The sequence below is a fragment of the Pseudomonas benzenivorans genome (genome assembly GCF_024397895.1).
GTDB lineage: Bacteria > Pseudomonadota > Gammaproteobacteria > Pseudomonadales > Pseudomonadaceae > Aquipseudomonas > Aquipseudomonas benzenivorans_A.
In genome coordinates, this window is record NZ_CP073346.1 from 4407331 (window position 1) to 4465001 (window position 57671).

Annotated in this window: 47 protein-coding genes and 3 pseudogenes (2 of these 50 only partly in view); 33 read left to right on the plus strand and 17 right to left on the minus strand. The window is 62.8% G+C overall.

Going from position 1 to position 57671, the window contains the following annotated elements; translation table 11 throughout:
• The 19 genes and pseudogenes from pseG to KDW96_RS20620 form a co-directional block, all read left to right on the plus strand.
• A protein-coding gene (gene pseG / locus KDW96_RS20530) for a UDP-2,4-diacetamido-2,4,6-trideoxy-beta-L-altropyranose hydrolase (protein ID WP_255838070.1) crosses the window boundary here: on the plus strand, positions 1 to 483 show its end. The gene continues 642 nt to the left of window position 1, outside the view; 483 of the gene's 1125 nt are visible here — the last part of the coding sequence; its start codon lies beyond the left edge, outside the window; it ends in the stop codon at positions 481 to 483.
• Between the two features lie 2 nt (positions 484 to 485).
• Positions 486 to 1130 (plus strand): formyltransferase family protein, encoded by a 645-nt coding sequence (locus KDW96_RS20535; protein ID WP_255838071.1) that lies wholly within the window; start codon positions 486 to 488, stop codon positions 1128 to 1130.
• The gene (pseI, locus tag KDW96_RS20540; protein ID WP_370295232.1) at positions 1087 to 2178 is read left to right on the plus strand and encodes a pseudaminic acid synthase; all 1092 of its coding nucleotides are present in this window, start codon (positions 1087 to 1089) and stop codon (positions 2176 to 2178) included. Before KDW96_RS20535 ends, pseI begins: the two co-directional genes overlap by 44 nt.
• Positions 2179 to 2277: 99 nt before the next feature.
• Positions 2278 to 3078 carry an FkbM family methyltransferase gene (locus KDW96_RS20545; protein WP_255838073.1) on the plus strand — a complete coding sequence of 267 codons (801 nt, stop codon included), beginning with the start codon at positions 2278 to 2280 and terminating at the stop codon, positions 3076 to 3078.
• A gap of 51 nt (positions 3079 to 3129) precedes the next feature.
• A complete protein-coding gene (locus tag KDW96_RS20550) occupies positions 3130 to 4497 on the plus strand; it encodes a capsular polysaccharide export protein, LipB/KpsS family (protein WP_255838074.1) in 1368 nt (455 codons plus the stop codon).
• Positions 4498 to 4613: 116 nt separating this feature from the next.
• Positions 4614 to 5885: a hypothetical protein gene (locus KDW96_RS20555; protein WP_255838075.1), complete on the plus strand. Its 1272-nt coding sequence runs from the start codon at positions 4614 to 4616 to the stop codon at positions 5883 to 5885.
• Between the two features lie 130 nt (positions 5886 to 6015).
• A pseudogene (gene tnpA / locus KDW96_RS20560) lies at positions 6016 to 6436 on the plus strand (IS200/IS605 family transposase).
• 185 nt (positions 6437 to 6621) lie between these two features.
• Positions 6622 to 7740 carry a GDP-mannose 4,6-dehydratase gene (gene gmd / locus KDW96_RS20565; RefSeq protein WP_255838076.1) on the plus strand — a complete coding sequence of 373 codons (1119 nt, stop codon included), beginning with the start codon at positions 6622 to 6624 and terminating at the stop codon, positions 7738 to 7740.
• A 2-nt stretch (positions 7741 to 7742) separates the two neighbouring features.
• Entirely contained in the window at positions 7743 to 8723 is a 981-nt protein-coding gene (fcl, locus tag KDW96_RS20570) for a GDP-L-fucose synthase (protein ID WP_304665565.1), read from the plus strand.
• A complete protein-coding gene (locus KDW96_RS20575; protein ID WP_255838077.1) occupies positions 8723 to 9208 on the plus strand; it encodes a GDP-mannose mannosyl hydrolase in 486 nt (161 codons plus the stop codon). Before fcl ends, KDW96_RS20575 begins: the two co-directional genes overlap by 1 nt.
• A 5-nt stretch (positions 9209 to 9213) precedes the next feature.
• Entirely contained in the window at positions 9214 to 10620 is a 1407-nt protein-coding gene (locus KDW96_RS20580) for a mannose-1-phosphate guanylyltransferase/mannose-6-phosphate isomerase (protein WP_255840586.1), read from the plus strand.
• Positions 10621 to 10648: 28 nt separating this feature from the next.
• Positions 10649 to 11398 carry a glycosyltransferase family 2 protein gene (locus KDW96_RS20585; RefSeq protein ID WP_255838078.1) on the plus strand — a complete coding sequence of 250 codons (750 nt, stop codon included), beginning with the start codon at positions 10649 to 10651 and terminating at the stop codon, positions 11396 to 11398.
• A gap of 6 nt (positions 11399 to 11404) precedes the next feature.
• Positions 11405 to 12364: a UDP-glucose 4-epimerase family protein gene (locus KDW96_RS20590; protein ID WP_255838079.1), complete on the plus strand. Its 960-nt coding sequence runs from the start codon at positions 11405 to 11407 to the stop codon at positions 12362 to 12364.
• Positions 12361 to 13386: an MraY family glycosyltransferase gene (locus KDW96_RS20595; protein ID WP_255838080.1), complete on the plus strand. Its 1026-nt coding sequence runs from the start codon at positions 12361 to 12363 to the stop codon at positions 13384 to 13386. The genes KDW96_RS20590 and KDW96_RS20595 overlap by 4 nt, the downstream gene beginning before the upstream one ends.
• Positions 13387 to 13532: 146 nt before the next feature.
• Positions 13533 to 15542, plus strand: a complete 2010-nt coding sequence (locus tag KDW96_RS20600) for a polysaccharide biosynthesis protein (RefSeq protein ID WP_255838081.1) — start codon at positions 13533 to 13535, stop codon at positions 15540 to 15542.
• A gap of 142 nt (positions 15543 to 15684) precedes the next feature.
• Positions 15685 to 16053, plus strand: coding sequence for a DUF2784 domain-containing protein (locus tag KDW96_RS20605; RefSeq protein WP_255838082.1), 369 nt, complete (start codon positions 15685 to 15687; stop codon positions 16051 to 16053).
• A 123-nt stretch (positions 16054 to 16176) separates the two neighbouring features.
• Positions 16177 to 16986: an SDR family oxidoreductase gene (locus KDW96_RS20610; RefSeq protein ID WP_255838083.1), complete on the plus strand. Its 810-nt coding sequence runs from the start codon at positions 16177 to 16179 to the stop codon at positions 16984 to 16986.
• A gap of 118 nt (positions 16987 to 17104) precedes the next feature.
• Positions 17105 to 18268 (plus strand): MFS transporter, encoded by a 1164-nt coding sequence (locus KDW96_RS20615; RefSeq protein ID WP_255838084.1) that lies wholly within the window; start codon positions 17105 to 17107, stop codon positions 18266 to 18268.
• Between the two features lie 105 nt (positions 18269 to 18373).
• Positions 18374 to 18802 carry a hypothetical protein gene (locus tag KDW96_RS20620; RefSeq protein WP_255838085.1) on the plus strand — a complete coding sequence of 143 codons (429 nt, stop codon included), beginning with the start codon at positions 18374 to 18376 and terminating at the stop codon, positions 18800 to 18802.
• A 24-nt stretch (positions 18803 to 18826) separates the two neighbouring features.
• Here the strand turns inward: KDW96_RS20620 and KDW96_RS20625 are convergent, their stop codons facing one another.
• The 5 genes from KDW96_RS20625 to KDW96_RS20645 all read right to left on the minus strand — a co-directional run bounded on the left by KDW96_RS20625 (position 18827) and on the right by KDW96_RS20645 (position 27226).
• Positions 18827 to 19066, minus strand: a complete 240-nt coding sequence (locus KDW96_RS20625) for a YheU family protein (protein WP_255838086.1) — start codon at positions 19064 to 19066, stop codon at positions 18827 to 18829.
• Between the two features lie 237 nt (positions 19067 to 19303).
• Positions 19304 to 22060, minus strand: coding sequence for a hybrid sensor histidine kinase/response regulator (locus KDW96_RS20630; protein ID WP_255838087.1), 2757 nt, complete (start codon positions 22058 to 22060; stop codon positions 19304 to 19306).
• Between the two features lie 183 nt (positions 22061 to 22243).
• Complete coding sequence (locus KDW96_RS20635) at positions 22244 to 23434, minus strand: osmoprotectant NAGGN system M42 family peptidase (RefSeq protein ID WP_255838088.1); 1191 nt, start codon at positions 23432 to 23434, stop codon at positions 22244 to 22246.
• 151 nt (positions 23435 to 23585) lie between these two features.
• A complete protein-coding gene (ngg, locus tag KDW96_RS20640; protein ID WP_255838089.1) occupies positions 23586 to 25325 on the minus strand; it encodes an N-acetylglutaminylglutamine synthetase in 1740 nt (579 codons plus the stop codon).
• A gap of 131 nt (positions 25326 to 25456) precedes the next feature.
• Positions 25457 to 27226 (minus strand): N-acetylglutaminylglutamine amidotransferase, encoded by a 1770-nt coding sequence (locus KDW96_RS20645; protein ID WP_255838090.1) that lies wholly within the window; start codon positions 27224 to 27226, stop codon positions 25457 to 25459.
• Between the two features lie 113 nt (positions 27227 to 27339).
• Between KDW96_RS20645 and KDW96_RS20650 the strand changes: the two genes are divergently transcribed.
• Positions 27340 to 27813, plus strand: a complete 474-nt coding sequence (locus KDW96_RS20650; RefSeq protein WP_255838091.1) for a MarR family winged helix-turn-helix transcriptional regulator — start codon at positions 27340 to 27342, stop codon at positions 27811 to 27813.
• A gap of 72 nt (positions 27814 to 27885) precedes the next feature.
• Here KDW96_RS20650 and mnmC read toward each other — a convergent pair whose 3' ends face one another.
• Positions 27886 to 29898, minus strand: a complete 2013-nt coding sequence (gene mnmC, locus KDW96_RS20655; protein ID WP_255838092.1) for a bifunctional tRNA (5-methylaminomethyl-2-thiouridine)(34)-methyltransferase MnmC2/FAD-dependent 5-carboxymethylaminomethyl-2-thiouridine(34) oxidoreductase MnmC1 — start codon at positions 29896 to 29898, stop codon at positions 27886 to 27888.
• Positions 29899 to 30005: 107 nt separating this feature from the next.
• Here mnmC and pap point away from each other — a divergent pair, with 107 nt between their 5' ends.
• Positions 30006 to 31493, plus strand: a complete 1488-nt coding sequence (gene pap, locus KDW96_RS20660) for a polyphosphate:AMP phosphotransferase (RefSeq protein ID WP_255838093.1) — start codon at positions 30006 to 30008, stop codon at positions 31491 to 31493.
• A 72-nt stretch (positions 31494 to 31565) separates the two neighbouring features.
• Here the strand turns inward: pap and KDW96_RS20665 are convergent, their stop codons facing one another.
• The 4 genes from KDW96_RS20665 to KDW96_RS20680 all read right to left on the minus strand — a co-directional run bounded on the left by KDW96_RS20665 (position 31566) and on the right by KDW96_RS20680 (position 35121).
• Positions 31566 to 31775 (minus strand): DUF6316 family protein, encoded by a 210-nt coding sequence (locus tag KDW96_RS20665; RefSeq protein WP_255838094.1) that lies wholly within the window; start codon positions 31773 to 31775, stop codon positions 31566 to 31568.
• 258 nt (positions 31776 to 32033) lie between these two features.
• Positions 32034 to 32651 carry an NAD(P)H-dependent oxidoreductase gene (locus KDW96_RS20670; protein WP_255838095.1) on the minus strand — a complete coding sequence of 206 codons (618 nt, stop codon included), beginning with the start codon at positions 32649 to 32651 and terminating at the stop codon, positions 32034 to 32036.
• Complete coding sequence (locus KDW96_RS20675) at positions 32644 to 34038, minus strand: class II fumarate hydratase (RefSeq protein WP_255838096.1); 1395 nt, start codon at positions 34036 to 34038, stop codon at positions 32644 to 32646. The genes KDW96_RS20670 and KDW96_RS20675 overlap by 8 nt, the downstream gene beginning before the upstream one ends.
• Positions 34039 to 34110: 72 nt before the next feature.
• Positions 34111 to 35121, minus strand: a complete 1011-nt coding sequence (locus KDW96_RS20680; RefSeq protein ID WP_255838097.1) for a DUF2804 domain-containing protein — start codon at positions 35119 to 35121, stop codon at positions 34111 to 34113.
• A gap of 267 nt (positions 35122 to 35388) precedes the next feature.
• Between KDW96_RS20680 and KDW96_RS20685 the strand changes: the two genes are divergently transcribed.
• From KDW96_RS20685 to KDW96_RS20705, 5 genes are all read left to right on the plus strand, one after another.
• Positions 35389 to 35889, plus strand: a complete 501-nt coding sequence (locus KDW96_RS20685; RefSeq protein ID WP_255838098.1) for a DUF2059 domain-containing protein — start codon at positions 35389 to 35391, stop codon at positions 35887 to 35889.
• A gap of 12 nt (positions 35890 to 35901) precedes the next feature.
• Complete coding sequence (locus KDW96_RS20690) at positions 35902 to 36207, plus strand: BolA family protein (RefSeq protein ID WP_255838099.1); 306 nt, start codon at positions 35902 to 35904, stop codon at positions 36205 to 36207.
• Between the two features lie 206 nt (positions 36208 to 36413).
• Positions 36414 to 37352: an oxygen-dependent tRNA uridine(34) hydroxylase TrhO gene (trhO, locus tag KDW96_RS20695; RefSeq protein ID WP_255838100.1), complete on the plus strand. Its 939-nt coding sequence runs from the start codon at positions 36414 to 36416 to the stop codon at positions 37350 to 37352.
• Between the two features lie 2 nt (positions 37353 to 37354).
• On the plus strand, positions 37355 to 37987 hold the full coding sequence (locus KDW96_RS20700) for a DsbA family protein (protein WP_255838101.1): 633 nt from the start codon (positions 37355 to 37357) through the stop codon (positions 37985 to 37987).
• On the plus strand, positions 37980 to 39761 hold the full coding sequence (locus tag KDW96_RS20705; protein ID WP_255838102.1) for an ABC transporter ATP-binding protein: 1782 nt from the start codon (positions 37980 to 37982) through the stop codon (positions 39759 to 39761). The genes KDW96_RS20700 and KDW96_RS20705 overlap by 8 nt, the downstream gene beginning before the upstream one ends.
• A gap of 36 nt (positions 39762 to 39797) precedes the next feature.
• On the opposite strand, the gene KDW96_RS20710 is transcribed toward KDW96_RS20705, so the two are convergent.
• The 3 genes from KDW96_RS20710 to KDW96_RS20720 all read right to left on the minus strand — a co-directional run bounded on the left by KDW96_RS20710 (position 39798) and on the right by KDW96_RS20720 (position 46134).
• The gene (locus tag KDW96_RS20710; RefSeq protein WP_255838103.1) at positions 39798 to 40385 is read right to left on the minus strand and encodes a hypothetical protein; all 588 of its coding nucleotides are present in this window, start codon (positions 40383 to 40385) and stop codon (positions 39798 to 39800) included.
• 97 nt (positions 40386 to 40482) lie between these two features.
• Positions 40483 to 42837 (minus strand): EAL domain-containing protein, encoded by a 2355-nt coding sequence (locus KDW96_RS20715; RefSeq protein ID WP_255838104.1) that lies wholly within the window; start codon positions 42835 to 42837, stop codon positions 40483 to 40485.
• Between the two features lie 120 nt (positions 42838 to 42957).
• Complete coding sequence (locus KDW96_RS20720) at positions 42958 to 46134, minus strand: CHASE domain-containing protein (RefSeq protein WP_255838105.1); 3177 nt, start codon at positions 46132 to 46134, stop codon at positions 42958 to 42960.
• Between the two features lie 215 nt (positions 46135 to 46349).
• Here KDW96_RS20720 and KDW96_RS20725 point away from each other — a divergent pair, with 215 nt between their 5' ends.
• The 7 genes and pseudogenes from KDW96_RS20725 to KDW96_RS22330 all read left to right on the plus strand — a co-directional run.
• Positions 46350 to 46955, plus strand: a complete 606-nt coding sequence (locus KDW96_RS20725) for a response regulator (protein WP_255838106.1) — start codon at positions 46350 to 46352, stop codon at positions 46953 to 46955.
• 268 nt (positions 46956 to 47223) lie between these two features.
• Positions 47224 to 48309, plus strand: coding sequence for a 4-hydroxyphenylpyruvate dioxygenase (gene hppD, locus KDW96_RS20730; RefSeq protein WP_255838107.1), 1086 nt, complete (start codon positions 47224 to 47226; stop codon positions 48307 to 48309).
• A gap of 91 nt (positions 48310 to 48400) precedes the next feature.
• Positions 48401 to 49540, plus strand: coding sequence for a homogentisate 1,2-dioxygenase (locus KDW96_RS20735; RefSeq protein ID WP_255838108.1), 1140 nt, complete (start codon positions 48401 to 48403; stop codon positions 49538 to 49540).
• Positions 49540 to 50523, plus strand: a complete 984-nt coding sequence (locus KDW96_RS20740; protein WP_255838109.1) for a fumarylacetoacetate hydrolase family protein — start codon at positions 49540 to 49542, stop codon at positions 50521 to 50523. The genes KDW96_RS20735 and KDW96_RS20740 overlap by 1 nt, the downstream gene beginning before the upstream one ends.
• Positions 50524 to 50546: 23 nt before the next feature.
• Positions 50547 to 51188, plus strand: a complete 642-nt coding sequence (gene maiA, locus KDW96_RS20745) for a maleylacetoacetate isomerase (RefSeq protein ID WP_255838110.1) — start codon at positions 50547 to 50549, stop codon at positions 51186 to 51188.
• Positions 51189 to 52319: 1131 nt separating this feature from the next.
• Positions 52320 to 52478: pseudogene (locus KDW96_RS22325) on the plus strand (HAMP domain-containing protein); the annotation flags it as partial.
• A 312-nt stretch (positions 52479 to 52790) separates the two neighbouring features.
• A pseudogene (locus KDW96_RS22330) lies at positions 52791 to 53384 on the plus strand (methyl-accepting chemotaxis protein); the annotation flags it as partial.
• 29 nt (positions 53385 to 53413) lie between these two features.
• Here KDW96_RS22330 and KDW96_RS20755 read toward each other — a convergent pair.
• From KDW96_RS20755 to KDW96_RS20770, 4 genes are all read right to left on the minus strand, one after another.
• Positions 53414 to 54484 (minus strand): metal-dependent hydrolase, encoded by a 1071-nt coding sequence (locus tag KDW96_RS20755; RefSeq protein WP_255838112.1) that lies wholly within the window; start codon positions 54482 to 54484, stop codon positions 53414 to 53416.
• Positions 54485 to 54580: 96 nt separating this feature from the next.
• Positions 54581 to 55990, minus strand: coding sequence for a GntR family transcriptional regulator MpaR (gene mapR, locus KDW96_RS20760; protein ID WP_255840587.1), 1410 nt, complete (start codon positions 55988 to 55990; stop codon positions 54581 to 54583).
• Positions 55991 to 56050: 60 nt separating this feature from the next.
• Entirely contained in the window at positions 56051 to 57463 is a 1413-nt protein-coding gene (gene ccoG, locus KDW96_RS20765; protein WP_255838113.1) for a cytochrome c oxidase accessory protein CcoG, read from the minus strand.
• A 93-nt stretch (positions 57464 to 57556) separates the two neighbouring features.
• Positions 57557 to 57671, minus strand: partial view of a LysR family transcriptional regulator gene (locus KDW96_RS20770; RefSeq protein ID WP_255838114.1) — the 3' portion only. It continues 800 nt past the right edge of the window; 115 of the gene's 915 nt are visible here — the last part of the coding sequence; the start codon falls outside the window, past its right edge; the stop codon is at positions 57557 to 57559.

Sequence of the window (57671 nt, forward strand, 5' to 3'; positions counted from 1 at the left end):
GTCGACAAGGACAACGCCACCGGCCAAGTGCTGCAGGCGCTTGCATCCAGTGAGCTGCCGGCCAACTGCCAAATCACAGTGGTTATGGGTGCTACCGCCCCCTGGCTTACCGAAGTTCGTCAACAGGCCGAGCAACTGCCGTGGCCAACCACCGTCAGGGTCGGCGTCAGTGATATGGCGCAACTGATGGCTGACAGCGATCTGGCGATTGGGGCTGCAGGGGCTACTTCCTGGGAGCGCTGCTGTTTAGGACTGCCGACAATCATGTTGGTGCTGGCAGATAATCAGCGCGCTATCGCTCAGGCATTGTGTACTGCTGGTGCAGCGCTCCTGGCAGATTCGGCAATGCTGAAAGAGAGGCGGCTGATTACTCGCCAGCAGATGGAGCCTCGCACGCTTTCGGCAATGAGTGCCTCAGCTGCAACTGTTACGGATGGCCTGGGAACATCGCAGGTCATCACCTTTTTCAATCGACAAGGCTAAACATGCGAATCAGTTTTTTGTGCAGCGACAAGCTGCACCCTGTCAATGAGCATCTCTGCTGCTGGATCGGGCAGCAGCAGGACAAGCATCAAATTGAGTTGGTGCGCAAGAAAAGCGAACTCTCGGGCGGCGACATACTGTTTCTGATCTCTTGCTCGGAGATTGTGGGCGCTGCCGAGCGTGCTGCCTATCGTGCCAGTCTCGTCCTGCACGCAAGCGACCTGCCATCGGGGCGCGGCTGGAGCCCGCATATCTGGCAAATAATCGCCGGTGCAGAAGAAATTACCTTGAGCCTGCTGGAGGCCGAAGACAGGGTAGACAGCGGTCGTATCTGGAAAAAGCTGAAATTCCCAGTGCCCCAACATGCGCTCTGGAGCGAGATCAATGAACGTCTGTTCGATGCGGAGATCGAGCTCATCGACTTCGCGGTTAGCGAATTCGACAACATTGTTCCGGTAGAGCAGGACCCGAACATCGAGCCGACCTACTACCCTCGTCGCTCGCCAACCGACAGCCAGCTAGACCCAACACAAAGCATCGTCAATCAGTTCGACAGGATTCGCGTCTGCGATCCCAATCGATTCCCTGCGTTCTTTGAGCTGCATGGCAAGAAATACAAAATTACCTTGGAGAAAATCAGTGACTAATCGCATCAAGATCGATGGCCGCGAGATTGGTGAGGGCTGCCCTCCTTACGTCATTGCCGAAATGTCCGCCAACCATAACGGCGATCTGAACGCAGCACTGCGCATCATTGAGGCAGCCAAACATGCGGGAGCCGATGCGGTAAAGATTCAGACCTATCGCCCCGACACCATCACCCTCAAGTCGGATCTCCCTGATTTCCAAATCACGGATGGCCTGTGGGCTGGCCGGACGCTCTATGACCTGTATGAGTGGGCGCATACCCCTTGGGAGTGGCACAAGCCATTGTTCGAGCATGCCCGCCAGCACGAAATCACCATCTTCAGCTCACCCTTCGACACCACCGCCGTTGACCTGCTGGAGGGTCTCAACGCGCCGGCCTACAAGATCGCCTCTTTCGAGGCCGTCGACCTGCCGCTGATCAAGTACGTCGCCAGCACCGGCAAACCGATGATCATCTCCACGGGCATGGCCGATGCCGAGGAAATCCAGGAAGCCATCGACGCAGCTCGCGAAGGCGGCTGCAAGGAGTTGGCCATCCTCCACTGCGTCAGCGGTTATCCTGCGCCGGCAGCGGACTACAACCTGCGGACCATCCCCGATATGGTGCAGCGTTTTGGATTGCTCACAGGCCTGTCAGATCACACGCTGGATAACACCACCGCGCTTACCAGCGTTGCCCTCGGAGCTTCGATCATCGAGAAACACTTTACTCTCGATCGTTGCGGTGGTGGCCCTGACGACAGCTTTTCGCTCGAACCGAAAGAGCTGGAAGCTCTGTGTCAAAATAGCAAGACTGCGTGGGAGGCCATGGGTAGGGTGGACTATGGAAGGAAATCTAGTGAAAAAGCTAATATGAAGTTTCGTCGATCACTCTATGTGGTTAAAAAAATTGAGGCTGGAGAAGTTTTTTCTGAAAAACATATAAGAAGTATTCGGCCAGGGTATGGCCTTCCTCCAAAACTTCATTCGGAAATTTTAGGCCGAAAGGCAAAGGTTCGAATTGAAGTTGGCACTCCTTTATCCAGAGAAATCATATCATGGGATTAATGTCGAAATGTACTGATCTCTTACTCTGACTAAAAATGATGGTTTTGACTTTTTAACTTAACATTGTCGAATTTTACTAATATTTTTTAAGGTGCTGATATGGGTCTTTCGGAAGTGGGATTGAATGTTGCTCGAAGTGTATTTAGGGTGTTAATTAATTTGTATTTCCCGGGTAAGCCATATTCTGTTAAAAAAGTGAAAAGATTTGGTAGGGAGTTTCTTGTTTATGTCAATGAGCATGTGGGGAGGAAGATCTATCTAAATATGTTTGAAAAAAAAGAAACAGAATTTCTTTTGAATGAACTGAGGAAGGATGATGTCTGCTTGGATATTGGTGCTAATGTCGGGTATTTTACCTTTTTGTTTTCATCTGTTGCCTCAAAAGTCATAGCGATAGAGCCAATTAGGCAAAATGCAGATCTCATCAAGCTATCTTCCTCGATTAATAACTGTAACCATGTGCAGGTAGTTTGTGCGGCTGTATCTAATGATGTGTCCACGGAAAAATTCGCAAGAACAAGCGATTCATCGTTGTCCTCAGTTTATAGCGATAATTCGCAGAGTGGATATGGCGCTGAAGATATAAGTTTTTATGAGGTACCCGCTATTTCAATAGACTCATTGGACCTTATAAAGCTTGATATCGTTAAAATGGATATTGAAGGGTATGAGTTTTTTGCTCTCCAAGGGATGTCGAAAACACTTCTAGCTTTGAAGCCTCGATTGCTTATGATTGAGGTTGTAGATCGCCATCTTCAAAGGTTCGGTTCGTCGTCGAAGAGTGTAATAGATTTCTTGGGAGCGCATAGCTATTTCCCAAAGGTTCTTAGGGGGGGGGCGTTAATTCCTTATGATGGCCAAGGTGATTTAAATTTGTTCTTTGCTCTAGAAGAACAATGACCATCTTATAGGCGAGGTGGTGACATGTTTACAATTGTATAAGTTGGTTATATGAAGAATCTTGATGTGATTGCAAGTGTTATTTGCTATGTTCGCCCTTGGAACGCTGATCAATTTGCAACTCTAGCCAAAAATATTTTTCCAGAGGCTTCAATTTATTGCTGTAGTGAGCATGCCCGCGTGGATAGCCTGGGATTGAAGCAGGCTTATTACTCAAATCTGAAGGATAATATTCGGGAGGTTGAGGCGGATATAACTGCAGATGAAGCTCAGGACATGATTGTACGCTGCCGTTTGCTCAGAAAGCTCCCATTTTTTGTAGCGCAAAAACATTTGTTCGCGATGGCTGCTGCTATCAAGGGAATTTTAGAGAGAAAAAAACCACAAGTCGTACTTTCATTGACAGTTGACTCGTATGTAATTGATTTGTTGCGCCATTTGAGTGTGCGCCAGGGAGTTCGTTTTGTTGCACTGGTTCCTAGCTTTGTAAACGGTTATTTCCGAGTTACCTCGCGTGGAGAAAGTACTTTAAATCCAGGGTACGACCTTTCAATCATAGATGATTTGAGGCATAAGCTTTTGGATCCTCTTTACACTCCCTCGTTTAATGTCAGTGCACTTAGTAATCCTAATCGTGGTGTTTTTAAGCGTTGGGTGGCCAATCTAGCCAGAGTTCCATATTTCTTTGCAAAGCGTTATTTTTCTGGCGATCGATTTAATTTTCATTATTGGGCCTCGCAACTGGTTTCATGGGAACAATTTAGTATTTTCCTACCTAGGGAGCCTGGAAACCCGAACTGGGAGCAAGTCTTAGCTTCCGACTCCCGACCTGCACTATATATCCCCTTGCAAATGTTTCCTGAGTGCACTGTTGATTATTGGAGTGAAGATGCAGGGGTCATAGATTACTATGCGGCACTTGAGCGTTTTATTGAGAAGCATCATGTGTCGTTTAATATTGTTGTTAAAGAGCACCCTTCCGTTATGGGAGCGAGGCCGTCTGGGTTTTATAGGAAAATCAAAAAAGACGCTCGGATCACGGTAGTGCCTACTTATACGCCGTCAAACCTTGTCCTCGATAAAGTGCAGGGTGTTTTCATATGGACTGGGACGGTCGGGTTTGAGTCGGCGCTTAGAGGAAAGGCTGTGATTACTTTATGTAATCCATACTATGCGTACGGTAAACGCTTTCTGAAAATAACAGAGCAGACTCCTAGCGAAGTACTACTAGACCATGTAAAGGCCATGCAGATCCTTAAGGTTACAAATTGTGAACAAGAAGAACTACTGGCCAATCTGGTTGAGCAGTTATTCCCTGGGTCGTTTAAAAATAATGGGGCCTGGGATTCCAAAAATGTAAGGGATTTGGAAGATCTACAAGATATGGTGCGCGCGTTGACCCCTTTGTTAATGCTATGAGTTTATTTGTTCTTACTTAATGGCTGGGGGTGTCCGATAGTGGCTTTCAGTGGGCTTTGCACTATTTGCTGTTGTGGGCGTATTTTAATTAAGTACTGAATGAGAAATATTTCGCGATGAAGGTTAGCAGGATTGGTGTTGTCATTATATTGCAGTCGATCTTGCTTCCTTGGCTTGCAGTTTTGCTCTTGCGCTATTTTGGACCAATTACCCATCCTTCTGTTGATGGCTTTTCTTTTGTGTTCTTAGCCCTGTTTTTGCTTCCCTTCGTTCTTTTGGTCCCCTTAGTTTTTTGGAGAAATGATGAGTCTAGTTTAAGAAAAAATAAAAGCAATGCGCTTAATCCTCTTGATGAAGGATGGGTTTTTAATTTTGTACTTTCGCTTTCAGTTATTTATTTATTTTCAGTGATTTTGGATAAAATTATTCTTTCTAATGTTTTGGAGACTGGAGTAACTGAGGCACGGTACGCGGCAATGGCCGACGGCCCAAGGGGCTCATTATTGGGGGGGGTACATTATCTTTTAGCTGGGGCTCCAGTGGTTCTTGCATGCTTTTTGTTGTCCAAGGCTAGAAATGAAGGGAAGGAGGCTCTGATTTTTGGATTATGGTTATTCGTGATAATGTGTTTTGCAAGCTTCTTTTTGTCTGGGGGGAGAAATAGTTTTGTTGTCGGTACTTTTTTTATTTTGTCTTATTTTGTTTTGGAGAGGAAAAGAAATATAAAAATTGAGGGCTTTTCAAAAGGTTGTAAGGGAGTTGTAAGATTTCCAAGGTGGGTTAAAGTTTTGTTTGTATTTGGTTTCGTATATGGTATCTATCTATTTGTAGAGCGTGCGGAAATAAGAGGGTTGGATTTAGAGGGGTTTGTGGGAGCTTTGGCAGAAAACTACAATGTTGATATTGAAGTTCCTGGCTGGCTCGGTGGTGCGTGGCTGCAAATATATTATTGCTTGCTGTTCTTGGTTTTCTATGTGTCGCATTCAATCACTTATTTATCTCCTTATTTTGAGTCGGGCTATTCTCCTTTGACCATGGGAGGGTACTCATTTCCTATTTTTATCAAAATTTATGACGGCTTTTTGGGGACGAATTATGTGTCAGAGGTGCTTGATCAGCTAATTTTGTCTGGAGTTTATCTTACATTTCCGGGGTCGGTATATGTGGATTTTGGGCTTTGCGGTGGTATTGTTTCAGGAGGACTTCTTGCGGCACTTTCTTTGGTTTATGTTAGTAAGGCTTTGTGGTGTGGGGGGAGGCATTTGTTGATTGCGGCGTATCTCCTCACTCTTCTCCTGTTGTCACCTGTTTTTAGTGTCCTTAATGTTGGGAATGGATTTTCTATTTTGATGATAATTTTATTAATTCATTTATTTAAGAGGTCGTAGTTTTTCTTAAGATAGTTTTGTTTTTATGGAGGTTGGGGCGAATTCTTTTTATTCTCCATCACAGGGTTAGAATCACCGAGCTCCAGCTGGTCAGCTTTGGCGCCACCATACGCATCTGGAGAGCTAGCGCATGGAATACAGATACGGATGCCATACGGTTTGCCAGATCGAATATCACTTTTGTCTGGTTGTCTAGGTACCGCTACAAGGTGCTGAGTTGGAGGGGCTCGAGTTGGTGAGGCAGACGTGTGAGGCGTTTGAGATCCAGGTCGTGAAAGGTGTGGTGAGCAAGGATCATGTGCACATTCTGGTGAGAAGTCCGCCAAGTTTGACGCCGAGTGAGATCATGTAGCAGATCTAGGGGGGGGCACGGCGGGCACGCTTTTCGAGGAATTTTCGTATCTGAAGAGCGCTATTGGGGACAGTATTTTTGGGGCGCGAGGTTACTTCTGGGCGACGGTTGGGTCGATCACGGAGGAAATGATCAAGCAATATCTTGAGTATCATTTGAGCCGAGCCCGAGCGATAATTTCAGAATGGGGACGGACTGAGGTGACGCGTCGTTCAGCCGGCGCCTATCCGGACTTTCAGTCTGTAAGTTACTAACCCACCGATTTCAATCGGTGGTAGTTAAATTTTCTAGGTTGGTTTGAATTGTTTTTTTGAGCCCTAGAGAGATAAGTTGCTGACTCCGAGAGATCGTTGGTTAGGGTGTTATTTAAATTTGGAGGTTTTCTTGAAAAAAGCTCTGATTACAGGCATCACTGGGCAGGATGGCTCCTACCTTGCCGAATTTCTTCTTGAGAAAGGATACGAGGTGCACGGCATAAAGCGTCGTGCTTCTTCTTTCAATACTCAACGCGTGGATCATATCTACCAGGATCCGCACGTTGACAATCGGAACTTCGTTCTGCACTACGGTGACTTGAGTGATTCTTCCAATCTGACTCGAATCATCCAGGAAGTACAACCGGACGAAGTCTATAATCTAGGCGCTCAGTCCCATGTGGCTGTGAGCTTCGAATCTCCGGAATATACGGCGGACGTGGATGCCATGGGTACCTTGCGGATTCTGGAAGCTATTCGTCTGTTGGGGCTGGAGAAGAAAACTCGTTTCTACCAGGCCTCTACTTCTGAGCTTTACGGCCTGGTGCAGGAAATTCCGCAAAAGGAGTCCACGCCGTTCTATCCGCGCTCACCCTATGCGGTTGCCAAGCTCTATGCCTACTGGATTACGGTGAACTACCGTGAAGCCTACGGTATGTATGCCTGCAATGGCATCCTGTTCAATCACGAATCCCCGCGTCGTGGTGAAACCTTCGTGACCCGCAAGATTACCCGTGGCTTGGCCAATATTGCGCAAGGCCTGGAGAAGTGCCTGTTCTTGGGCAATATGGATGCCCTGCGTGATTGGGGGCATGCCAAGGATTACGTGCGTATGCAATGGATGATGTTGCAGCAAGAACAGCCGGAAGACTTCGTCATTGCTACTGGCGTGCAGTATTCGGTGCGTGAGTTCGTTCGGTGGTCCGCCGCCGAGCTGGGCATCGGCTTGCGCTTCGAAGGGGAGGGCGTTGATGAGAAAGCCATCGTCGAGAGTATCAAAGGCGAAAGCGCACCAGCGCTTAAGGTGGGCGACGTGGTTGTTTCTGTCGATCCCCGTTACTTCCGTCCGGCAGAGGTTGAGACCTTGCTCGGCGATCCGTCCAAGGCCAAGAACAAACTGGGCTGGATTCCGGAAATCACCGTTCAGGAAATGTGCGCGGAGATGGTCCGCGAAGACCTTAAGGTGGCTCAGCGTCATGCTTTGCTCAAGCAACATGGGCATGAAATTCCCGTGGCGGTGGAGAATTGATAGTGGCGAGTGAACTGAATCAGCCTGTTTTCGTTGCGGGCCATCGGGGGATGGTCGGCTCCGCCATCGTTCGTCGTCTTCGCGCTTTGGGCTACGCCAATATCCTCACGGCTGGTCGTGACGAGCTTAACCTGCTGGATCAGCGCGCAGTGGGGGCTTTCTTCGACGAGAATCAAATCGCCCAGGTGTATTTGGCCGCCGCGAAGGTAGGCGGGATTCATGCCAACAACACCTACCCGGCTGATTTCATCTACGAGAATCTGATGATCGAGGCGAATATCATCGAGGCCGCGCATCAGAGTGGCGTACAGAGGCTGCTGTTTCTCGGTTCTTCGTGTATTTACCCCAAGCACGCTGAGCAGCCGATGAAGGAGGAAGCACTCCTCACCGGTACGCTGGAGCCGACCAATGAGCCTTACGCGATCGCCAAGATTGCGGGGATCAAGCTATGCGAAAGTTACAACCGCCAGCACGGTCGGGATTACCGCAGCGTGATGCCTACTAACCTCTATGGCCCTCATGACAACTTCCACCCGGATAACAGCCATGTGATTCCAGCGTTGCTACTCCGCTTTCATGAGGCAGTCCAGCGGGGGGACGACGAGGTTGTGATTTGGGGGAGCGGTACGCCCATGCGTGAGTTTCTACATGTCGATGATATGGCTGCTGCCAGTATTCACGTTATGCAGCTCGATGAGGTGACCTATCAAGCCCATACTCAGCCTATGCTCTCGCATATCAATGTGGGCACTGGGACGGATTGCACTATCCGGGAATTGGCGGAAACCGTGGCCAGAGTGACAGGCTTCCAGGGTAATCTGACCTTCGATAGCAGCAAGCCCGACGGCACCCCGCGCAAGTTGATGGATGTGTCCCGATTGAAAGCATTGGGTTGGGAAGCGTCAATTGGCCTGGAAGAGGGGCTGAATGACGCTTTTCAGTGGTTCCTTGACCATCAAGAGCATTTTCGGGGGCAGGCCTAGTGTTTCTTGACCAAGCGACCTTCCGCACGGTGGTTGCGGCAATTCCACTGATCTCCATTGATCTGATTGTGCAAAATACTGAGGGAAAAATCCTGCTTGGTCAGCGTCTGAATCGGCCTGCTCAGGGGTTTTGGTTCGTACCGGGCGGCCGGATTCTTAAAAATGAGACCCTGGATCTAGCCTTTGAGCGGTTGACTCGGGTGGAGCTTGGCAATTGTTTTTTACGTAATGAAGCCACTTTTATGGGGGTGTATGAGCACCTTTATGCCGACAGCGTATTTGGAGCGAGCCCCGACACTCACTATGTGGTACTGGCTTACCATTTGCTGTTGCCAACTGATGCGCAGCTTAGGTTGCCTCACACCCAGCATGAGCACTTCCGCTGGTCGTCACTAGAGGAAATACGTTCGAGTGAGGAAGTGCATGAAAACACTCGTGCCTATTTGCCAGTTCTGCCGCAAGCGGATGGTTTGAGTAAGAGGTAATGACGATGCTGCTTCCTGTAATTATGGCCGGTGGGTCAGGCTCTCGCCTATGGCCCCTGTCTCGGCAATTGAACCCTAAGCAGTTCTTGGCGCTGGCTGATAACCTCACCATGCTTCAGGCCACGATTGCGCGTCTTGATGGTGTGGTTCATGCCATGCCCTGCTTGATTTGTAACGAACAGCATCGTTTTCTGGCAGCTGAACAACTGCGCCAGATGGGGCTTGAGGGGGCGCAGATTCTGCTTGAGCCCGAAGGACGTAATACCGCACCAGCGATTGCTCTGGCGGCCCTGAACGCTACTGAGCAAGGTGATGACCCGATTTTGCTGGTACTTGCGGCGGACCATCTGATCCGTGATGTGCCTGCTTTTCATGCCGCAGTCCAGGCTGCTCTCCCGCTCGCAGAAGCAGGCAAACTGGTTACGTTTGGCATTGTGCCGATACATCCGGAAACCGGCTATGGATATATCCAGCGTGGGGTCAGCTTGGATACGCACAGTTTTGCTGTTGCCCGCTTTGTCGAAAAGCCGGATTTTGAAACTGCCAAGGAGTATGTCGACAGTGGCGAGTATTTCTGGAATAGCGGCATGTTCATGTTCCGCGCCAGCCGCTACCTGGATGAACTCAAGCGTTTTCAGCCCACTATGCTCGAGGCGTGCCGCGAGGCCTTGGTCAAAGGGCAACAAGATATGCATTTTGTTCGTGTTGACCGTGAAGCCTTTGCTGGATGCCCGCAAGACTCTATTGACTACGCCGTGATGGAGCAAACCGAAAGTGCTGCCATGGTTGCGCTCGATGCTGGCTGGAGCGATATAGGGTCCTGGTCGGCTCTGTGGGATGTGAGTGGCAAGGATGAAGATGGCAATGTATTTAGGGGGGACGTGCTCTCTGAGAGTACTCAGAACTCTTTGGTGTATGCCGAGAATCGCCTTGTAGCCACGGTTGGTGTGCGTAACTTGGTTATAGTTGAAACCAAGGATGCGGTGCTAGTAGCCCACAAGGATGCGGTGCAGGATGTCAAGAAGATTGTCGAGAAAATCAAGACGCAAGGACGTAATGAGCACTTCAACCACCGTGAGGTGTACCGCCCTTGGGGTGTCTATGACTCCATCGACAATGGCGGCCGCTATCAGGTCAAGCGAATTACCGTAAGGCCAGGGGCCAAGTTGTCTGTGCAGATGCACCACCACCGTGCAGAGCATTGGATCGTGGTGAGTGGTACCGCAAAAGTAACCAATGGTGAAAGGACGTATCTCGTAACGGAAAACCAATCGACATTTATCCCAATTGGCCAAGTGCACGCTTTGGAAAATCCTGGCGTGATTCCGCTAGAGCTGATTGAGGTGCAATCTGGCTCGTATTTGGGTGAAGACGACATTGTGCGATTTGAAGATCGCTACGGACGCACGTAGTGTTGATTGCTTTGGATGAGAGATAATTTTGAAGATTTCTATTATCACTGTTTGCTACAACAGTGAGGCTACTGTTCGTGACACTATCGAGTCGGTTCTTTCGCAAAGTTATTCGAATATCGAATATGTCGTCGTGGATGGTGCCTCGAAAGACGGCACCATGGCGATTGTAAATGAATATAAAGATCGCATTGCTCAGATTGTCAGTGAGCCAGATAAAGGTATCTATGACGCCATGAATAAGGGGGTCGGGCTGGCGAGTGGAGATTTTGTAGGTATTCTTAACTCAGATGATATTTTTGCCAGTGCGCACGCGATAGCTGATTTAACAGAGTTTCTTGTGGTGAACCCGCAGTTTGATGGCGTATACGCTGATTTGGTTTTTGTCCAGCGAGAGCATACTGGCAATGTTACACGTACCTATTCGTCGAGAAATTTTGCTCCTTGGAAGATTCGTTTCGGTTTTATGTGTCCGCATCCTACGTTTTATGTGAAACGTAGATTTTTTGATGAGTTGGGATTCTACAGGCTTGGCTACCGTGTTTCGGCCGATTTTGAATTGATGACCCGGTTCATGCGGAATGGTGTAAAGCTCGGTAGAAACCCGCATGTGATGGTGAAGATGCGAGAGGGAGGGATTAGTACAACTGGATTTTGGTGGCGCATTCATCAAAATATGGAGATTGTACGAGCCTGCAAGGAAAATGGGATATATACCAATATCTTTATGGTGGCCCTGAAAATCCCTTTTAAACTGATTGGCTATCTCAAAAGGTAAGTGGATATGCAGACCTTGTTGCTGACAGGAGGGACTGGATTTATTGGTCAGGCATTGATAAAGCGCTTGCTGAGAGATGATTGTTATCAACCTGTCGTGGCTATGCGCCGATCATCTGTTGATGTCCCTCCTGGTACGCTTAGTGTCCAGGTTAGTGAGCTTTCTGAAAATACCGACTGGTCTGCGGCGCTTGTTGGCGCTAAGGTCGTTATTCATGCAGCTGCTCGAGCTCATGTGCTGAATGAAATTGCTGATGATCCGCTTGCGGAATTTCGTGTTGTGAATGTTAGTGGCACATGGGCACTGGCTCAGCAAGCCGCACAGGCAGGTGTTAAACGATTTATTTTTATTAGCTCAATCGGCGTGAATGGTAATCAGAGTGAACATCCGTTCACTGTGGATGATCTACCAAACCCCACAGAGCCTTATGCGGTCTCCAAGTATGAGGCTGAATTGGTGTTGACCCAGTTATCGGCTAAAACCGGCATGGAGGTAGTGATTATCCGGCCTCCATTGGTTTATGGTCCCAATGCCCCAGGAAATTTTGGTCGATTGATAAAGGCTGTTAATAAGGGGCTGCCGCTACCCTTGGGGGCGATCCGTAATCAGCGCAGCCTGGTGGCCTTGGACAATCTGGTCGACCTGATCGTGACCTGCATCGACCATCCCGCCGCGGCGAACCAGACCTTCCTGGTCAGCGATGGCGAGGATCTTTCGACTACCGAGTTGTTTCGCAGGATGGCCGCTGCCTTGGGCAAGCCGGCGCGCTTGTTGCCGGTGCCGAGTCGGCTGCTGGAGATGGCGGCGGCGCTGCTGGGCAAGCAGGCGCTGTCGCAGCGGCTGTGCGGCTCTCTGCAGGTCGATATCGGCAAGACCCGTGAGTTATTGGACTGGACACCGCCGGTCAGCGTCGATGAGGCGCTGCGCAAGACGGCCAAGTATTTTCTGGAACAGCAGAGCAAATGACTATCTGGTGGTTGCTGCCGGCGGTGGCCGGCGTTTCGCTTGTTATGACCGGCGCGCTGCGTCGTTACGCCTTGGCCCGCAGCCTGATGGACATCCCCAACGCGCGCAGTTCGCACTCGGTGCCGACGCCGCGCGGCGGCGGGGTGGCCATCGTGTTGGCCTTCCTGGCGGCTTTGCCGGTCATAGCTTGGGCCGATCTGCTACCTTGGGCCGTAATGTGGGCGCTGTTTGGGGCCGGGGCGGGAGTGGCCGTGATCGGCTTTCTCGATGACCACGGTCATATCCCCGCGCGTTGGCGGTTGTTGGGGCACTTTGCCGGGGCCATCTGGGCCTTGTTCTGGTTGGGCGGGCTGCCGCCGCTGAACCTGTTCGGCATGAGCCTCGACCTGGGTTGGCTGGGCCATGGACTGGCTGCGGTCTACCTCGTGTGGTTGTTGAACCTCTACAACTTCATGGATGGCATCGACGGCATCGCCAGTGTCGAGGCCATTTGTGTGTGCCTGGGCGGTGCGTTGTTGTTTGGGGTGCTGGGTTTCTCGAGCTCGGTACAGCCTACGGCTTGGGTCATGCCGATGCTGTTGGCGGCTGCGGTGGCGGGGTTTTTATTCTGGAACTTCCCGCCGGCCCGGATCTTCATGGGCGATGCGGGCAGTGGCTTTCTCGGTATCACCCTGGGCATCTTGTCTCTGCAGGCGGCCTGGGTGGCGCCGCAGTTGTTGTGGAGCTGGTTGATCCTCCTCGGGGTGTTCATCGTCGATGCCACTTTTACCCTGCTGCGGCGCCTGCTGCGTGGCGACAGGGTGTATGAAGCTCATCGCAGTCATGCTTATCAATATGCGTCCCGGCGTTTGGGCCGCCATCTGCCGGTAACCCTTATCGTGGGGGGCATCAATCTGTTCTGGTTGTTGCCCATCGCGCTTTGGGTTGGTGCAGGAGGGCTGGACGGTTTGACGGGCGTGCTGATCGCCTATGCGCCTCTGCTTTGGCTGGCGGTGAAGTTCAAGGCTGGGGAGCTTGAGTAATACAGGGCGCGACCCCTGGCTTTGCGCTTGCGGTAATCTGCGGGCTCAAGCTGGACAGAGGGCTTGCTATCGAGCCTGCTCCAACAGGTCAGTTTCTCTTGTGCTGCACCCGATGCAGTAATGGCGAAAGCAGTGTGAGGATTCTTGTGTTACGACTTGCCGAAAAACTACGAAACCACTTGGTATGCCTGCCTCGACGCCATAAGCGGCTAATTCAAGTTGCGACGGATGTACTGCTGGTCTGGGCCGCATTGTGGCTCGCCTTTGTCGTACGTCTGGGCGACTCGAAGAGCGTCGAGCCATTCGCGGGGCATGCCTGGCTGTTTGCCGTGGCGCCGCTGATTGCCATCCCGCTGTTCGTGCGCTTCGGTATGTACCGGGCGGTGATGCGTTACTTAGGCAACGATGCGTTGCTGGCCATCGCCAAAGCCGTCACGCTTTCAGCGTTGTTTCTAGCGTTAGCGGTGTATTGGCACCAGGATGCGCCCAAGCTCATTCCGCGCTCGATGGTGTTCAATTACTGGTGGTTGAGCCTGGTGCTGATCGGTGGATTGCGTCTGGTGATGCGCCAGTATTTCATGGGCGATTGGTATTCGCCCGACCATCCCTCCAGGCTCAAGGGACGCGATACGGGCTTGCCGAAGGTCGCGGTGTACGGTGCCGGTGCGGCCGGCAACCAACTGGTGGCGGCGCTAAGAATGGGGCGGGCCATGCGTCCCGTGGCCTTCATCGACGACGACTCCAACATCGCCAATCGGGTGATCGCCGGCTTGCGGGTTTATACCCCTAAGCATATCCAGCAGCTGATCGATGAAACAGGGGCGGACGAGATCCTCCTGGCGATTCCCTCGGCCAGCCGCGGCCGGCGCCGGGAGATCCTCGAGCTGCTCGAGGACTTTCCCTTGCACGTGCGCAGCGTCCCCGGCTTCATGGACTTGGCAAGTGGTCGGGTCAAGGTCGAGGACATCCAGGAAGTAGACATTGCGGACCTGCTTGGCCGTGATGCCGTGCCACCGCAGCAGGTGCTGTTCGAGCGCTGCATCCGCGGTCAGGTGGTAATGGTCACCGGCGCTGGTGGCTCGATCGGCTCGGAGTTGTGTCGGCAGATTGTTACCAGCGGTCCGACGACATTGATTCTGTTCGAGCACAGCGAATTCAATCTCTACAACATACATACAGAACTGGAACAGCGAGCCCGGCGCGAGTCACTTCCCGTGCGCCTGGTGCCTGTCCTCGGGTCGATCCGTAATCCCGGGCGGTTGGTCGATGTGATGCGGACTTGGGCGGTCAACACCGTGTATCACGCCGCCGCCTACAAGCATGTGCCGATGGTCGAGCACAACATCGCCGAAGGCGTGTTGAACAATGTGCTCGGCTCGACGAATACCGCCCAGGCGGCCGTCAAGGCCGGGGTCGAGCATTTCGTGCTGATCTCCACCGACAAGGCCGTACGCCCGACCAATGTGATGGGCAGTACCAAGCGCCTGGCCGAGATGGTGTTGCAAGCCTTGAGCGCCGAATCGGCACCGGTGCTGTACGGCGATGAGGGGGCGGTGCATCGGGTCAACAAGACCCGCTTCACCATGGTGCGTTTCGGTAATGTGCTGGGCTCCTCGGGCTCGGTGATTCCGCGCTTCCATGAGCAGATCAAGCACGGCGGCCCGGTGACGGTGACCCATCCGAATATCACCCGTTACTTCATGACCATTCCCGAAGCCGCGCAGCTGGTCATCCAGGCCGGCGCCATGGGGCAGGGCGGCGATGTCTTCGTGCTGGATATGGGCAAGCCGGTGAAGATCGTCGAGCTGGCGGAGAAGATGATTCACCTCAGCGGTCTGAGCGTGCGTTCTGAGAAGAGTCCGCACGGCGATATAGACATTGAGTTCACCGGTCTGCGGCCGGGTGAAAAGCTCTATGAGGAGCTGTTGATTGGCGACAACGTCAGCCCGACCGACCACCCGATGATCATGCGGGCCAATGAGGAGCACCTGCCTTGGGACGCGTTCAAGAAGGTGCTGGCCGAATTGCTCGGGGCTGTCGAGCGTGACGACTATGATCGGGTGCGTCAGCTGCTGCGTGAAACGGTGAGCGGTTATGCACCGGATGGTGAGATCGTCGACTGGATTCACCAGAAGCGCCGTATCGAGCCGCAATAGCCGGTTCTCTGCAGCGCAACGGCCTTGTTGGGTTAGGAGGCGGTATGCCGGATGATAGGTCCGTTGTCGCTTTGCCAACCGGCGGTATGCTTGCTGACTGCCATCACAGGCGAGTGATGCGGTTGCTGCCAGGGCTGCCGACATGATGGCGGGACTGGCCGCTGACGCGGTGCTGTTGCTGCACCTGCTGTTCATTCTCTTCGTCGTTCTGGGCGGTCTTGGCGTGCTCTGCAGGCGCCGGTTGGCCTGGCTGCACCTGCCCGCCGCGGCCTGGGGCGCGGTGGTCGAGCTGTATCATCTGCAGTGCCCCTTGACGCCCCTGGAGAACAGTCTTCGCCGCGCAGCCGGTGAGGCGGGGTACGGCGGCGGCTTTATCGAAAACTACCTGCTGCCCATTATCTACCCTGCCGGACTGACGCCAGAACATCAGCTCTGGCTGGGCGGCGCGGTGCTGGCCATCAACGGGGCGATCTATGGCCTTGTGCTGTGGCGGGTCTTCGCGGTGCGCTGAAATCCGCTGTCCTTTCGCTCGGCAGTTTGCCTCGCTCATTCAGCAGCCTGATCGTGGATGGGCGTGCGCAGCGCCTTCGCTACACTGCGAGCCATCCACCACTGCAGCGTAAGGCGACTCTGTATGCAAAATCGCATGATGATAACTGGCGCGGGCTCCGGGCTCGGGCGCGAAATCGCCCTGCGTTGGGCGCGGGAGGGCTGGCGCCTGGCGCTCGCCGATATCAACGAGGCGGGGTTGGCCGAATCGCTGCAACTGGTGCGGGCGGCGGGCGGCGAGGGTTTCACCCTGCGCTGTGATGTGCGCGACTACAGTCAGTTGACGGCCCTGGCCCAGGCCTGCGAGGACAAGTTCGGCGGCATCGATGTGATCGTCAACAATGCCGGCGTGGCCTCGGGCGGTTTCTTCGACGAGCTGTCCCTGGAGGACTGGGACTGGCAGATCTCGATCAACCTGATGGGCGTGGTCAAGGGCTGCAAGGCTTTCCTGCCGCTGTTGCAGCGCAGCAAGGGCCGCATCGTCAACATCGCCTCGATGGCAGCCCTGATGCAGGGCCCGGCCATGAGCAACTACAACGTCGCCAAGGCTGGCGTGGTGGCCTTGTCGGAGAGCCTGCTGATCGAGTTGCAGGCCCGGGAAATCGGCGTGCACGTGGTCTGCCCCTCGTTCTTCCAGACCAATCTGCTGGATTCCTTCCGCGGGCCGACGCCGGCGATGAAGGCCCAGGTCGGCAAGCTGCTGGAGAGCTCGCCGATCAGTGCGGCGGATATCGCCGACTACATCTACCGGCAGATCGCCGCGGGCGAGTTCATGATCCTGCCCCACGAGCAGGGGCGCATGGCCTGGGCGTTGAAGCAGCAGAATCCCCAGGCGCTGTACGAGGAAATGGTTGGCATGGCCAGCAGGATGAGAGCCAAAGCCGCTCAGGGCTGAGCCCGGTTGGCGTTGAAAGTTAATCGACCGGTCAGGTTGTACGCGGGTGATGCTTGCCTGGGAGGCGGACTGCCTTTAGGGTGGCGGGCCGCTTCGCCACCCGCCGTCTGGATGTCCTGTGAAACCCAAATCTGCAGTCGCCCTGTTGCTGGCTCTGCTGCTGGCGGCAGTCAACCTGCGTCCCGGCATCACCTCCCTGGCGCCGCTCATCGAGCGGATCGCCAGCGAACTTGATCTCAGTCGCAGCCTGATCAGTCTGACCACCGCCCTGCCGGTACTGTGCATGGGCCTCTTGGCGCCGCTCGCGCCGCGCCTGGCACTCGCGCTGGGGCTGGAGCGGACGGTCACCCTGTGCATGGGGGTGATCGCCGGCGCTTTGCTTTTGCGGTTGCTGGGGCACAGCAGCGCCATTCTGATCGCCAGTGCGGTGCTGCTCGGTGCCGCGATTGCGGTGGCCGGGCCCCTGCTGTCGGGGTTTATCAAGCGCTACTTTATCGGACAGATGGGCAGGGTCGTGGCCTGGTACTCCCTGGGCATGGCGGTCGGCGGAGCGGCGGGCGCGGTGCTGACGGCGCCGGCGACGCAGCTGTTCGGCGACCGCTGGACACAGGGCCTGGCGCTGTGGGCGCTGCCTGCGGCAGTGGCGCTGCTGGTTTGGCTCCGCGTGTCCAACCAGGCCGAGCCGGTCGACCGGCTTGAGGCCGGCGCCGGCTTGCCATGGCATCAGCCGCGGGCCTGGCTGATCAGCTGTTTCTTCGCCCTTCAGGCCGGGATCTTCTACGCCCTGGCGACCTGGGTCGTCGCGCGCTATCACGAGGCCGGCCTGAGTCTGCTGCGCAGCAATGCGTTGTTCAGCCTGTCGATGCTGACCGGCCTGCCCAGTTCCTTCCTGTTTCCCTGGCTCGCCCAGCGTTTCGGCAATCGTTACCTGTTGCTGCAGGGCTGCGGCCTGGTCGCCAGCGTGAGCCTGGCGATGGTGACCTTCGCCCCGACCCTGCTGCCGGAGCTGTGGGCCGTGGCCATCGGCTTCGGCCTGGGCGGTGCCTTCGCCCTGTCCCTGGTATTGCCGCTGTATGAAGCGGAGTCACCGCTGGCGGTCAGTCGCTGGACCTCGATGATGCTCTGCGCCGGCTATGGCATGGCTTCGCTGACGCCGATTCTGACGGGGCTGGCACGGGATCTGGCCGGCGGCTACCGGCCGGCCTTCGCTGCGCTTACCGGCCTCGCCCTGCTGATGACAGCGTTGGCCTGGCGCATGGGGCGGGGCGCCGCTCAGGAATGACTGTGGCGCGGCAGACGGCATGGAAAGCCTCGCAATGTTCGGCAGTTCTACCCGTGTCGCGCGCGGCTGTGATAGAAGGCAGCCTGGATTTTATGGAGTAACGGAATGGAGTCGGAGTCCATCGTCTATGGCTGCATCCGCGATTGGCCGTCGGACCAGGCGGCGGAAAGCCGGCTGCGGCGCGCGATCAATCGTCAGGTGTTGAGCGAGCTGCCGGGCGGCGATGAGTGGTCGTTCCTGGGGCGGGAGATGTTCGCCTGCTGCCAGCAGCCGGGCGAGGGCCTGTACCAGACCCAGGTGATCCATTTCGGCGCCAGCTACCGGGCCGTCGAGTACGAGTGGAGCCTTTGGGTCGAACAGTTCGAGGCGCTGCTCAAGCGCCTGTACTGGGCCAGCGCGGTGGTGCATCTGGAGACCGAACTGAACGGCACCCATACCTTCCGCTGGGAGTCGGACAATGGTTGCCACAGCCCCCAGGAGGGCGAACTGCGCGTACGCTGCGCCTGGGAGCGCGAGGGCGGCCTGCGCGGCTAGGCGGCGCCAGCAGCGGCGCCCGGTTTATTCGGCGAGCGGCTGCAGCCATTCCTTGGGAACGTCGCGCTTGAGCGCCAGCTGGCACTGCTGGCTTTCCGGGTCGAACACGATCACCGCCTCGCCCTTGTCCAAGGCGCGGCGCACGCGCTGCACGCGGGTCTCCAGTGGGGTTTCATCGCCGTTGTCGGTGCCGTCGCGGGTGACGAAGTCCTCGATCAGGCGGGTCAGGGTGTCGGCTTCCAGCAAGTGTGAGGGAATCAGCAAGGTGGGGTTCTCCAGAACGCTGCGCCGATGCTAACGCGCGGCGGGCAGGAGTGCCATGCTCTGCAGGGCGGCCAGGAGGCCAGTACCAGTCGGGCGCGACGTGTTATCCCTGGCGCGCCGTCTCGCAATCAACCATTGCAAACAGCTTTGGCTGACCTGCATAGGGGGCGCCGTGCGCACCGCTGGTCACCGGATATAGGGGGGCGCGCGGCGCGCGCTGCGATCTGCCCAGGCCCGTCAGTCCGCCAGGTCCAGGGGGAAACCGAGCAGGTAGCGGTCCAGGGTGCGGTAGAGCAGAGCGCAGTCCAGCGGTTTGCCGAGAAAGGCGTCCATGCCGGCGGCCATGCCCTGCTGGCGGTGTTCCTCGAAGATGTGCGCGGTCAGGGCGACGATGGGGATCGGCGCCAGGTTGCGCTGGCGCTCCAGGTGGCGGATGCGCCGGGTCGCCTCGAAGCCGTCCATCTCCGGCATCTCGCAGTCCATGAGAATCAGGTGCGTGGCGGCCGGGTCATGCTGGTAGGCGTTGAGCGCGGCCAAGCCGTTGCTCACCAGGCGTACGCTGTAGCCGCGCTTCTTGAGAAAGCCCTGCACCACCATCGAGTTCACCGGGTTGTCCTCGGCGATCAGGATGCAGGGTGCATCCTCGCAGCCCTCGCGCGATTCCTGGGGCTGGCTGGCTGGCTCGATGCTGGGTGACTCATGCAGCTCCGTCAGGGCGGCGCGCAGGGCACTGACCGCCAATGGTTGGACCAGGCTGGCCAGGCGTAGGTCCGCGAGACTGAACTGGGTCCGCCCTTGTTCCGGCGAGGCCAGCTGCAACACCCGCAGTCCGGGCAGCCGGTCCGGGGGCAGTCCATCGAGCCAGTCTCCGAGGTGTCCGGGCCAGGGAGAGAGCAACACCAGCAGGGCAGGCTCGGAATGACCTTGCAGGTGGTCGCGTACTTGCCGCGGGTCCTGGCAGTTCAGGGTGCGCATTCCCCAGCGCTCGAGCAGCCGGCCGAGCGCCTGCGTGCCCTGGTCGTCGAGCGAAGCGAGCAGGGCGTGGCGACCACTGAGTAGCTGCTCCAGCGGGTCCGCTGGCTGCGGTGTCTCCACCAGAGGCAGGTCGAAGACGAAGCGCGAGCCGAGGCCGGCGCTGCTGCTGACCTCGATGCGCCCGCCCATCATCTCCACCAGTTCCTTGCTGATGGTCAATCCCAGGCCGCTGCCACCGTAGCGCCGGGTGGTGCTGGAGTCGCCCTGGGCGAAGGAATCGAACAGCCGCGCCAGTGTCGGCGGGTCGATGCCGATACCGCTGTCGCTGATGGCGAACAGCAGATGGGGGTTGCCCTGGGAGTCGCTGCGGCGGCTGACGTCGAGCGCCACGTGACCGTCGGCGGTGAATTTCAGGGCGTTGCTGAGCAGGTTCATCAGGATTTGCTTGAGTCGCGTCGGATCGCCGCGCATGCGCCTCGGCACGCCCGCCTCCAGGCTGACGTAGAGGCGCAGCTGCTTGTCCAGGGCCTGGCCGGTGAACAGGCTGAGGGTGTCGGAGATCAGCTCCTCGAGGTCGAAGTCGATCTGTTCCAGGCTGAGCTTGCCCGACTCGATCCGTGCGTAGTCGAGAATGTCGTTGATCACGGCCATCAGCGCGCTTCCCGAGCTGGAGATGGTATCGACGTAGAAGCGCTGGCCGCGGTCCAGCGAGGTCTCCCTGAGCAGTTGCAGCATGCCCAGCACGCCATTGAGCGGGGTGCGGATCTCGTGGCTCATCCTGGCCAGGAAGCGGCTCTTGGCCTGGCTCTCGATCTCCGCCTGCTCGGCGGCCCGGCGCGAGCGGAAGCCCTCTTCCTTGAGCAGGTTGATGCGGTCGGCGAGGCCGATCGACAGGGTAATCAGTTCGATGGTCACGCCGACTTTCACCAGCGCCGCGCCGTACAGGCCGAACAGTTCGACGCCCAGGGAGCCTGAGGTGGCGATGATGATCGAGGCCAGCAGAATGCCCCAGGCGAGGATGTAGTACGAACCATGGCGCAGGCCCCGGCGCCAGGCGTAGGTGCCGCTCAGCAGCAGCACCAGCGACAGCGCCAGCACGGTCAGGCTGGCCAGTACGTTCCAGGCGTGCAGGCCGATCAGCGGCATCGACACCAGGCAGCCGAGCAACCCCAGCATGAACAGGCGCAGGCCGAGATCCAGGCGCGGAAAATACTCACGGGTATGCAGGAAATAGCGACTGAACTGGGTGGCGCTGAAGCAGTGCAGGTACATCAGGATATAGATGCTCACCGACTGCAGGTCGGTGTGTTCCGGCAGCAGCTTGAACAGCATGCCGTCGAAGCTGGCGACGAACAGGCCGATGTTCAGGTTGTACACCAGGTACCAGAAGTAGGCCGCCTCGCGCAGGGAGAGGAACAGGAACAGGTTGTAGCAGAACATCGCGAACAGCACGCCGTAGAAGGCGCCGTTGAGGCCCATGAGGTTTTCCTGGGCGGCCGCGCTGGCGTGGTAGGTGCTGAAATACAGCGGCAGATAGAGGGTGCTGGAGGTCTCGACGCGCAACAGCAGGGTGTTGTCGCCCGGTGGCAGATCGAGTGGGAACCAGAAGTTGCGCACCTGTACCGGTCGCTGGGCGAAGGCGTAGCGGTCGCCGCTGTCCTGACGCTGCCAGGTGCCGCCGGCGCCGGACTGGTAGAGCTGCAGGTCATCGAGCAGCGCGTAGTTGACCTCCAGGTAGCCACCGAGCGTGCGGCTCAGGCGGTTGTCCAGGCGAATGCTGAACCACCACACCGAGTCGTTCTTGCCGAGGTTGACGTGATCGCCGCGCACGGGCGTGAAGCGCCCTTGGTCCAGCCGGCTGACCTGATCGGCCGAAAGGCTGCCATCGGGATCTTCCAGGTAGGCGGTGGACGGTGCCAGGGACAGGCGCAGGTCGTCGCTGTCCAGGGCGGCGGGAGGCACTGCCCAGGCCGAGGCACAGAGCCAGAGCAGCAGCACAGCCAGGCAAGCACGAGGCATCCATGATCCTCATCGTTGTTGTTCGAGCCGCCGTGCCGTGACGGCGTTCTACCGGCAGGCCTGGCCAAGGTTAGCAGGCGCGCACGGCCTCGGTTCAGCCGCGCGCCGACTTGTCTGGCGCGGGTCCTGTGGCGCCCACTTACGCCTTTGCGACGGTCACTGTGCCCGGATGCCACGCGGCATTCAAGCGTCCTCGCCGCGCCGGCCGAGCAGGCTGTCGACGGCGGGCACCCGGGTCTCGCTGGCCATCTGCGTGTTGTGCTCGAGTTGGTGGCTGAAGCGATCCAGCGATCCTTGCGCGGGCTTGGCATCGCTGGTGAACACCGGCGGGCTGAGCATGTAGGCGCTGAGCATACGGGTCAGGGCCACCAGGCTGTCGATGTGGGTGCGCTCGTAGCCATGGGTGGCATCGCAACCGAAGGCCATCAGGGCGGTGCGGACATCGTGGCCGGCGCCGACCGCCGACTGCGCGTCGCTGTGGTAATAGCGGAACAGGTCGCGGCGCACCGGGATCTCATGCTCCCTGGCCAGGCGCAGCAGCTGGCGCGAGAGGTGATAGTCGTGGGGGCCGCCGGAGTCCTGCATGGCGACGCTGACGGTGTGTTCGCTGGAGGCCTGCCCCTCGGCGACCGGGGCGATATCCACGCCGACGAACTCGCTGACGTCCCAGTGCAGCGCCGCCGCGGCGCCGGAGCCGACCTCCTCGGTCACTGTGAACAGCGGATGGCAGTCGATCTCCAGCTCGGCGCCGCTCTCGACGATGCCCTTGAGCGAAGTGAGCAGGGCGGCGACGCCGGCCTTGTCGTCCAGGTGACGGGCGCTGATATGGCCGCTCTCGGTGAATTCCGGCAGGGGATCGAAGGCGACGAAGTCGCCGACAGACACGCCCAGGGATTCGCAATCGGCGCGGGTCGCACAGTAGGCATCCAGGCGCAGCTCGACATGGTCCCAGCTGATCGGCAGCTGATCCACCTCGGTGTTGAAGGCGTGTCCGGAGGCCAGCAGCGGCAGCACGCTGCCGCGGATCACGCTGGTTTCGGTGAAGACGCTGACCCGGCTGCCCTCGGCGAAGCGGCTGGACCAGGTGCCGACCGGGGCCAGACCCAGGCGGCCGTTGTCCTGCACCGTGCGGACGATGGCGCCGATGGTGTCGAGGTGGGTCGACACCGCCCGATCCGGGCTGCTCTGCTTGCCCTTGAGGGTGGCGCGAATGGTCCCGCGGCGGGTCAGCTCGAAGGGGATGCCGATCTCCTCCAGGCGCTCGGCGACATAGCGCACGATGGTGTCGGTGAAACCGGTCGGGCTGGGGATGGCGAGCATCTCCAGCAGGACTTTGCGCAGGTATTCGAGGTCGGGTTCGGGCAGTTGCTGCATAGAGAACTCCTTCGCTGAGTGGGCTGTCGGCGACAGGGAAAAGGACTGGCAGTGCATGCTGACCAGCTTAGTCGCCGAGGGTTTCCCCGGCGCGGGTCGCGGTAGTGGGCAGAGGGGCGGGCGCGAGTCGCGCGCCCGCGGTGGCGCAGGGCTAGCCGGTAATCTGGCTGAGGGGGAACAGCAGGTCGACGAAGCGTTCGGCCGTCGGCTGTGGCTCATGGTTGGCCAGGCCGGCGCGCTCGTTGGCCTCGATGAACACGTGCTCGGGCTGATCCGCCGCCGGCACCAGCAGGTCGAGACCGACCACCGGGATGTCCAGCGCCCGGGCTGCCTTGACCGCGGCATCGGCCAGGGTCGGGTGGAGGCTGTCGGTGACGTCCTCGAGGCTGCCGCCGGTGTGCAGGTTGGCGGTCTTGCGCACCGCCAGGCGCTCGCCGATTGGCAGCACGCTGTCGTAGTCGACGCCGGCGGCGTGCAGGGTGCGCAGGGTTTCCGCGTCCTTGGGAATCCGGCTCTCGCCGTCGGTGGCCGCCTGGCGCCGGCGGCTCTGGGCGTCGATCAGCTCGCCGATGCTGTGGCGGCCGTCGCCGATCACCTCGGCGGGGCGGCGGATGGCCGCGGCGACCACCTCGTAGCCGATCACCAGGATGCGCAGGTCGCTGCCCGAGTGGAAGCTTTCCAGCAGCACGCGACCGTCGAACACCCGGGCGCGCTCGATGGCCTCCTGAACTTCGCCCGGGGTGCGCAGGTCCACAGCCACGCCCTGGCCCTGCTCGCCGTCCACCGGCTTGACCACCAGGCTGCCGTGCTCGGCGAGAAAGGCCGCGTTTTCCTCGGCGCTGCCGGCCAGGCGCTGGGCTGGCAGGCTAAGGCCGGCGCGCTCGAGGGCGCGGTGGGTCAGGCGCTTGTCCTGGCACAGGGTCATGCTCACGGCGCTGGTCAGGTCGGTCAGCGATTCGCGGCAACGGATGCGACGACCGCCGTGGTTCAGGGTGAACAGGCCGGCCTCGGCATCATCGACCTGCACCTCGATGCCGCGACGCAGGGCCTCGTCGACGATGATCTTGGCGTAGGGGTTGAGTTCCGCCTCCGGCCCGGGGCCGATGAACAACGGCTGGTTGATGCTGTTCTTGCGCTTGATGCTGAAGGTCTGCAGTTCGCGAAAGCCCAGCTTGGCGTACAGGCCCTTGGCCTGGCGGTTGTCGTGCAGCACCGACAGGTCGAGGAAGCTGAGGCCGCGACTCATGAAATGCTCGATAAGGTGGCGCACCAGCACTTCGCCGACGCCGGGGCGGCCGCAATGCGGGTCCACCGCCAGGCACCAGAGGCTGCTGCCGTTCTCGGGGTCCTTGAAGGCCTTCTGATGATTGAGGCCCATGACGCTGCCGATCACCGCGCCGCTGTCTTCGTCCTCGGCCAGCCAGTACACCGGGCCACCCTGGTGGCGCGGGGTGAGCTTGGCCGGATCGATCGGCAGCATGCCGCGCATCTGGTACAGGCGGTTGATCGCCTGCCAGTCATCGGCATTCTGCGCGCGGCGCACCCGGTAGCCGCGAAAGCCGCGGCGCGCCTGGCGGTAGTCGCTGAACCACAGGCGCAGGGTGTCCGAAGGGTCGAGAAACAGCTGTTGCGGTGCCTGGGCCAGCACCTGCTGGGGGGCGGCGACATACAGGGCGATATCGCGCTCGCCGCGGCGCTCGGTCAACAGCTCGTCGGCCAGCACGGCCGGGTCCGGGAAGGTATGGCCGACCAGCAGGCGGCCCCAGCCGCAATGCACGGCCAGTGACTCGCTGGGCTTGACTCCGCGTTCTTCGGCGAAGCGCGCCTGCAGCCGCTCGTAGGAGGGCGCCTGGCCGCGCTGCAGGCGTTGATTGAAGGTGGTGGCTCGCATTGGCGTGTTTCCTTAGCTGCGCGCATCGCCCGGACAGTTGCCGGGGCGTGAATTCAGTCGTGACTGCTCCGGATCACATCCGGCTACGGCGGTTTGACGCGGCCGGGCGGGAACTCCCGCCCGGGGCGTTGCTAGAGGCCTTGCTCGCTCAGCCACAGGTTGAGCGCCGCCATCTGCCACAGTTTCGAGCCGCGCAGCGGCGTGAGCTGGCCGTGGGGGTCGGTCAGCAGGCGATCGAGCATGGCCGGATTGAACAGCCCGCGGTCCTGGCTCGGATCGACCAGCAGGTCGCGAACCCAGCCCAGTGTAGCCCCCTCCAGGTGCTTGAGACCCGGCACCGGGAAATAGCCCTTCTTGCGGTCGATGACCTCGGAGGGGATGACCTGGCGGGCGGCCTCCTTGAGCACGTGCTTGCCACCGTCCGGCAGCTTGAAGCGCCCCGGAATGCGTGCCGACAGTTCGGCCAGGCGATAGTCGAGGAACGGCGTGCGCGCCTCCAGGCCCCAGGCCATGGTCATGTTGTCGACCCGCTTGACCGGGTCGTCGACCAGCATCACCGTGCTGTCCAGACGCAGCGCCTTGTCCACCGCGGCCACCGCGCCGGGCTGGGCGAAATGCTGGCGGACGAACTCGCCGGCATGGTCGTCGGTCAGCCACTCGGGCTGCACGCACTGGGCGTATTCCTCGTGCTCACGGTCGAAGAAGGCCTTGCGGTAGGCGCTGAAGGCATCCTCGGCGCCGTCCACCAGCGGGTACCAGTGGTAGCCGGCGAACAGCTCGTCGGCGCCCTGGCCGCTCTGCACCACCTTGCAGTGCTTGGCCACCTCCCGGGACAGCAGGTAGAAGGCGATGCAGTCGTGGCTGACCATCGGCTCGCTCATGGAGCGGAAGGCGGCCGGCAGCTGCTCGAGGATCTCGTTCTCGCCGATGCGCAGCTGATGGTGCTGGGTGTTGAAGCGCGCGGCGATCAGGTCCGAGTACTGGAATTCGTCGCCGCGCTCGCCGCCGGCATCCTGGAAGCCGATGGAGAAGGTCGAGAGGTTCTCCACCCCGGCTTCGCGCAGCAGGCCGACCAGCATGCTCGAGTCGACGCCGCCGGACAGCAGTACCCCGACATCCACCGCCGCGCGCTGGCGAATCGACACCGCCTCGCGCATGCCGTCGAGCACCTTGTCGCGCCAGTCATCGAGCTCGAAGGCGATTTCATCGCGCTTGGGACCGAAGTCCAGCTGCCACCAGCTCTGCTGTTCGCAGTTGCCCTGGGCATCGATGCGCATCCAGCTTGCCGGCGGCAGTTTCTCCACGCCAGCGAGGATGGTGCGCGGCGCCGGGACCACGGCGTGGAAGTTCAGGTAGTGGTTGAGGGCGATCGGGTCCAGCGCCTTGCTGATGTCGCCGCCGGCAAGCAGCGCCGGCAGGCTCGAGGCGAAACGCAGGCGTTGGCCGGTGCGCGACAGGTACAGCGGCTTGACGCCGAGACGGTCGCGGGCGATGAACAGTTGCTGGCTGTCGCGCTCCCAGACGGCGAAGGCGAACATGCCGTTGAGCTTGGGCAGCAGGTCCTTGCCCCAGGCGTGATAGCCCTTGAGCAGTACCTCGGTGTCGCCGCCGGAGAAGAAGCGGTAGCCGAGGGCTTCCAGCTCGTTGCGCAGTTCCGGGTAGTTGTAGATGGCGCCGTTGAACACCATGGACAGGCCGAGATCGCTGTCGATCATCGGCTGGCCGGACGCCTCGGCGAGATCCATGATCTTCAGCCGACGATGGCCAAGGGCAATCGGCCCCTGGCTGTGGAAGCCGTGCGCGTCTGGACCGCGCGGCGCTAAATGATGGGTGATTCGCTCGACTGCAGCCAGGTCGGCCGGTCGTTGATCAAAACGTAGTTCTCCAGCTATTCCGCACATAAATTTCCTTACCGGTGTTGCCGTTGGGGAGTCGTCCGGGCTCGCCGAACCTTTTACATGGGAACAAAAAAATGCTTTGATGTCAAAGTTTCCATTCGAGTATGTGTCTGAATATGGGTGAGAAAATAGTTTCTACTGAAATAGATCTGTCATCTGTCATGGCCTTCGAGCTGCCGATGTTCCAGTCCCTGCGGCGCCTGCAGCAGGCGGGTGAGGTGCACGCCAAGCGCCTGACCCGCTTCGGCGGCCTGACGCCCATGCAACTGATGATCCTGCAGGTGCTGGCGGGCGAGGCGCGGTTGACGGCCAGCGACCTGAGTGGGCGGGTGAGCCTGACGGCGGCGACCCTGTCGGGCATGCTCGACCGCCTGGAAGAGCGCGGCCTGCTGCATCGCCAGCGCGATGACCAGGACCGCCGCCGCCAGTGGCTGCTGCTCAGCGATGCCGGACGCGAGCTGGTGCAGCAGGCACCGAGCCTGCTGCCGCCGGAGTTCCGTCAGCGCTTCGCCGCGCTGGCCGACTGGGAGCGGCACAGCCTCACTGCGGCGCTGCTGCGGGCGGCGGAGCTGTGTGGCGAGATGGAGTGAGGTGAGTGTGCGTAGGGTGCGCCATGCGCACGGGTACCTGCGTGGCAGTCTCGGCGGTGCGCGCGGCGCACCCTACCGTTCGGGCCTGGTGGGCGGCGTCTTGCCGGCGCCGCCGTTGCGGATCAGCTGGCGCAGGGCGAAGCGGTTGGGGTGGCAGGCCTCGGCCACCTCGCGCGGCAGGGGCAGGGGCTCGTCGTTGAGCCAGGCGGCCAGCAGCTCGCCGGATAGCGGCGCGCTGATCAGGCCGCGCGAGCCATGGCCGCTGTTGACATACAGGCCGTCGAGCCAGGGGCAGGGTACGTCCGGCACCTGGCGAGCGTCCTTGCCGAGCACCGCATAGGCCCTGCTGAAGGCGTCGCGATCGGCCAGGGGGCCGACGATCGGCAGGTAGTCGGGGCTGGTGCAGCGAAAGGCGGCGCGGCCCGCAAGCAGCGCCGGATCGAGCTGGCGGCTGTGCAGGCGCTCGGCCAGATCCGTGGATATTTCCTCGAGAAGCTGCAGGTTGCCGGCGTGGTCGGCGCTGTTGGGTGTCAGGTCGTCGCTGTCGAAGTCGAAGCTGGCGCCCAGGGTGTGTTCGCCGAGCCGGGCCGGGGCGACGTAGCCCTCGGCACAGACCACGGTGCGCAGCGCCTGGCTCCGAGGGGTCTGCGCCAAACAGCTGATCTGCCCGCGAATGCGCTTGAGCGGCAACTCGGCGCTGTGCGGGAAGCGCTTGATCTCCGCGGCGCCGGCCAGCACCACCACCGGTGCGCTGGCGAGCAACTGGTCGGCGTCCCAGGCCTGCCACTGCGCGCCGTCGCGGCGCAGTTGCACGGCTTCCCGATGCGCCAGCAGGCGAATATTGGGCTGCTCGCTGAGCACTCGGCACAACGCCGGTGGATGGACCCAGCCGGCTTGCGGGTAGAACAGGCCGCCAGCGGGCAGTTCGACCCCGGCCTGGCGCTCGGCCTCGGCCTGCTCCAGCGGATGCAGCAGGTCGGCGGGAAAGGCGGCGGCCAGGCGGGCCTGGCGTTCGGCCTCCTTGGTGTCGAAGGCCAGTTGCAGCACGCCGCAGTCGTCCCAGTCGCGGCCTCTTGGCAGGGCCTCGAGCAGTCGGCGGGTATGGCAGAAACCGCTGACGATCAGTCGCGAGAGGGTCGTGCCGTGGGCCGAGAGCTTGAGGTAGAGCACCCCTTGCGGGTTGCCCGACGCTTCCTGGGCAATCGCGCCGTGGCGCTCCAGCAGGCTGACCCGCCAGCCGCGCGCGGCCAGGCTGGCCGCCGTGGCGCAGCCGGCCAGGCCGGCGCCGATGACCAGCGCGTGCCGTTCGCCGACGTGCCGCGCCGGGCGGGCGTACCAGGGCTTGCTCGTGGTGTCGGCGGCGCCAACGAACTGCCCCTTGAGCACTTCCCACTTCTTGCCTTGGCCGGGCATCCGCTTGACCTCGAAGCCGACCGCCTTGAGGCCGCGGCGCACCACGCCGGCGCTGGTGAAGGTGCCGAAGCTGGCATGGGGTGCGGACAGTCTGGCCAGTTCGGCGAACAGCTCGGGCGTCCACATCTGCGGGTTCTTCGCCGGGGCGAAGCCGTCGAGGAACCAGGCGTCGACCCGGGCGTCGAGCTGCGCGAGCATCTGCTGGGCGTCGCCGATCAACAGGGTGAGGATGACCCGTCCACCGGCGAATACCAGGCGCTGAAAGCCGGGATGGATGGCGATGTACTGCGTCAGCAGCGGCTGGGCGAAGGGCGCCAGCTCCGGCCACAGCGCCAGGGCGCGCTGCAGGTCGGCGCGGCTCAGCGGGTATTTCTCGACGCTGACGAAGTGCAGGTGGGCGCCGGCGGTGGCCTGCTGCTCGAACAGCTGCCAGGCGCAGAGGAAATTCAGTCCGGTGCCGAAGCCGGTTTCGCCGATCACCAGGTGCTCGCCCTCGGTCAGGGCGGCGAAGCGCTCCTCGAGTCGGTTGTTGGCGAGAAACACGTAGCGGGTTTCCGCCAGGCCGTTTTCCTGGGAGAAGTACACGTCGCCATATAGGCGCGACAGCGGCTGGCCCTTGTCGTCCCAATCGAGCTGGGCGGGTCGGGTATCGGGCTGAGGAGAGTCGGACATGCGGGCCACCGGGCTGAACAGGCGCGCATTCTAGCCGATCCCGCCGGGCCGATTGCAGCGGTGCGGCGGTCCGCTAGGCTGGAGGCATTCAGATCAGGGAGTTGCACATGTTCGAGTCCGCCGAGATTGGTCACGCCATCGACAAGGACGCATTCGATGCCGAAGAGCCGCTGCTGCGCGAGGCGCTGCTGGAGGCGCAGTACGAACTGCGTCAACAGGGGCGCTTCGCGGTGATCATTCTGCTCAACGGCATCGAAGGTGCCGGCAAGGGTGAGACCGTCAAGCTGCTCAACGAGTGGATGGATCCGCGCCTGATTGAGGTCAGCACCTTCGATCGGCAGACCGATGAAGAGCTGGCACGACCGCCGGCCTGGCGTTACTGGCGCAAGCTGCCGCCCAAGGGGCGCATCGGCATCTTCTTCGGCAACTGGTACAGCCAGATGCTCCAGGGGCGGGTGCGCGGGGAGATCAAGAACGCCCAGCTGGATCAGGCGATTGCCGGCGCTCTGGCTCTGGAGCAGATGCTCTGCGACGAAGGCGCGCTGATCTTCAAGTTCTGGATGCACCTGTCCAGAGAACAGATGAAGGCGCGCCTCAAGACCCTGCAGGACGATCCCTTGCACAGCTGGCGCCTCAGCCCGCTGGACTGGCAGCAGTCGAAGACCTACGACAAGTTCGTGCGACACGGTGAGCGGGTGCTGCGTCGCACCAGTCGCGACTACGCGCCCTGGTATGTGGTGGAGGGGGCGGACGAGTATTACCGCAGTCTGACGGTCGGGCGCATCCTGCTCGACGGGCTGCAGGCGGCGCTGAAGGCCAAGACGCCGCGGCTGCCCCAGCCCCATGCGGCGCCCTTGATCGCCAGCCTGGACGAGCGCGGCCTGCTGGACAGTCTCGACCTGGGGCAGAGCCTGGACAAGGACGACTATCGGGAGCAGTTGGCGACCGAGCAGGCGCGTTTTTCCGGGCTGATGCGCGACAAGCGCATGCGCAAGCACGCGCTGATCGCCGTGTTCGAGGGCAACGATGCGGCTGGCAAGGGCGGCGCCATTCGCCGCGTGACCGGCGCCCTGGACCCGCGTCAATACCACATCGTGCCGGTGGCGGCGCCGACCGAAGAGGAGCTTGCCCAGCCCTATCTGTGGCGCTTCTGGCGGCATGTGCCGGCCCGTGGCCGCTTCACCCTTTTCGACCGCTCCTGGTACGGCCGGGTGCTGGTGGAGCGGGTCGAAGGCTTCTGCGAGCCGGCCGACTGGTTGCGCGCCTACGGGGAAATCAACGACTTCGAGGAGCAGCTGAGCGAGGCTGGCGTGGTGCTGGTCAAGTTCTGGCTGGCGATCGATCAGGATACCCAGTTGGCGCGCTTCAAGGCGCGGGAGAAGATCCCGTTCAAGCGCTTCAAGATCACCGAAGACGACTGGCGAAATCGCGACAAGTGGCCGCTGTATCGCGAGGCGGTGGAGGACATGGTCGATCGCACCAGCACCGAGATCGCGCCCTGGACCCTGGTCGAGGCCAACGACAAGCGTTTCGCCCGGGTCAAGGTGCTGCGCACCATCAATAAGGCGCTGGAGGCGGCGTTCGCCGCAGATTGAAGCGGGCCTGTGCTACCCACGAAAAACCGCGCCTCGGCGCGGTTTTTCGTTTTTCGTGGGCTGTACTTTCGCCTAGAAGGCCCGGCTCTCGATGATGTCGTTCGCCTGCACCATGCGGCGCACGTACAGGGCGATTTCCCGTTCGGCATCGACGCGCGTGAAATAGGGGCCTTCCAGCGTGCCTTCGCGGGTGGCGAAAAAGTACTGTCCGTTGACCGCGCTGACACGCTCGCTGCGATAGTGCGTGCCGGGGCCTGGATCGATCTGCCGCTGACCAAACATGGGAGTGACCTCACACTGTAAGCCTCCTTCAAGAGTCTAACCCCGGGTCATGGTTGTGAAGGGGTTCGCGACCAGTGGTTGATTTTTCCGCCAAATCGATTCAATTGGCCGAATTTGAAAGTTATTTTGGCGCCAATATCATGGCGATTCCAAAAGGCCATTATGGCGGTAAGGGCGCCGAACACGGCTGCACTGGTGCTGTGCCGCTCGGCGCCGCTGCGTTTAGGACATGCCGGCCCGCCTGTCGCGGGCCGGTGCTCAGGCGTCTACGCCCAGTTTCTCGGCCCGCAGCAGCCAGCTTTGCCGCTGCGCCTCGGAGGATGGGCGCACCGGGGCGAATTCGGCCAGGCGGCGGGTCCTGATGCCGCTGAAACCGAGGATGGTGCGGGTCATCTGGCGGTGCGCCGGCGCGCCGTAGATCCAGCGAAAGTACCAGGGCGGCGTATCCAGGGTCACCAGCAGGTCGGCGGTGCGGCCGTGCAGCAGCTTGTCCCAGGCCTGCGAGCGGCCGCGGTACTTGAAGGCGAAACCGGGCAGGAACACCCGGTCGAAGAAGCCCTTGAGCAACGCCGGCAGGCCGCCCCACCAGACCGGGTAGACGAACACCAGGTGTTCGGCCCAATGGATCTGGCGCTGAGCTTCGAGCAGGTCCGGCTCCAGGTGCTGGCCCTGGTCGTAGCCGTCTCTCAGCACCGGGTCGAAACTCAGTTCCCCCAGCTTCAGTTGCCGCACCACATGGCCCTTGCCGCGTGCGCCCTGGGCGTAGGCCTCGCCCAGGGCATGGCAGAGACCTGCGGCCTTGGGCGTGCCGACTATCATCAGGATGCGCTTGCCATCGCCTTCCAGCGGCGTCGCGCCGCTTTTCGTCTCATTCATGCGTGTCGCTGCCCAGCATGTCCTGCGGGCGCACCCAGGCGTCGAACTGCTCCTCGGTCAGCAGACCCAGTTCCAGGGCCGCGGCGCGCAGCGTGGTGCCTTCGGCGTAGGCCTTCTTGGCGATCTGTGCGGCCTTGTCGTAGCCGATATGCGGATTGAGCGCGGTGACCAGCATCAGGCCGCGCTCCAGGTGTGCGGCCATCTGCGCGGCGTCCGGTTCCAGGCCGGCGACGCAGTGCAGCTGGAAGTTGCGGCAGCCGTCGGCCAGCAGGCGGATCGATTGCAGCAGGTTGTGGATGATCACCGGCTTGAACACGTTCAGCTGCAGGTGTCCCTGGCTGGCGGCGAAGCCGATCACCGCGTCGTTGCCCAGGACCTGGCAGGCGAGCATCGACAGCGCCTCGCACTGGGTCGGGTTGACCTTGCCGGGCATGATCGAGCTGCCAGGCTCGTTGGCCGGCAGGCGCACCTCGGCCAGTCCGCCCCTTGGGCCGGAGCCGAGCAGGCGCAGGTCGTTGGCAATCTTCATCAGCGCCACGGCGAGAGTCTTGAGGGCGCCGGACAGGCTGGTCAGGGGCTCATGGCCGGCCAGGGCGGCAAACTTGTTGGGCGCGCTGACCAGCGGCAGGCCGCTGAGTGCCGCCAGTTCGGCGGCGATGGCCTGGGCGAAGCCCTGGGGCGAATTGAGGCCGGTGCCGACTGCCGTGCCGCCCTGGGCCAGCTCGCAGACTGCCGGCAGGGCATGGCGGATCGCCTGTTCGGCGCAGCGCAGCTGGGCGACGAAGGCCGACAGCTCCTGGCCGAAGGTCACGGGCGTGGCGTCCATCAGGTGGGTGCGTCCGGTCTTGACCAGCTTGGCGTGCCGCGCGGACTGCTCGGCGAGCCCGCCGGACAGTTCTGCCAGCGCCGGCAGAAGGTCGTGCTGGATGGCGCGGGCGGCGGCGATGTGCATGGCGGTGGGGAAGCTGTCGTTGGAGCTTTGCGCCTGGTTGACGTGGTCGTTCGGGTGCACCGGGCTCTTGCCGCCGCGGGCGCCGCCGGCCAGCTCGTTGGCGCGGCCGGCGATCACTTCGTTGACGTTCATGTTGCTCTGCGTGCCGCTGCCGGTCTGCCAGACCACCAGGGGGAACTGATCGTCGTGTTCGCCGGCGATCACCTCGTCGGCCGCCTGTTCGATCAGCCGGGCGATATCCTGGGGCAGGTTGCCGACACGGCAGTTGACCCGCGCGGCGGCTTTCTTGATCAGCGCCAGGGCGTGCACCACGGCCAGAGGCATGCGTTCCTCGCCGATGGCGAAATTGATCGTCGAGCGCTGGGTCTGGGCGCCCCAGTAGGCGTCTTCGGGGACTTCAATCGGGCCGATGCTATCGGTTTCAGTGCGGCTCATGGCGGCTCTCCAGATGCTTTCTAGCAAGCTTAGGCCGCACCGAGCGGTCGAGGGTTCCCTGGCGACCGGCGATTACCAGCGTGTGCGGGTGGTGCCGAGCCAGCCGAGCGCGCCGTTGACCGGCACGTGCTCGCCCGAAGGTGCTCGCAGCACGCCGTCGAAGTGGCCGAACCACTGCTGGTTGTCGGCATAGAACGGTCCCGCCCGTGGACAGGCGCGGTGCCGCTGGCGTGGGGTGAAGGTCAGGTTGACCCGTTCATCGGCGGTGGTCAGGGCCCAGGGCGCCAGGCGACTAGGTGGGAGCTGATCGATGTGTATCGGACTGTCCAGGTGCTGCAGTTCGCCGCCGAACCACAGGGCGTTCTCCGAGAGGCCGCTGTGGTCGGTCCAGCCGGCGCCGAAGTTGCCGGCGATACCGCCCGGCGCGGCGAAGGCGGCGCGGGTCCAGTGGCTGTGCAGGGGCCAGACGCCGCGGCCGAAGTCCAGGGCGGCGAAGCTCTGTCCGGCGCTGCAGGTGTAGTGGCGAGTGCCCAGCTGCACGCTGCCGCTGGCGGGTAGGCCAAGTTGTCGGCAGGTGGCGTGAAAGCCACGATGGGCGAGCGGGGCGACCAGGTTGACCGAGTCCAGGTGGGCGGGTCGCTGGATGTCCAGGGCGACCTGCAGGGGTTGCCCGCCGAGTGGCGTGGCGGCGACCGTCAGGCGCACTCGGCCGGTGTGCTCGGCGACCCGTAATTGCAGGCGCGGGTGGTTGAATTCATGGCTCTGCTGGGGCTGGCTCGGCAGCCGGCAACCCCGTCCCAGCAGGCGCAGGTGGCTGTGGGCCACGGCTTCGCCGCTCTCCAGGTCGAGAAAGTACACGGCGCCATAGCCGAGATAGTCGAGGTCGGCCTGGGTCAGCGAGAGCATCCACTGCGGTGTGGTGATGCACCAGTGGTTCCAGCGTTTGCGGCGGCCGAAGTGGCCGGGCAGGGTGCAGTCGACCTGGGGCCGCGGCGACCAGCCGATGGCCCGCGGATTGAGGCGCCCATGCTCATCGCAGAGGTCGATCAATGCCTGGGGGTTGGGCAGGGTGAAGCTGTTCATCGGACACGTCCATGTGTGCTGGGCGCTGAAGCGTCAGCGCGGTGATCTAGAGAGCCTGGTAATGAATGATAGCAAGCTGTCGAGCATGCCCAGGCGACTTTGTCGGGAGCAAGTACTGGCATTCTGCTTTGGGCGCGGGAGGTGAGCCAGTGCGCAGTTTTCTGTTGCACCTTGCGGCGGCCGAAGCTTGAGTGTGCGCAAGGCTTGGGCACAGAATGTCGGCCCATGGGGGCCATTCGACCCCTTTTTCTTGTCCGGGAGTACTCGATGCCTCGTTTTACCGCCCTCTGTGCTGCGCTGCTGTTGGCGTGCGCCAGTGCCCAGGCGTTCGCCGATGCCGCCAGTCATGCCGCCGATGCCGAGCGCTTCCTCAAGCTCGCGCGCGCCGAGCGGCTGACCGTGCCGGTCTACGCGCAGGTGCAACAGATGTTTGCCCAGCGTTTCGCCGAAAGCCAGGCGCCGGAGAGCCAGCGTGCGCTGCTGGAGCGCTACCAGGCCAAGGCCAATGCAGCCCTGGAAAAGGCGGTGGGTTGGGAGGTGGTCAAGCCGGACCTGGTCAAGCTCTACACCAGCCATTTCAATGAGCAGGAAATGCAGGAGCTGCTGGCCTTCTATCAGTCGCCCCTGGGGCGCAAAGTGCTGGAAAAGATGCCGATGCTCACCGCCCAGTCGGCGCGCCTGACCCAGAACAGGCTGGAGGCGGCGGTGCCGCGGGTGAACAAACTGTTGGCGGACATGACCGCCGAACTGCAACCGAACAAACCGTAAGCGGAGTCATCGATGTCGAAACTGGAGCAACTGCAGGCCGCCTTTGCCGCGCTGCAGCCGCAGCACCTCGAGGTGCTGGACGAAAGCCACATGCACAGCCGTGGCCTGGAGACCCACTACAAGGCGGTCATCGTCAGCCCCCAGTTCAGCGGGTTGAACGCGGTCAAGCGGCACCAGAAGGTCTATGCCAGCCTTGGCGAGTTGATGAGCCAGCTGCATGCCCTGGCGCTGCACACCTACACGCCCGAAGAGTGGGCGCAACAGGGCGCCGCGCCGGACTCGCCGACCTGTCGCGGCGGCAGCAAGCACGACCACTGATCGTACCGGCCGCGTCGGGCTTTGCGGCGGCGAAATGCGTCGCCGAGGGCCGGTCGCGCGGCGGCGCGCCGTCGGCTGAGGCAATTGGCCCCTACACGACAGGCGCCAGGAAACGTAAACTTCACCCTGCGCCGGCCTCGCCGGCGTTTTCGTTTTAGAGGCCCAGTCCGCCCTTTGCGAGGGCGACTACTGAAGGAAGCTGCTCCATGACCGACAAGATCGTCGTGGCAGCGCTGTACAAGTTCGTCTCCCTGACGGACTACCAGGCGCTGCGCGAACCCCTGCTGCAAGCCATGCTGGACAACGGCATCAAAGGCACCCTGCTGCTGGCCGAGGAAGGCATAAACGGCACCGTTTCCGGCAGCCGCGCGGGCATCGATGGCCTGCTCGCCTGGTTCCGTCTCGACCCGCGCCTGGCGGATGTCGACCACAAGGAATCCTACTGCGACGAGCAACCGTTCTACCGCACCAAGGTCAAGCTGAAGAAGGAAATCGTCACCCTCGGGGTGCCGGACGTCGACCCCAACCAGCGGGTCGGCACCTACGTCGAGCCCAAGGACTGGAACGACCTGATCAGCGACCCCGAAGTGCTGCTGATCGACACCCGCAACGACTACGAAGTGGCCATCGGCACCTTCGAGGGTGCGGTCGACCCCAAGACCAAGTCGTTTCGCGAGTTTCCCGAGTACATCCAGGCCAACTTCGACCCGGCCAGGCACAAGAAGGTGGCGATGTTCTGCACCGGCGGCATTCGCTGCGAGAAGGCCTCCAGCTACATGCTCGGGCAGGGCTTCGAGGAGGTGTTCCACCTCAAGGGCGGCATCCTCAAGTACCTCGAAGAGGTGCCCCAGGAGCAGACCCGCTGGCGCGGCGACTGCTTCGTCTTCGACAACCGGGTCACCGTGCGCCATGACCTCAGCGAGGGCGACTACGACCAGTGTCACGCCTGCCGCACCCCGGTGTCGGTGGCCGACCGTGAGTCCGAGTTCTACACCCCGGGCGTCAGCTGCCCGCATTGCTGGGATTCGCTGCCGGAGAAGACCCGCGCCGGTGCCCGCGAGCGGCAGAAACAGATCGAGCTGGCCAAGGCGCGCAACCTGCCGCACCCTCTGGGCTACAACCCCCGCCAATCCTCCGAGGCCTGACCATGCCTGCACGCCTGCTCTACGTGATGGACCCGATGTGTTCCTGGTGCTGGGGCTTTGCCCCGGTGCTCGAGTCCCTCGCCGAGCAGGCGGCCGCCGCCGGGGTGCCGCTGCAGCTGGTGGTCGGCGGCCTGCGCCGTGAGCGCATCGGCGTCGATGCGGCGGCGCGGGTGCGTTACCTGGGCTACTGGCAGGCGGTCAACGCCAGTACCGGGCAGCTGTTCAACTTCGAGCAGGGGCTGCCCGAGGGGCTGGTCTACGATACCGAGCCGGCCTGCCGGGCCCTGGTCACCGCGCGCCAGCTCGACCCCGAGAGCACCTGGCCGCTGGCCAAGCTGATCCAGCAGGCGTTCTACACCGAAGGCGTCGATGTGACCCAGGCCGGGCAGCTGGTGCGCCTGGCCGAGCAGGCCGGGATTCCGCGCATCGAGTTCGCCGAGGCCTTCGACAGCCCGGCTGCCCATGCGGCCACTGCCGCCGACTTTGCCTGGGTGCAGGATCTGGGCATCGCCGGTTTCCCCACACTGCTGGCCGAGCGCGATGGCCAGCTGGCCCTGCTGACCAACGGCTACCAGCCGCTCGACGCTCTGGCGCCGCTGCTCGGGCGCTGGCTGGAGCGCGCCGCCCATGGCTGACCGGCTGAGCTGGGCAGAAATCCGTCGCCTGGCCCTACAGCACAAGAAGCCCCTGGTCCTGGCCAATGTCGTGGCGCTGCTGGCGACCCTGTGCAGCGTGCCGATTCCACTGCTGCTGCCGCTGCTGGTCGACGAAGTGCTGCTGGGCGATGGCGACGCCGCGCTCAAGGTGATGGATCACTTCCTGCCCGGCGCCTGGGAGAGCGCGGCCGGCTATATCGGCCTGATGCTGCTGCTGACCCTGCTGCTGCGCGGCGCGGCGCTGGTGTTCAACGTCCTGCAGGCACGCCAGTTCGCGCGCCTGTCCAAGGACATCGTCTACCGCATCCGCATTCGCCTGATCGAGCGGCTCAAGCGCATCTCCCTCGGCGAGTACGAGAGCCTCGGCGGCGGCACCGTAACGACTCATCTGGTCACCGACCTGGACACCCTGGACAAGTTCGTCGGCGAGACCCTCAGCCGCTTCCTGGTGGCGATCCTGACCCTGACCGGCACCGCGGCCATTCTGCTGTGGATGCACTGGCAGCTGGCGCTGCTGATCCTGCTGTTCAACCCCCTGGTGATCTTCGCCTCGGTGCAGCTGGGCAAGCGGGTCAAGCAGCTGAAGAAGCTGGAAAACGACAGCACCTCGCGCTTCACCCAGGCGCTCACCGAGACCCTGGAGGCGATTCAGGAGATTCGCGCGAGCAACCGCCAGGGCTACTTCCTCGGTCGCCTCGGCGGCCGCGCCCGGGAAGTGCGCGACTACGCCACCGCCTCGCAGTGGAAGAGCGATGCCTCCAACCGCGCCAGCGGCCTGCTGTTCCAGTTCGGCATCGACGTGTTCCGCGCCGCGGCCATGCTCACCGTGCTGTTCTCCGACCTGTCGATCGGCCAGATGCTCGCGGTGTTCAGCTACCTGTGGTTCATGATCGGCCCGGTCGAGCAGCTGCTCAGCCTGCAGTACGCCTTCTACGCCGCCGGCGGCGCCCTGCAGCGGATCAACGAGCTGCTGGCGCGGGCCGACGAGCCGCAGTATGCGGGGCGCATCGACCCGTTCAAGGGGCGCGAGACGGTGGGTATCGAGGTGAAGGGGCTGACCTTCGCCTACAACGACGAGCCGGTGCTGGACCGCCTCGACCTGAGCATCGGCGCCGGCGAGAAGGTCGCCATAGTCGGCGCCAGCGGCGGCGGCAAGAGCACCCTGGTGCAGCTGCTGCTCGGCCTCTACACGCCCCAGGCCGGCACCATCAGCTTCGGCGGCAGCAGCCAGGCGGAGATCGGCCTGGAAAAGGTTCGCGAGCAGATCGCCGTGGTGCTGCAGCACCCGGCGCTGTTCAACGACACGGTGCGCGCCAACCTGTGCATGGGCCGCGAACGCAGCGACGAGGCCTGCTGGCGGGCGCTGGAGATCGCCCAGCTGGCCACCACCATCGGCATGCTGCCGCAGGGGCTGGACACCATAGTCGGCCGCTCGGGCGTGCGCCTGTCCGGCGGCCAGCGCCAGCGCCTGGCGATCGCCCGCATGGTGCTGGCCGAGCCCAAGGTGGTGATTCTCGACGAAGCCACCTCGGCCCTGGATGCCGCCACCGAGTACTCCCTGCACCAGGCCCTGGCGCAGTTCCTCAACGGCCGCACCACCCTGATCATCGCCCACCGCCTGAGCGCGGTGAAGCAGGCCGACCGGGTGCTGGTGTTCGATGGCGGGCGCATCGCCGAAGATGGCGACCACCAGCAGCTGATTGCCGTGGGTGGGCTCTACGCCAAGTTGTATGGGCATTTGCAGCAGCACTGAGTCCCGGTGGGCATCAGGTGTGCGGTTGGCGCTGAGTCAGGGGGCGCTGCGGTTGGCCGCCGGCTTGCCTGCCGATGTCAGCTCGGGCCCCGCGCTCCACTGCTTCAGTTCTTCGGCCCGTGCGCGGCTTTCGGCCAGTGGCTTGTCCAGTATCTCGTTGTAGTAGTCCAGCCAGCTGCGTGAGCCAGGGATCATGCCGGCCAGTTCACCCATGCCGGTTTTCAGGGCGGCAAGGCTTTTCTGGTAGCTCTGTTCCTGGCCGATCAGGGTCTTGGCCACTTGTTGAATGGCGTCCGGACTGTTGACCACAGGTGCGGTCGACAGGGTTTTGCTGCCTTGGGCGGCCACAAGCTGGTTGTTTTGCTGCTCCAGGGCGGCGAGCTTCTTTTCCAGCAGCAGCTGCTGGTTCTGCAGGTCCTGTAGCTGTTGTGCATCGGCGCCGGGGCTTGTCTCGCGGAGTAGGGTCGCGGTTGACCAACTGGCAAGCACAACGACCAGCATCAACGCCAGGCCAATCAGCACGATGCGGTCGACTCGTCGGCCTTTCTCCAGCCGTTCAAGGCGCTGCTCGTCGCTGGGCGGCGCGCTTGCCAGGTCATAGGTTTCTGGGTTGTCGCTGTTCATGCCCGCTACGCCTCCTTGTAATGCTTGTCAGGATAATCGAGAAATTGATGGCCAGGAGCCACTACTTTAAGGTGGTGGCGATTGCCTTCAGGTCGCCTCAGCCGTTTGCTCCATTCTGTTGCTGGCGGTTCTGGGCGTACTGTTCCAGCCCCTGGCTGATCAGTTGCTGCAATTCGCCGTTGTTCCAGGGTTTGTCGATCAGCTGGTGGGCGGCGCCCAGGTTGATCGCTTCGCGGATGGACTGGAAGTCGGTATAGCCGGTGAACAGGATGCGTACCGTCTCGGGGTAGAGCATGCGTACCTGGTTGAGAAAGCGGTTGCCGTTCATGTCGGGCATGCGCTGATCGCTTAGTACCACGCCGACACGATGGCGCGCCAGCAGGTCGAAGGCTTGCGCCGCATTGTTGGCGGTCAGGACCTCGAAGTGCTCGTGGCGGAAGGCGCGGCGGATCGCCGAGGTGACATGTTGCTCGTCGTCGAGAATCAGCACCCGCTTGGCGCCATCATCGCCGGCCGGGGTCGGCAGCGCTGCGGCCCCGGCACGCAGCAGGGGCTCCAGTTTGGCGGCCGGCAAGGGCGGGCTGAAGTAGTAGCCCTGCACCTGGTCGCAGCCGTGGGCCGCCAGCTGTATGACCTGGGCCTCGGTTTCGGCCATTTCGGCCACCACCTTGAGGCCCAGGCGGTGGGCCAGGGCGATGACCGCATCGATGATCGCCATGCTGCCGGCATCGCTGGTGATGCCGCGGACGAAGGAGCCGTCGAGCTTCAGTTTCCCCACCGGGAACAGTTGCAGGTAGCTGAGGTTCGAGTAACCGGTGCCGAAGTCGTCGATGGCCAGGTTGATCCCCAGCTTCCGCAGGCGCTGCATCAGCGGAATGATGTGCTCGGGGTCGTCCATCGACGCGGTTTCGGTCAGTTCCAGCTCGAGGTAACAGGGGTCGATTCCGGTGTCCTTCAGGCAGCGGCTGATCAGCGCATCGAGGCCGGGCTGGGCCGCCTGTTTGGCGGACAGGTTGAGCGCCACTCGCGGCAGCGCGATGCCCTGTTGTTGCCACGCCAGCAGCTGTCGGCAGGCGCTGTACAGGGTCCATTCGCCGATCTGGTGGATCAGTCCGTTGTCTTCGGCGATCGGGATGAAGCGTGCCGGGGAGATGTCGCCCAGCTGCGGGTGGTGCCAGCGCAGCAGTGCTTCGAGACCGCTGAGGCGGCCGCTGCGCAGGTCGATCTGCGGCTGGTAGTAGAGCTCGAATTCATTGTTTTCGAGGGCCCTGTGCAGGGCACTTTCCAGCAGCTGGCGCTCCTGCAGGCGCGCGTGGAGCTCGGGGTTGTAGGCCTGGATGGTGTTGCGCCCGAGTTCCTTGGCCCGGTAAGCCGCGGCGGTGGCGTAGCGCAGCAGGTCTTCGCCGTCGGCGCCGTCGTCGGGGTAGATGCTGCAGCCCAGGCTGCAGGTCAGGCTGAGTTCCTCGCCGGCCAGGGAGAAGGGCTCGGCCAGCCGGCCAAGCAGGCGGGTCAGCGCCGACATGGCGTCCTTGGCGTGCTTGGTGTCGGGCAGCAGCAGGGCGAATTCGTCGCCGCCCAGGCGCGCCAGGGTGTCGGACTCGCGCAGGCAGGCGCTCATGCGCTGGGCCACCATCTGCAGCAGCTGGTCACCCAGCTGGCGGCCGAGGCGGTCATTGAACTGCTTGAAACGGTCCAGGTCGATAAAGGCGATCAACAGCTGACGCTCCTGGCGCTGGGCCAGGATCATGGCCTGCTCCAGGCGATCCATGAACAGCGGGCGGTTGGCCAACCCGGTCAGTGCATCGTGGGTGGACAGGTGCAGCAGTTCGCGCTCGACGCGCAGGCGCTGATCCAGGGCCTGCTGCAGGTGGCGGGTGCGCTCGGCGACATGCTGGTGCAGTTCGGCCAACTGGTTTTGCCGGGCGCGTTGCAGTCGCCACTTCTCGCTCAGGGCGGTGGCCAGTTGCAGGACCTCGATCGGATCGAAGGGCTTGCGCAGGAACAACAGATTGTCCAGGCAGCCCAGGCGATCGACGATCTGCTCCCAGCTGTGGTCGTCGTAGGCGCTGCAGATGACCACCTGCAGATCCGCATCCACCTGCCACAGCGCTTCGATGGTTTGCAGGCCGTCCCAGCCGCCGGGCATGCGCATGTCGACGAAGGCCACGGCATAGGGGCGACCGGCGGCCAGGGCGCTGGCGAGCAGGTCACGGCCTTCGCGACCGTCCTCGCAGTGTTCGACCGTGAAGCGTGGCAGTGGCGCACGGGCCGCAGGCTTGTCGCCGAACAGCGCCGCTTCCAGCGACTCCAGGTTGTGCGCGGCGCTGCGGTCTTCGCCGATCAGAATCTCGCGCATCAGCTCGAGATTGCTGCGGTTGTCGTCGATCAACAGGATCCGCGCAATCGCCTGAGTATCCGCATTCGTCCGTACCGGCAGGGCCGAAGCTGGCACGCTGTCTACACCGCTCGGAACGGCATGGGGGCGCGGCAGCCTTACCGATGCATGAGCAGGCAGGGCGCTGGCGGCATCCGGTTGCTGCAGGAGGGGGCGAACTGATGGGGTCGACATGGCTTAGGCTTCCGTGTTCCCGACAAGGGTGGCTGTATTGAGCGTGCGGCTTTCACTGCACGGAGTGGGTAGCTCGAGGCTGAAACAGGCGCCCTGGTCGGGGCCTTCACTGTGGCAGCTGATGCGCCCGCCCAGGCCCTGGGCCAGGTAGGCGCTCATGTGCAGGCCGTAGCCGTGGCCCTCGCCCTGGGTGGTGGTGCCTTGGTCGAACAGGGTGGCCATGCGCTCGGCGGCGATGCCGATGCCGTTGTCCGCGATTTCCAGGCGCACGCAGTCGGGCCCGCGGGTGGTGCGGATGCTGATGCATTTACCGCCCTCGGGCAGGGCGGCCACGGCCTGGTTGGCGTTACGCAGCAGGTTGAGCAGGATCTGCAGCACCTGATGGCGGTCCGTGAGGGCGATGTCGGCGTCGGAGCAATTCCGTTCGATGCGGATATCGGCGGCCATGAAGGCCGTTTTGGCCATCTGCAGGGCGTTGTTGAGCAGCTCGGCGACCGCTACCGGTTCGCGTGTCTGCAGGTCGGGGCGCAGCAACTGGCGCTGGCTGGCGAGCACGGCCTCGACGTGTTCGACGCAGCTGCGCAGGCGCTCGGCATCCCCCAGCATGGCGCTCTGCTCGGTCTCCAGGTACTCGGCCAGTTGCATGGCGTAGCTGGGGATCTGCCGGATCTGTGCATCAGCGTCGGCAGGCCCGGCCTGCTGCAATAGCTCGGCCAGGCGGCGTACCGAACCGACTTTCGAATGTTGCAGCTTGTCGCGCAGGCGAGCCGAGGACACCGTCACACCGCTCAGCACGTTGCCCAGGTTGTGCAGAATACCCGCCGCCTGCAGGGCCATGCCGGCGTCGTGGGCCTGCTCCTGCAGGCGCTGCTGGGTCTGGCTCAGGCGCAGGCAGCCGCGAACCCGGGCCAGCAGTTCGGCCGGGGAGAAGGGCTTGGCGATATAGTCGTTGGCGCCCGACGCCAGGCCCGTGATGCTGTTGTCCTTGCCGCCGCGGGCGGTCAGCAGGAGTACCGGTAGCTGGGCCAGGCGCGCATCGGCCCTCACCCGGCCGGCCAGGCTGAGGCCATCGAGGCCGGGCATCATCACGTCACTGAGCAGCAGGTCGAAGGGCTGCGTCTGCAGCAGGCTCCAGGCTTGCAGGCCGTCGGCGGCGAGCACCACGGCGCAGTCTTCGCCCAGCAGCTCGCCGATGTAGTGGCGCAGGTCGCTGTTGTCGTCGACCACCAGCACCCGCGCCAGGCTGTTGGGCGCTGCGGCAGATGACTGAACCTGGATCGGGGCCGCGCCGGCGCTCTCGCTCAGGCGGCTGTGGCGCAGCAGCGCCGAGGTCGGGTCAGTGTCCGCGAACGCTTCGTCCTGCTCGGTGGGCTGTTGGCTGCCGCGGGGCAGCTGCACACGGAAGCTGGTGCCCAAGCCAACCTCGCTGTCCACTTCGATGACGCCGCCCATCAGTTCGACCAGCGCCTTGGTCAGGGCCAGGCCGAGGCCGGTGCCGCCATGTTGCCGGGTGGCCGAGTTGTCGAGCTGCTGGAAGCGCTGGAACAGCAGCGGCAGCTGCGCCGGGTCGATGCCCGGTCCAGAGTCGCTGACGCTGATGCTGAACTGCTCATCGTCATTGATGAAGGCGGTCAGCTCGATGCAGCCCTGCGGGGGGGTGAACTTGATGGCGTTGCTCAACAGGTTGAGGAGGATCTTTTCCAGGTGGCCTGGGTCCAGGTAGCCCCGGGTCAGCTGCGGGTCTATCTGCCAGCGCAGCAGGCAATTCTTCTGCATGGCCAGCTGCGCGGCGTCGTCGGCCAGGCTGCTGATCAGGGCATGCAGGTCGACATGCCGCGGGTGCAGCTCGGTCATGCCGGCCTCGGCCTTGGCGAAGTCGAGCAGGTCGTTGACCCGGTTGAGCAGGATCAGGGCATTGCGCTTGATTCGGTCGAGTGCCCGGCGCTCGGCGGGCGCCGCATTGCCCAGCAGCTCCTCGGTCGGCGCCAGAATAAGGGTCAAGGGGGTGCGCAGTTCGTGGCTGACATTGGAGAGAAACTCGCTCTTGGCCTGATTGGCCGCCTCCGCTCGATCCCTGGCCTGCGCCAGGGCATCCGCCAGCTTGCGCCGCTCGGCGATCTCATCCTGCAACCCCCGGTTGGCGCCGGCCAGCTGTTGGCTGCGCGCGCGGTTTGCCCCAAGCAGTGCGACCAGGATGGCGAGCAGCAGGCTGGTGAGCAAGCCGCCGCCCAGTATCATGGCCGGCTTCTGGCGTTCGACCGTGTGCTCGAAGGTCGGCAACGAGGCAAAGTTCAGGGCCCACTGGCGGCCGTTGAAGTTGACGTGGCGGATGCGCGAGAAGAGCGGCGAATCCTGCGCGGCGGCGCCGACGAAGCTGTCGAACATCAGCCACTCGGGGTTGGTCTGCGGGCCGTCGAAGATCTGCAGGCGAATCATGGGCAGCGCCTGGGCGCCGAAAATGCCCTGCATCAGGTCACCCATGCGGAACGGGCTGTAGACGAAACCTTGCAGTGCTTGCCGGCGTGCCTGCAGGTCTGCCGGGGTTTGCCCGTCGCGATAGACCGGCAGGTACATCAGGAAACCGTGCTGGGGCGCCGTCTCGGTTTCCTGCACCAGGCGCACCCGTCCGGACGCAATCGGAGTCGCCAGGTCGCGGGCGCGCTGCATGGCTTCGCGGCGGGTGGCCTCGCTGTACATGTCGAACCCCAGGGCGCGCTGGTTGCGCCAGTTGGTGGGTTCGAGAAAGAGAATCGAACTGTGCGCCTCGCCCTCGCCCTGGGGCCAGATGTCGAAGCTGCTCAGGCCCGTGGTGGTGCGCATCTGCGAGATCAGCGATTGCCGCTCGCCTGGCTGCAGCCATTTGCTGAAGCCCAGGCCGAGGATGCCGGGGTAGTTGCTCTCGAGATGCAGGCTTTCCGTATAGCGCTTCCATTCTGCGGGAGTGATTCGTTCCGACGCGGCGAACAGCCCGGCGCCGCCGCGCAGGACGTGCTCGTAGGCCAGCAGGCGTTGGCGGATGGCCAGCTGGGTCTCGCGGGCCTGGAACTCGAAGCGTTGCAGGGCCTCATCGTGGGCGTGGTCCCGGGCGCTGTGCCACAGGACAAGGGTCAGGCCGATACCCAGCAGCAGGGCGGCGAGGGCGGCTAGCAGATAGGGGACGGGCACAGCAATCCGGCGCATCGATGATCATTACCCAGTCAATGAAGGTCTCGGATTGAAAAAGCCGGCCTGCTTGGTGTTGGACGTATTCGCTCGGTTCCAGGGTGTTCAACCTGATTCCTAACTATGTGTCAAATGTGACATAGGCGACATATGGCAGCAATCGATAATCTTAATTAACCGATAATCGACTCGAGTCGTTATGCTTCGCCCACGAGCAAGAAAGAGGGGGCGCAATGTCCGACGTTCTGACAAGCCGACAGGCCGCCGAGCTGTGTGGGGTGAGTTTTCGCACGGTGATCCGCTGGATCGAACGCGGCCTGCTGCAGGCCTATCGGTTGCCGGGACGCGGTGACTATCGCGTGCCCCGGCAGGAGCTTGAGCTGTTCATGCGGGAAAACGCCATTCCGTTGCCGGGAGAGTCATTGCTGCCGGCGCGGCGGGTGCTCATTGTCGAGGATGACGCCAACATGGCGCGGGCCATCGAGCGGGTGCTGCAGCAGGCCGGTTATGAAACCGCCCATGCCCCGGATGGTTTCGCCGCCGGCGCCATGCTGCACAGCTACAGGCCGGCGCTGATGACCCTCGATCTGCGCATGCCGGGCCTCGATGGCTTGGGGGTACTGAACTATCTGCAGGGTTCGCCCATGCCGTTTCCCTTGAAGATCCTGGTGGTTTCCGCCGACAGTGAGGCGCGCATGGCCCAGGCCCTCACCCTGGGCGCCGATGCGGTGGTGCGCAAACCCTTCGACAACAAGGAGTTCCTGGCCGCGGTCGCGCAGTTGCTGGGGGCCCCGGGCGGTGCGCGCAAGCGGGCCGGGGTGAGCGCGGAAAGCGCCTGAGTCGCCATTCTCGCCCTTGAACCGGGTTCCGCCGGCAGCGCAGCGCACCGCCTTGTAAATTATTCGTTACGAAAGCTGGGCGTTCTGGCGTCGGACGAGCAGGTCCTGCTGTGTTGTAAATAAAAATTGCCGATATTCGTTGCGCCGCTCTGCAACGGGGTTGGCGCGGCCCTTGTGCGTGCGCCACGCCTCAGCTGTGATGAAGGTATTCCATCGCCTCCCGTTGCCGGGCCAGGCGATGTGCCCATCACAACAACGAGGAGGCGCAATGAACGCCGTGAACAAGATCGAGCAGCACAACCCCATCGGCACCGACGGCTTCGAGTTCGTCGAATACACCGCTCCGACCCCCGAAGGCATCCAGCAGCTGCGCGAGCTGTTCACCGCCATGGGCTTCACCGAGACGGCCAAGCACCGCTCCAAGGAAGTCTGGCTGTTCCAGCAGAACGACATCAACTTCGTGCTCAATGGCAGCCCGACCGGCCATGTGCGCGAGTTCGGCCTCAAGCACGGGCCGAGCGCCTGCGCCATGGCCTTCCGGGTGAAGAATGCGGCCCAGGCGGCGACCTATGTCGAGTCCCAGGGCGCCAAGCTGGTCGGCAGCCACGCCAACTTCGGCGAGCTGAACATCCCCTGCGTCGAGGGCATCGGCGGATCCTTGCTGTACCTGGTGGATCGCTACGGCGACAAGAGCATCTACGACGTCGACTTCGAGTACATCGAGGGCCGCTCGCCCAACGACAACGCGGTGGGCCTCAAGGAAGTCGATCATCTGACCCACAACGTCAAGCGCGGGCAGATGGACGTGTGGTCGGGGTTCTACGAGCGCATCGCCAATTTCCGCGAGATCCGCTACTTCGACATCGAAGGCAAGCTCACCGGCCTGCTGTCGCGCGCCATGACCGCGCCCTGCGGCAAGATCCGCATCCCGATCAACGAGTCGGCCGACGACAAGTCGCAGATCGAGGAATTCATCCGCGAGTACCACGGCGAGGGCATCCAGCACATCGCCCTGTCCACCGACGACATCTTCGCCACCGTGCGCAAGCTGCGCGCCAACGGCGTGGACTTCATGAAGACCCCGGACACCTACTATGAAAAGGTCGACGCCCGCGTTGCCGGCCATGGCGAGCCGACCGATGTGCTGCGCGAGCTGAACATCCTGATCGACGGCGCGCCGAGTGACGACGGCATCCTGCTGCAGATCTTCACCAACACGGTGATCGGGCCGATCTTCTTCGAGATCATCCAGCGCAAGGGCAACCAGGGCTTCGGCGAAGGCAACTTCAAGGCCCTGTTCGAGTCCATCGAGGAAGACCAGATCAAGCGTGGCGTGATCAAGGCCGAGCAGTGATGACGCGGGTTTTCATCCGTAGGGTGCGCCGCGCGCACCCGGCATGCTGCGTTATGAGGTGCGCGTGGCGCACCCTACAGGGAGTCTTCTCATGAGCCGCAAATGGATCAGTTTTCCCCTGCGCGAAGGGGAGTGTTCGCGCCAGGCCCATTGCGATTTTCCGCAGGGTACCTTCGAGCGCGAGATGGGCCGCGAGGGCTTCTTCGGCCCGACCGCGCACCTGCACCACAAGCATCCGCCGACCGGCTGGATCGACTGGCAGGGGCCCCTGCGGCCCCACGCCTTCAACTTCAACGACATCGCCAGCGAGCGCGACTGCCCGCTGCTGGCGCCGCTGACGCTGCACAACGGCGATGTGAAGCTGCGCGTGTGGAAGACCCACGGCGCCATGCGCCACCTGGTGCGCAATGCCGACGGCGATGACCTGCTGTTCATTCACGAAGGGGCGGGGCACTTCTACTGCGACTTCGGCCACCTGGAGTACCGTGACGGCGACTACCTGGTGATCCCGCGCGGCACGGCCTGGCGCATCGAGGCCAGCGAGCCGACCTTCATGCTGCTGATCGAGAACACCGATGGCGCCTACCAGTTGCCGGACAAGGGCCTGCTCGGTCCCCAGGCGATCTTCGACCCGGCGGTGCTGGACCATCCGCGCCTGGATGACGCCTTCAAGGCCCAGCAGGACGAAAACACCTGGCAGATCCGGATCAAGCGGCGCGGCCAGATCAGCACCGTGACCTACCCCTACAACCCGCTGGACGTGGTCGGCTGGCACGGCGACAACACCGTGGTGCGCCTCAACTGGCGCGACATCCGCCCGCTGATGAGCCACCGTTACCACCTGCCGCCGTCGGCGCACACCACCTTCGTCGCCAACGGTTTCGTGGTCTGCACCTTCACCCCGCGGCCGGTGGAAAGCGATCCGGGCGCGCTTAAGGTGCCGTTCTATCACAACAACGACGACTACGACGAAGTGCTGTTCTACCACCGCGGCAACTTCTTCAGTCGCGACAACATCGAGGCCGGCATGGTCACCCTGCACCCCTGCGGCTTCCCCCATGGGCCCCATCCCAAGGCGCTGAAGAAGAGCCAGGAGAGCCCGGCCACCTTCGTCGAGGAAGTGGCGGTGATGATCGACACCCGTCGCGCCCTGGAAGTCGGTGAAGCCGCCGCTGCCGTCGATGTCCCCGAATACGTGAACTCCTGGCGTGCGCCGGGCAAGGAATCCTGATGAAACTCGCATCTTTGAAGCAAGGCCGCGACGGCGTGCTGGTCGTGGTCTCCCGCGACCTGTCCCGCGCGGTGAAAGTCCCGCAGATCGCCGCCACCCTGCAGTTGGCCCTGGACGACTGGGCGAGCAAGCGCCCGCAGCTGGAGGCCATCTACCAGCGCCTCAACGACGGCCTGTGCGCCGAGGCCTTCGCCTTCGACCAGGGCGCCTGCCACAGCCCGCTGCCGCGGGCCTTTCACTGGGCCGACGGCAGCGCCTACGTCAACCACGTCGAGCTGGTGCGCAAGGCCCGCGGCGCCGAAATTCCGGAAAGCTTCTGGCACGACCCGCTGATGTACCAGGGCGGCGCCGACGCCTTCATCCCGCCGCATAGCCCGATCCAGCTGGCCGACGAGGCCTGGGGCATCGACCTGGAGGCCGAGCTGGCGGTGATCACCGACGACGTGCCGATGGGCGCCACGCCCGCCGAGGCCGCCGGGCACATCCAGCTGCTGATGCTGGTCAACGACGTGTCGCTGCGCAATCTGATCCCCGGCGAGCTGGCCAAGGGCTTCGGCTTCTACCAGAGCAAGCCCTCCTCGAGCTTCTCGCCGGTGGCGGTGACCCCGGACGAGCTGGGCGACAGCTGGAAGGACGGCAAGGTCCACCGGCCGCTGGTGTCGCACATCAATGGCGCGCTGTTCGGCCAGCCGGACGCCGGCACCGACATGACCTTCAACTTCCCGACCCTGGTGGCCCATGCGGCCAAGACCCGGCCCCTGGGCAGCGGCACCGTCATCGGCTCGGGCACGGTGTCCAACTATGACCGCAGCGCCGGTTCTTCCTGTCTGGCCGAGAAGCGCATGCTGGAGATCATCGAACAGGGTGAGGCCAGGACGCCGTTCCTGAAGTTCGGCGACCGGGTACGCATCGAGATGTTCGATGCCCAGGGCCAGAGCATCTTCGGCGCCATCGATCAGCAGGTCGAGCGCTATGCGCCGTGAGCCCATCGGGCGGAGATTCCCCCATGCTGACGCTCTATAGCTACTGGCGCTCCAGCGCCGCCTACCGGGTGCGCATCGCCCTCAACCTCAAGGGGCTGGCCTACAAGCAGGTGCCGGTGCATCTGGTCAAGGACGGCGGCCAGCAGCACGCCCCCGAGTACCAGGCGCTCAACCCCCAGGAACTGGTGCCGCTGCTGGTCGATGGCGACTGCAAGATTGCCCAGTCCCTGGCCATTCTCGAGTACCTGGAGGAGGCCTATCCGGTGCCGGCGTTGCTACCCCCCGATCCGGCGGTGCGCGCCCAGGTGCGGGCGTTGGCGCTGCACATCGCCTGCGAGGTGCACCCGCTGAACAACCTGCGGGTGCTGCAGTACCTGTCCGCCGAGCTGGGGGCCAGCGACGAGGCGAAGAACGCCTGGTACCGACATTGGGTAGGTACCGGGCTGGCGGCGGTGGAGCAGGGATTGGCGCGCTTCGACGGGCGCTTGTCCCTCGGCCAGCGTCCCGGCTACCTGGAGGCCTGTCTGATTCCCCAGGTGTACAACGCCCGGCGCTTCAACTGTGACCTCGAGGCGTACCCGCGCCTCCTCGCCATGGTCGCCCGCTGCGAGTCCCTGGACGCCTTCAAGCGGGCCGCGCCCGAAGCCCAGCCCGACGCTCAGTAAGAAACGACGTTCGGCGCAGCCAGCTGGCTGCGCCGGATGTCGGCCTCCCGCCACGCCGCGCTCCCCTTGCGCCTGCTATCGCCAGCCTTGAGCGGCTCTGCGGCGCCTGGCGACGCATTTCGCCTTTGTCATTGCCGATTGCCCTCGGCAGAATGCGCGCTGCACTTGAGAAACCCCGGCGCCGGCCGATCAGGGGAACAGCGAATGGCGTCGGACGCCATGCAGTCGTATGGAGATAACAAGAATATGCGTGGGCTCACTGGATTTTTTGCCGACCTTGCCGTGGGCAAGAAGCTGCTGACCGGCTTTGGCGTCGTGCTGTTGCTGACCCTGGTGGTCGCGTTCAGCGGTTTCTATGCCGTGGATGCGGTGCTTTCGCGCAATGCCTACATGAGCCAGATCGGCGAGATCAACCGCCTGGTGCTGCAGGCCCAACGCTATGAAAAGGAGTACCTGCTCAAGTCCGAGGCGCTCTCGGCGAACCTGGTGCGCGAGCTGCTCGCCGAAACCGACCGCCGTTTGGACGCTCTGATCGGCGAGCAGGCGCAGGACAGTCAACGCCTGCGGCAGATGCAGCAGGCGGCTGGCGATTACCTGCAGCGCTTCGAGTCCTCGGTCAAGCTGCAGCAGAGTGCCGGCCAGGCCCTGGCGGTGATGGAGGAGGCCGGGTTGCAGGCGCGCGAGCAGTTCGAGCGCATCGAACTGGTGCTGTATGACGAGGTGCGCGAGATTCGCCTGCGCAACGAAGACCTGCGCGGCAGCGATCCGCTGACCCTGGCGGAGACTGCCTCCGGCCTGTTCAAGCGGATGCTCGACCTGCGTGGCCACGAGAGCCAGTTCATCATCGCCGGCTCGGCCCAGGCCGCCACGGACTGGGAGGCGGTAGCCGATGAGATGCGGGTGATGGCGCGCAACCTGAGCATCTGGCTCAACCCCGAGCAGAAGCGCTCGATCAAGACGGCTGTGGCGGCGTTGCAGACCTATCAGGACGCCTTCGCCGCCTATCGCCAGACCGTTGCCGAGGGTGAAACCAATGCCCGGCAAATGGCCGAAAGCGCGGGCGAGGTGCTGGCCATGGCCGAGCAGGCCAGTGGCGCCCAGGTTACCGCCATGCAGGCCGAGAGCCTGCAGATGGAGCTGTTGCTGGCGGCGGCCAGCCTGGCGGCGATCATTATCGGTGTCGGCGCCTCACTGCTGATTCGCCGCCTGATAGTCGCGCCCCTGCTGCAGACCGTGAGTGCGGCGCAGCGCGTGGCCAGCGGTGATCTCACCCAGGACATTCGGCTCGATCGCCAGGACGAGCTCGGCCAGCTGCAGGCGGCGATGCAGAGCATGACCGGGAGCCTGCGCGGCCTGATCGGGCGCATCGGCGCGGGCGTCGGCCAGATCGCCGCGGCCGCCGAGCAGTTGTCGGCCATCACCGCGCAGACCAGCGCCGGGGTGCAGACCCAGAAGCAGGAGACCGAACAGACCGCCACCGCCATGCATGAGATGGCGGCCACCGTGCAGGAGGTGGCGCAGAACGCCGAGCAGGCCTCCCTGGCGGCGCGCAAGGCCGACCAGGAGTCCCAGCAGGGCAATCGGGTGGTGCAGCAGGCGGTCGGTCAGATCGGCGAGCTGGCCGGTCAAGTGGAGCAGTCGGCCGAGGCGATCACCGCGCTGAATCAGGAAAGCGCGCGTATCGGCGGGGTGCTGGAGGTGATCCGCAATGTTGCCGAGCAGACCAACCTGCTGGCGCTCAACGCGGCCATCGAGGCGGCACGGGCCGGCGAGCAGGGCCGGGGTTTCGCCGTGGTCGCCGACGAGGTACGTGCCCTGGCGCAGCGCGCGCACAAATCCACCGAGGAGATCGAGGCGCTGATCGCCGGCTTGCAGCGCATGGCCCTGGGTGCCGTGCAGCAGATGGAAAGCAGCCGCAGCCTGACCCAGCGCACCGTCACCCTGGCCGGCGAAGCCGGCGATGCCCTGGGCCGTATCACCCAGGCGGTGAGCACCATCGAGCAGATGAACCAGCAGATCGCCGCCGCCGCCGAGGAGCAGAGCGCGGTGGCCGAAACCATCAGTGAAAGCATCACCCGGGTCCGCGATATCGGTGAGCAGAGCGCCAGCGCCAGCCAGCAGACGGCGGCCTCCAGCGCAGAGCTGGCCCGCCTGGGTGTCGAGTTGCAGGGGCTGGTCGGCCAGTTTCGTACCTAGTACGGCTCGCTCATGGGCTGGTGCGGCCGCTATTCAGGCTCGGCGCTGCGCCTGGCCAGCAGCGGCTTGCCCAGCTCGCTGGCCCAGGCCAGCAGCGGCACCTCGGTCTCGGGGTGCCAGATGCGCTGCCACAGCAGGATCAGGCGGCCCAGGTCGCCGCGTTCGATCGGCCAGCGCTCGATCTGCGCCGGCACTCGCCATTGGCCATCTTGCCAGCCGGCGAAATCGAAGCGGAACGGATGGAAGCCGGTCATGCCCAGGCGCAGGTCCGTGACCACCAGGCGCTCGCCGATCTGGTCATAGCGCAGCACGCCGTCGGTGAACCAGGCCAGACGCCGGTGCGCCGGTGAGTCCTCCAGGGCGGCGGCCAGCGCCGTGCCGCGGGGAATGCGCTCGAGCTGCGGCGGTGCGCGGTCTAACCAGCCCACCAGGGCCTCGTGGTAGGCGTCGCCGTCCAGCACTATCACCCGCCACAGCAGGCTGTTGAGCGGCGTCGGGGTGCTGAACAATGCCTCGGCCTGGATGCCCTGGGCGGCCAGCTGCGCCTCCACCCGCTGCTCGGCCATGCTCTTGCCGACCAGGGTCGAGCCCAGGTAGAGGCTCGACAGGGCCAGGGCGAGCAACGGCCATTTATTGCTGCGCTCACGCAGGCCGAACAGCAGCCCGCCCAGCACCGCGCCGAGCAGCGGCAGGGTATACAGCGGATCGATGATGAAGATGCTCGACCAGGCCGTGGGCGTCGGCGTCAACGGCCAGAGAATCTGGGTGCCGTAGCTGGTGAAGCAGTCGAGTATCGGGTGAGTGAGCAGCACCAGGGCCAGGGTGGCCAGCAGGCGCTTGGCCGAATAGCCGGGGTGCGGGTGCAGACGACGCACCAGCCAGGTCAGCAGCAGGGCCAGGGGGCCCAGGAAGAACAGCGAGTGAGTGAAGCCGCGGTGGTAGGTCATGTTCGCCACGGCGTCGCCGTAGTCGATGATCACGTCCAGATCGGGCAGGGTGCCGAGCAGGGCGCCGTAGGCCAGCGCCTTGCGCCCTTGCCAGCGGCCGAGCATGGCGCCCTGGAGAGTGGCGCCCAGCATCGCCTGGGTAATCGAATCCATGACAGGGCCTCAACAACGGGTAGAGGCCTACGTTAACCGAGGCGCCGGCGCGGCGCGGCGGAAAAGTTCAAGCAAAGGTTACGAGGCGAGCGCCGCTCAGAACGCCGCGAGCAGGCGCCCGAGGGCGGCCATGGCCTGTTCGCTGCGGGCGTCCCAGGGATGGCCATGGTTGAGCCGGGCGCAGTTGCCGAAGCGCCGGGTGGCGGAGAAGATCGGGCCGGGGGCGAGGCTGATGCCCTGGGCGAGGGCCAGCTGGAACAGCTGCAGCGAGTCGACCTGGGCGGGAAACTCGAACCAGAGGAAATAGCCGCCGGCTGGCCGGGTCACCCGCGTGCCCGGCGGAAAGTGCCGGGCGGCGGAGGCCAGCATGGCCCCCTGCTGGGCCTCCAGGGCGTGGCGCAGCTTGCGCAGGTGGCGGTCGAAGCCGCCGTGCTGCAGGTAGTCGGCCAGGGCGGCCTGGGCCGGCACCGACGGCGAGATGGTGGTCATCAGGCGCAGGCGGCTGATCTGCTCGGCGTAGCGCCCGCCGGCCACCCAGCCGACCCGGTAGCCGGGGGCCAGGCATTTGGAAAACGAGCCGCAGTGCATCACCAGACCGTCGCGGTCGAAACTCTTCACCGGCCTCGGCGGCTGGGCGCCGAAGTAAAGCTCGGCGTAGACATCGTCTTCGATCAGCGGCACCTGGTGCTGGTGCAGCAGGTCGTACAGCGCCGCCTTCTTGTCCTCGCTCATGCTCGCGCCCAGGGGGTTCTGCAGGCTGCTCATGAACCAGCAGGCCTTGATCGGCAGCCGCGCCAGGCCGCTGGCGAGGCGGTCCAGGTCGATGCCGTCGCGCGGGTGCACGGGAATCTCCACCGCTTTGAGCTTGAGGCGCTCGAGCACCTGCAATGTCGCGTAGAAGGCCGGCGCCTCGATGGCCACCAGGTCGCCCGGGGCGGTGACGCACTGCAGGCACAGGTTGAGCGCCTCCATGGCGCCGTTGCTGATCACCAGTTCGTCGAGCGGCAGGCGCACGCCGCTGGCCATGTAGCGCCGGGCGATCTGTCGGCGCAGGTTGGGATTGCCCTCGGTCATGTCGGCGATCACTGCCTGGGGAGCCAGGGCGCGCAGGCTCTGCGCCATGGAGCGGGCCAGGCGCGCCAGGGGGAACAGCGTCGGGCTGGGAAAGGCCGAGCCGAAGGGCACGGTGTCCGGGTCCTTGAGTGAGCCGAGCACGGAGAACACCAGTTCGCTGACATCGACCTCGGCGGTTTCCGCCTGACGGGTATCGATGTCCGGTTCAGGCAGCGGGCGCTGGGCGTGCTCGCGGACGAAATAGCCGGAGCGCGGCCGGGCCTGGATCAGCCCGCGGTCCTCCAGCAGGTAGTAGGCCTGGAACACCGTGGACGGGCTGACCCCATGGCTGCGGCTGGCCTGGCGCACGGAGGGCACCCGCTCGCCGGGCGCCAGCACGCCGCTGCGAATCAGCGCGGCAATCTGGTCGGCCAATTTCTCGTAGCGTTTCATCGTATCCATAGGGTCTGCAGATCCGCGCACTCTACGGGGAGTCGTCCAGGCATGCGACCTTCAGCGCCCGCTTGGTGCCAGAAAGGTGCTCTGCGTCTGCGCCTGCTCGCTGACATCGGCCAGGTTGTGGATCGCAAAATGCACAGGCATGGCGCTGGCCTCGATCTGTTTGCTCTCCAGCACCACGCTGACCGGTACATCGAGAATTTCCCCAGGTGCCAGTAGCAACTGCTGCGGCGCGTCCAGGCGCAGGTTGGGGCTGTCGACCAGTGCCAGACCATAGCGTTGTGCTTGCTGGGTCTTGTTGATCACCTTGAGCAAGTAGGTGTTCTCGATCTGCCCCAGCTGGTTCTCGCGGTACATGCTGCGATCCTTGGCCGCGTCGATGGACAGCATCGAGCGTGCACTCAAGGCCCAGGCGAAGGCGGTGAGCATCAACGCGAGGGCAATGCCGTAGCCGATCAGCCGTGGGCGCAGCAGGTGGGTCTTGCCACCCTGCAGTTCGCGCTCGGAGTGGTAGCCGACCAACCCCCTGGGATAACCCATCTTGTCCATCACCGTGTCGCAGGCGTCGATGCAGGCGGCGCAACTGATGCAGTCGATCTGCAGGCCATCGCGGATATCAATACCGGTGGGGCAGACCTGCACGCACAGGGTGCAGTCGATGCAGTCACCCAGGCCCTCGGCCTTGTGGTCGCTGTCCCTCTTGCGCGGGCCACGGCCTTCGCCGCGCTTGGCGTCGTAGGCCACCAGCAAGGTGTCATCATCGAACATCGCACTCTGGAAGCGCGAGTAGGGGCACATGTGCACGCACACCTTCTCGCGCAGCCAGCCGGCATTGAGGTAGGTGGCGGCCATGAAGAACAGCACCCACACCAGGGTGGCGCCATCCAGTTGCAGCCGTAGCAGGTCGCTGGCCAGCTCGCGGATCGGTGTGAAGTAACCGATAAACGTCAGCGCCGTGAGCAGGCTGACGGCCAGCCAGATCGCGTGCTTGGCGCCGCGTCGCGCCAGCTTGCTGAACGACCAGGGCGCGGCATCCAGCCTGATGCGCTGGTTACGCTCGCCCTCGGTGATCTTCTCCGCCCACATGAACACCCAGGTCCACACGCTCTGCGGGCAGGTGTAGCCGCACCAGACGCGGCCGGCCACCACGGTGATGGTGAACAGGCCGAAGGCGGCGATGATCAGCAGCGCCGACAGCAGGATGAAGTCCTGCGGCCAGAAGGTTGCGCCGAAGATGTAATAGCGGTGCTCAGCCAGGTTCCACAGCACCGCCTGGCGCCCGTCCCAGTCGAGCCAGGCCGTGCCGAAGAAGATCAGAAACAGTAATCCTGCGCCGTACAGACGCAGATTGCGGAACCGTCCAGTGAAGCTGCGGGTGTGGATCGGGCCGCCGGCCTGGGCGGGCGTCAGGCGGATCGGTCGTGGATCGAGGGTCTCGACGATCCGCGCGGGAATGCGTTCGGTCATGGGCGGTGCCCCGTCTGGCAGTGGTCAGGCGGGGCGCATGATCGGCGCAGGGGCGTTTGCGTAACAGACTCAGGTTGTCGAATAAAAAGCGGATCAGATGGCGCCAGGCGATCCCTGATTGCATGCCGCCAGGGCCTCGGCGAGGAACTCGACGAAGGCCCGCACCTTGCGTGGCACGTGGCGACTGCTGCTGTACAGGGCGTAGATG

Excerpts from the sequence above, each read along its gene's own strand:
- KDW96_RS20535 (WP_255838071.1), top strand. The coding sequence starts at position 486 with ATGCGAATCAGTTTTTTGTGCAGCGACAAGCTGCACCCTGTCAATGAG.
- pseI (WP_370295232.1), top strand. The coding sequence starts at position 1,087 with ATGGCAAGAAATACAAAATTACCTTGGAGAAAATCAGTGACTAATCGC.
- KDW96_RS20545 (WP_255838073.1), top strand. The coding sequence starts at position 2,278 with ATGGGTCTTTCGGAAGTGGGATTGAATGTTGCTCGAAGTGTATTTAGG.
- KDW96_RS20550 (WP_255838074.1), top strand. The coding sequence starts at position 3,130 with ATGAAGAATCTTGATGTGATTGCAAGTGTTATTTGCTATGTTCGCCCT.
- KDW96_RS20555 (WP_255838075.1), top strand. The coding sequence starts at position 4,614 with ATGAAGGTTAGCAGGATTGGTGTTGTCATTATATTGCAGTCGATCTTG.
- KDW96_RS20580 (WP_255840586.1), top strand. The coding sequence starts at position 9,214 with ATGCTGCTTCCTGTAATTATGGCCGGTGGGTCAGGCTCTCGCCTATGG.
- KDW96_RS20590 (WP_255838079.1), top strand. The coding sequence starts at position 11,405 with ATGCAGACCTTGTTGCTGACAGGAGGGACTGGATTTATTGGTCAGGCA.
- KDW96_RS20595 (WP_255838080.1), top strand. The coding sequence starts at position 12,361 with ATGACTATCTGGTGGTTGCTGCCGGCGGTGGCCGGCGTTTCGCTTGTT.
- KDW96_RS20605 (WP_255838082.1), top strand. The coding sequence starts at position 15,685 with ATGATGGCGGGACTGGCCGCTGACGCGGTGCTGTTGCTGCACCTGCTG.
- KDW96_RS20610 (WP_255838083.1), top strand. The coding sequence starts at position 16,177 with ATGCAAAATCGCATGATGATAACTGGCGCGGGCTCCGGGCTCGGGCGC.
- KDW96_RS20620 (WP_255838085.1), top strand. The coding sequence starts at position 18,374 with ATGGAGTCGGAGTCCATCGTCTATGGCTGCATCCGCGATTGGCCGTCG.
- KDW96_RS20630 (WP_255838087.1), bottom strand. The coding sequence starts at position 22,060 with ATGCCTCGTGCTTGCCTGGCTGTGCTGCTGCTCTGGCTCTGTGCCTCG.
- KDW96_RS20635 (WP_255838088.1), bottom strand. The coding sequence starts at position 23,434 with ATGCAGCAACTGCCCGAACCCGACCTCGAATACCTGCGCAAAGTCCTG.
- ngg (WP_255838089.1), bottom strand. The coding sequence starts at position 25,325 with ATGCGAGCCACCACCTTCAATCAACGCCTGCAGCGCGGCCAGGCGCCC.
- KDW96_RS20645 (WP_255838090.1), bottom strand. The coding sequence starts at position 27,226 with ATGTGCGGAATAGCTGGAGAACTACGTTTTGATCAACGACCGGCCGAC.
- KDW96_RS20650 (WP_255838091.1), top strand. The coding sequence starts at position 27,340 with ATGGGTGAGAAAATAGTTTCTACTGAAATAGATCTGTCATCTGTCATG.
- mnmC (WP_255838092.1), bottom strand. The coding sequence starts at position 29,898 with ATGTCCGACTCTCCTCAGCCCGATACCCGACCCGCCCAGCTCGATTGG.
- pap (WP_255838093.1), top strand. The coding sequence starts at position 30,006 with ATGTTCGAGTCCGCCGAGATTGGTCACGCCATCGACAAGGACGCATTC.
- KDW96_RS20665 (WP_255838094.1), bottom strand. The coding sequence starts at position 31,775 with ATGTTTGGTCAGCGGCAGATCGATCCAGGCCCCGGCACGCACTATCGC.
- KDW96_RS20670 (WP_255838095.1), bottom strand. The coding sequence starts at position 32,651 with ATGAATGAGACGAAAAGCGGCGCGACGCCGCTGGAAGGCGATGGCAAG.
- KDW96_RS20675 (WP_255838096.1), bottom strand. The coding sequence starts at position 34,038 with ATGAGCCGCACTGAAACCGATAGCATCGGCCCGATTGAAGTCCCCGAA.
- KDW96_RS20680 (WP_255838097.1), bottom strand. The coding sequence starts at position 35,121 with ATGAACAGCTTCACCCTGCCCAACCCCCAGGCATTGATCGACCTCTGC.
- KDW96_RS20685 (WP_255838098.1), top strand. The coding sequence starts at position 35,389 with ATGCCTCGTTTTACCGCCCTCTGTGCTGCGCTGCTGTTGGCGTGCGCC.
- KDW96_RS20690 (WP_255838099.1), top strand. The coding sequence starts at position 35,902 with ATGTCGAAACTGGAGCAACTGCAGGCCGCCTTTGCCGCGCTGCAGCCG.
- trhO (WP_255838100.1), top strand. The coding sequence starts at position 36,414 with ATGACCGACAAGATCGTCGTGGCAGCGCTGTACAAGTTCGTCTCCCTG.
- KDW96_RS20700 (WP_255838101.1), top strand. The coding sequence starts at position 37,355 with ATGCCTGCACGCCTGCTCTACGTGATGGACCCGATGTGTTCCTGGTGC.
- KDW96_RS20705 (WP_255838102.1), top strand. The coding sequence starts at position 37,980 with ATGGCTGACCGGCTGAGCTGGGCAGAAATCCGTCGCCTGGCCCTACAG.
- KDW96_RS20710 (WP_255838103.1), bottom strand. The coding sequence starts at position 40,385 with ATGAACAGCGACAACCCAGAAACCTATGACCTGGCAAGCGCGCCGCCC.
- KDW96_RS20720 (WP_255838105.1), bottom strand. The coding sequence starts at position 46,134 with ATGCGCCGGATTGCTGTGCCCGTCCCCTATCTGCTAGCCGCCCTCGCC.
- KDW96_RS20725 (WP_255838106.1), top strand. The coding sequence starts at position 46,350 with ATGTCCGACGTTCTGACAAGCCGACAGGCCGCCGAGCTGTGTGGGGTG.
- hppD (WP_255838107.1), top strand. The coding sequence starts at position 47,224 with ATGAACGCCGTGAACAAGATCGAGCAGCACAACCCCATCGGCACCGAC.
- KDW96_RS20735 (WP_255838108.1), top strand. The coding sequence starts at position 48,401 with ATGAGCCGCAAATGGATCAGTTTTCCCCTGCGCGAAGGGGAGTGTTCG.
- KDW96_RS20740 (WP_255838109.1), top strand. The coding sequence starts at position 49,540 with ATGAAACTCGCATCTTTGAAGCAAGGCCGCGACGGCGTGCTGGTCGTG.
- maiA (WP_255838110.1), top strand. The coding sequence starts at position 50,547 with ATGCTGACGCTCTATAGCTACTGGCGCTCCAGCGCCGCCTACCGGGTG.
- KDW96_RS20755 (WP_255838112.1), bottom strand. The coding sequence starts at position 54,484 with ATGGATTCGATTACCCAGGCGATGCTGGGCGCCACTCTCCAGGGCGCC.
- mapR (WP_255840587.1), bottom strand. The coding sequence starts at position 55,990 with ATGAAACGCTACGAGAAATTGGCCGACCAGATTGCCGCGCTGATTCGC.
- ccoG (WP_255838113.1), bottom strand. The coding sequence starts at position 57,463 with ATGACCGAACGCATTCCCGCGCGGATCGTCGAGACCCTCGATCCACGA.